General features: G+C 33.5%; 56 protein-coding genes and 1 tRNA gene (2 of these 57 running past the window's edge). 28 read left to right on the forward strand and 29 right to left on the reverse strand.

All coding sequences use genetic code 11. From position 1 onward, the window contains the following. The 18 genes from ABS764_RS12975 to ABS764_RS13060 all read right to left on the reverse strand — a co-directional run. On the reverse strand, positions 1–827 hold the start of the coding sequence (locus tag ABS764_RS12975; protein ID WP_408082230.1) for a GumC family protein. Its footprint begins 1,489 nt before the window's first position; only the first 827 of its 2,316 coding nucleotides appear in the window; its start codon is at positions 825–827; its stop codon lies off the left edge, out of view. Between the two features lie 85 nt (positions 828–912). Further along, a complete protein-coding gene (locus ABS764_RS12980; RefSeq protein WP_408082231.1) occupies positions 913–1,677 on the reverse strand; it encodes a polysaccharide biosynthesis/export family protein in 765 nt (254 codons plus the stop codon). Positions 1,678–1,741: 64 nt separating this feature from the next. Further along, complete coding sequence (locus ABS764_RS12985) at positions 1,742–2,503, reverse strand: glycosyltransferase family 2 protein (protein ID WP_408082232.1); 762 nt, start codon at positions 2,501–2,503, stop codon at positions 1,742–1,744. Between the two features lie 133 nt (positions 2,504–2,636). Next, complete coding sequence (locus tag ABS764_RS12990) at positions 2,637–3,722, reverse strand: acyltransferase family protein (RefSeq protein WP_408082233.1); 1,086 nt, start codon at positions 3,720–3,722, stop codon at positions 2,637–2,639. Positions 3,723–3,795: 73 nt separating this feature from the next. Continuing rightward, positions 3,796–4,347 carry a WcaF family extracellular polysaccharide biosynthesis acetyltransferase gene (locus tag ABS764_RS12995; RefSeq protein WP_408082234.1) on the reverse strand — a complete coding sequence of 184 codons (552 nt, stop codon included), beginning with the start codon at positions 4,345–4,347 and terminating at the stop codon, positions 3,796–3,798. Next, positions 4,347–5,525, reverse strand: coding sequence for a glycosyltransferase (locus ABS764_RS13000; protein WP_408082235.1), 1,179 nt, complete (start codon positions 5,523–5,525; stop codon positions 4,347–4,349). Before ABS764_RS13000 ends, ABS764_RS12995 begins: the two co-directional genes overlap by 1 nt. Before the next feature lie 62 nt (positions 5,526–5,587). Then, positions 5,588–6,757, reverse strand: a complete 1,170-nt coding sequence (locus tag ABS764_RS13005; protein ID WP_408082236.1) for a glycosyltransferase — start codon at positions 6,755–6,757, stop codon at positions 5,588–5,590. After that, positions 6,758–8,056 (reverse strand): hypothetical protein, encoded by a 1,299-nt coding sequence (locus ABS764_RS13010; RefSeq protein WP_408082237.1) that lies wholly within the window; start codon positions 8,054–8,056, stop codon positions 6,758–6,760. Then, positions 8,047–9,309, reverse strand: a complete 1,263-nt coding sequence (locus ABS764_RS13015) for a glycosyltransferase family 4 protein (RefSeq protein WP_408082238.1) — start codon at positions 9,307–9,309, stop codon at positions 8,047–8,049. Before ABS764_RS13015 ends, ABS764_RS13010 begins: the two co-directional genes overlap by 10 nt. After that, positions 9,306–9,896: an acyltransferase gene (locus tag ABS764_RS13020; RefSeq protein ID WP_408082239.1), complete on the reverse strand. Its 591-nt coding sequence runs from the start codon at positions 9,894–9,896 to the stop codon at positions 9,306–9,308. Before ABS764_RS13020 ends, ABS764_RS13015 begins: the two co-directional genes overlap by 4 nt. Before the next feature lie 11 nt (positions 9,897–9,907). Next, positions 9,908–11,026, reverse strand: a complete 1,119-nt coding sequence (locus ABS764_RS13025) for a glycosyltransferase family protein (RefSeq protein WP_408082240.1) — start codon at positions 11,024–11,026, stop codon at positions 9,908–9,910. Between the two features lie 43 nt (positions 11,027–11,069). Beyond that, positions 11,070–11,648, reverse strand: coding sequence for an acyltransferase (locus ABS764_RS13030; protein ID WP_408082241.1), 579 nt, complete (start codon positions 11,646–11,648; stop codon positions 11,070–11,072). A gap of 25 nt (positions 11,649–11,673) precedes the next feature. Continuing rightward, entirely contained in the window at positions 11,674–12,966 is a 1,293-nt protein-coding gene (locus ABS764_RS13035) for an MATE family efflux transporter (RefSeq protein WP_408082242.1), read from the reverse strand. 94 nt (positions 12,967–13,060) lie between these two features. Next, entirely contained in the window at positions 13,061–14,131 is a 1,071-nt protein-coding gene (locus tag ABS764_RS13040; RefSeq protein ID WP_408082243.1) for an acyltransferase family protein, read from the reverse strand. Positions 14,132–14,134: 3 nt separating this feature from the next. Beyond that, a complete protein-coding gene (gene gmd, locus ABS764_RS13045; protein WP_073246672.1) occupies positions 14,135–15,259 on the reverse strand; it encodes a GDP-mannose 4,6-dehydratase in 1,125 nt (374 codons plus the stop codon). 109 nt (positions 15,260–15,368) lie between these two features. After that, complete coding sequence (locus tag ABS764_RS13050) at positions 15,369–16,322, reverse strand: GDP-L-fucose synthase family protein (RefSeq protein ID WP_408082244.1); 954 nt, start codon at positions 16,320–16,322, stop codon at positions 15,369–15,371. Positions 16,323–16,412: 90 nt separating this feature from the next. Continuing rightward, positions 16,413–17,414, reverse strand: a complete 1,002-nt coding sequence (locus tag ABS764_RS13055; protein ID WP_408082245.1) for a mannose-1-phosphate guanylyltransferase — start codon at positions 17,412–17,414, stop codon at positions 16,413–16,415. Beyond that, positions 17,414–17,839, reverse strand: coding sequence for an adenylyltransferase/cytidyltransferase family protein (locus ABS764_RS13060; RefSeq protein ID WP_408082246.1), 426 nt, complete (start codon positions 17,837–17,839; stop codon positions 17,414–17,416). Before ABS764_RS13060 ends, ABS764_RS13055 begins: the two co-directional genes overlap by 1 nt. Before the next feature lie 521 nt (positions 17,840–18,360). Here ABS764_RS13060 and ABS764_RS13065 point away from each other — a divergent pair. The 3 genes from ABS764_RS13065 (at position 18,361) to ABS764_RS13075 (ending at position 19,756) form a co-directional block, all read left to right on the forward strand. Continuing rightward, positions 18,361–18,828, forward strand: coding sequence for a UpxY family transcription antiterminator (locus ABS764_RS13065; RefSeq protein ID WP_408082247.1), 468 nt, complete (start codon positions 18,361–18,363; stop codon positions 18,826–18,828). 394 nt (positions 18,829–19,222) lie between these two features. Next, positions 19,223–19,453 (forward strand): helix-turn-helix transcriptional regulator, encoded by a 231-nt coding sequence (locus ABS764_RS13070; protein ID WP_408082248.1) that lies wholly within the window; start codon positions 19,223–19,225, stop codon positions 19,451–19,453. A 99-nt stretch (positions 19,454–19,552) separates the two neighbouring features. Next, the gene (locus tag ABS764_RS13075; RefSeq protein WP_408082249.1) at positions 19,553–19,756 is read left to right on the forward strand and encodes a helix-turn-helix transcriptional regulator; all 204 of its coding nucleotides are present in this window, start codon (positions 19,553–19,555) and stop codon (positions 19,754–19,756) included. Positions 19,757–19,810: 54 nt separating this feature from the next. Here the strand turns inward: ABS764_RS13075 and ABS764_RS13080 are convergent, their stop codons facing one another. The 3 genes from ABS764_RS13080 to ABS764_RS13090 are packed head-to-tail and all read right to left on the reverse strand — an operon-like array spanning position 19,811 to position 23,170. After that, on the reverse strand, positions 19,811–21,970 hold the full coding sequence (locus ABS764_RS13080; RefSeq protein ID WP_408082250.1) for a hypothetical protein: 2,160 nt from the start codon (positions 21,968–21,970) through the stop codon (positions 19,811–19,813). Then, on the reverse strand, positions 21,967–22,704 hold the full coding sequence (locus tag ABS764_RS13085) for a hypothetical protein (protein ID WP_408082251.1): 738 nt from the start codon (positions 22,702–22,704) through the stop codon (positions 21,967–21,969). Before ABS764_RS13085 ends, ABS764_RS13080 begins: the two co-directional genes overlap by 4 nt. Before the next feature lie 4 nt (positions 22,705–22,708). Further along, entirely contained in the window at positions 22,709–23,170 is a 462-nt protein-coding gene (locus ABS764_RS13090; protein WP_408082252.1) for a T9SS type A sorting domain-containing protein, read from the reverse strand. Positions 23,171–23,498: 328 nt separating this feature from the next. Between ABS764_RS13090 and ABS764_RS13095 the strand changes: the two genes are divergently transcribed. From ABS764_RS13095 to ABS764_RS13120, 6 genes are read left to right on the forward strand one after another with little or no spacing between them, the layout of a single operon-like run. Next, on the forward strand, positions 23,499–24,449 hold the full coding sequence (locus tag ABS764_RS13095; protein WP_408082253.1) for an isopenicillin N synthase family dioxygenase: 951 nt from the start codon (positions 23,499–23,501) through the stop codon (positions 24,447–24,449). Between the two features lie 30 nt (positions 24,450–24,479). After that, positions 24,480–24,812, forward strand: a complete 333-nt coding sequence (locus tag ABS764_RS13100; RefSeq protein WP_408082254.1) for a translation initiation factor — start codon at positions 24,480–24,482, stop codon at positions 24,810–24,812. A gap of 56 nt (positions 24,813–24,868) precedes the next feature. Beyond that, entirely contained in the window at positions 24,869–25,732 is an 864-nt protein-coding gene (locus ABS764_RS13105) for a nucleoside phosphorylase (protein ID WP_408082255.1), read from the forward strand. A gap of 47 nt (positions 25,733–25,779) precedes the next feature. After that, positions 25,780–26,175 carry a VOC family protein gene (locus tag ABS764_RS13110; RefSeq protein ID WP_408082256.1) on the forward strand — a complete coding sequence of 132 codons (396 nt, stop codon included), beginning with the start codon at positions 25,780–25,782 and terminating at the stop codon, positions 26,173–26,175. Between the two features lie 28 nt (positions 26,176–26,203). Further along, positions 26,204–27,055, forward strand: coding sequence for a substrate-binding domain-containing protein (locus ABS764_RS13115; RefSeq protein ID WP_408082257.1), 852 nt, complete (start codon positions 26,204–26,206; stop codon positions 27,053–27,055). Between the two features lie 19 nt (positions 27,056–27,074). Further along, positions 27,075–28,007 carry a transglutaminase gene (locus ABS764_RS13120; RefSeq protein WP_408082258.1) on the forward strand — a complete coding sequence of 311 codons (933 nt, stop codon included), beginning with the start codon at positions 27,075–27,077 and terminating at the stop codon, positions 28,005–28,007. Here ABS764_RS13120 and ABS764_RS13125 read toward each other — a convergent pair. Next, positions 28,004–29,014 carry an LLM class flavin-dependent oxidoreductase gene (locus ABS764_RS13125; RefSeq protein WP_408082259.1) on the reverse strand — a complete coding sequence of 337 codons (1,011 nt, stop codon included), beginning with the start codon at positions 29,012–29,014 and terminating at the stop codon, positions 28,004–28,006. The genes ABS764_RS13120 and ABS764_RS13125 overlap by 4 nt on opposite strands. A 284-nt stretch (positions 29,015–29,298) precedes the next feature. On the opposite strand from ABS764_RS13125, the gene ABS764_RS13130 reads away from it, so the two are divergent. The 12 genes from ABS764_RS13130 to ABS764_RS13185 all read left to right on the forward strand — a co-directional run bounded on the left by ABS764_RS13130 (position 29,299) and on the right by ABS764_RS13185 (position 42,147). Further along, positions 29,299–30,420 (forward strand): NAD(P)/FAD-dependent oxidoreductase, encoded by a 1,122-nt coding sequence (locus tag ABS764_RS13130; protein WP_408082260.1) that lies wholly within the window; start codon positions 29,299–29,301, stop codon positions 30,418–30,420. Between the two features lie 4 nt (positions 30,421–30,424). Beyond that, on the forward strand, positions 30,425–31,138 hold the full coding sequence (locus ABS764_RS13135; RefSeq protein WP_408082261.1) for a methyltransferase domain-containing protein: 714 nt from the start codon (positions 30,425–30,427) through the stop codon (positions 31,136–31,138). Beyond that, a complete protein-coding gene (locus tag ABS764_RS13140; RefSeq protein WP_408082262.1) occupies positions 31,135–32,187 on the forward strand; it encodes a type III polyketide synthase in 1,053 nt (350 codons plus the stop codon). Before ABS764_RS13135 ends, ABS764_RS13140 begins: the two co-directional genes overlap by 4 nt. 14 nt (positions 32,188–32,201) lie before the next feature. Next, complete coding sequence (locus ABS764_RS13145) at positions 32,202–32,639, forward strand: 3-hydroxyacyl-ACP dehydratase FabZ family protein (protein ID WP_408082263.1); 438 nt, start codon at positions 32,202–32,204, stop codon at positions 32,637–32,639. After that, positions 32,636–33,919, forward strand: a complete 1,284-nt coding sequence (locus tag ABS764_RS13150; protein ID WP_408082264.1) for a beta-ketoacyl-[acyl-carrier-protein] synthase family protein — start codon at positions 32,636–32,638, stop codon at positions 33,917–33,919. Before ABS764_RS13145 ends, ABS764_RS13150 begins: the two co-directional genes overlap by 4 nt. Further along, entirely contained in the window at positions 33,916–34,170 is a 255-nt protein-coding gene (locus ABS764_RS13155) for an acyl carrier protein (RefSeq protein WP_408082265.1), read from the forward strand. Before ABS764_RS13150 ends, ABS764_RS13155 begins: the two co-directional genes overlap by 4 nt. Next, positions 34,167–34,667, forward strand: a complete 501-nt coding sequence (locus ABS764_RS13160) for a 4'-phosphopantetheinyl transferase family protein (protein WP_408082266.1) — start codon at positions 34,167–34,169, stop codon at positions 34,665–34,667. The genes ABS764_RS13155 and ABS764_RS13160 overlap by 4 nt, the downstream gene beginning before the upstream one ends. 161 nt (positions 34,668–34,828) lie before the next feature. Beyond that, positions 34,829–35,068, forward strand: coding sequence for a hypothetical protein (locus ABS764_RS13165; RefSeq protein ID WP_408082267.1), 240 nt, complete (start codon positions 34,829–34,831; stop codon positions 35,066–35,068). A gap of 866 nt (positions 35,069–35,934) precedes the next feature. Beyond that, positions 35,935–36,903: an efflux RND transporter periplasmic adaptor subunit gene (locus tag ABS764_RS13170; RefSeq protein ID WP_408082268.1), complete on the forward strand. Its 969-nt coding sequence runs from the start codon at positions 35,935–35,937 to the stop codon at positions 36,901–36,903. 27 nt (positions 36,904–36,930) lie between these two features. Then, on the forward strand, positions 36,931–40,068 hold the full coding sequence (locus ABS764_RS13175; RefSeq protein WP_408082269.1) for an efflux RND transporter permease subunit: 3,138 nt from the start codon (positions 36,931–36,933) through the stop codon (positions 40,066–40,068). 15 nt (positions 40,069–40,083) lie between these two features. Beyond that, positions 40,084–41,508 (forward strand): TolC family protein, encoded by a 1,425-nt coding sequence (locus ABS764_RS13180; RefSeq protein ID WP_408082270.1) that lies wholly within the window; start codon positions 40,084–40,086, stop codon positions 41,506–41,508. A gap of 69 nt (positions 41,509–41,577) precedes the next feature. Then, a complete protein-coding gene (locus ABS764_RS13185; RefSeq protein WP_408082271.1) occupies positions 41,578–42,147 on the forward strand; it encodes a DUF2652 domain-containing protein in 570 nt (189 codons plus the stop codon). 188 nt (positions 42,148–42,335) lie between these two features. On the opposite strand, the gene ABS764_RS13190 is transcribed toward ABS764_RS13185, so the two are convergent. Beyond that, on the reverse strand, positions 42,336–43,028 hold the full coding sequence (locus ABS764_RS13190; RefSeq protein ID WP_408082272.1) for a hypothetical protein: 693 nt from the start codon (positions 43,026–43,028) through the stop codon (positions 42,336–42,338). A gap of 407 nt (positions 43,029–43,435) precedes the next feature. Here ABS764_RS13190 and ABS764_RS13195 point away from each other — a divergent pair, with 407 nt between their 5' ends. The 3 genes from ABS764_RS13195 to ABS764_RS13205 all read left to right on the forward strand — a co-directional run bounded on the left by ABS764_RS13195 (position 43,436) and on the right by ABS764_RS13205 (position 46,304). Further along, on the forward strand, positions 43,436–44,017 hold the full coding sequence (locus ABS764_RS13195) for a TetR/AcrR family transcriptional regulator (protein WP_408082273.1): 582 nt from the start codon (positions 43,436–43,438) through the stop codon (positions 44,015–44,017). A gap of 232 nt (positions 44,018–44,249) precedes the next feature. Then, positions 44,250–45,074, forward strand: a complete 825-nt coding sequence (locus ABS764_RS13200; protein WP_408082274.1) for a universal stress protein — start codon at positions 44,250–44,252, stop codon at positions 45,072–45,074. Positions 45,075–45,410: 336 nt separating this feature from the next. Next, positions 45,411–46,304 carry a helix-turn-helix domain-containing protein gene (locus ABS764_RS13205; RefSeq protein ID WP_408082275.1) on the forward strand — a complete coding sequence of 298 codons (894 nt, stop codon included), beginning with the start codon at positions 45,411–45,413 and terminating at the stop codon, positions 46,302–46,304. 222 nt (positions 46,305–46,526) lie between these two features. On the opposite strand, the gene ABS764_RS13210 is transcribed toward ABS764_RS13205, so the two are convergent. After that, positions 46,527–46,604, reverse strand: a tRNA-Val gene (locus ABS764_RS13210). 197 nt (positions 46,605–46,801) lie between these two features. On the opposite strand from ABS764_RS13210, the gene ABS764_RS13215 reads away from it, so the two are divergent. Continuing rightward, entirely contained in the window at positions 46,802–48,592 is a 1,791-nt protein-coding gene (locus ABS764_RS13215) for an ABC transporter ATP-binding protein (RefSeq protein WP_408082276.1), read from the forward strand. 73 nt (positions 48,593–48,665) lie between these two features. Here the strand turns inward: ABS764_RS13215 and ettA are convergent, their stop codons facing one another. The 5 genes from ettA to holA form a co-directional block, all read right to left on the reverse strand. Next, positions 48,666–50,360 carry an energy-dependent translational throttle protein EttA gene (gene ettA, locus ABS764_RS13220; RefSeq protein WP_408082277.1) on the reverse strand — a complete coding sequence of 565 codons (1,695 nt, stop codon included), beginning with the start codon at positions 50,358–50,360 and terminating at the stop codon, positions 48,666–48,668. Positions 50,361–50,461: 101 nt separating this feature from the next. Next, positions 50,462–52,279 (reverse strand): cytochrome-c peroxidase, encoded by a 1,818-nt coding sequence (locus tag ABS764_RS13225; RefSeq protein WP_408082278.1) that lies wholly within the window; start codon positions 52,277–52,279, stop codon positions 50,462–50,464. A 70-nt stretch (positions 52,280–52,349) separates the two neighbouring features. Then, positions 52,350–53,825 carry a PhoX family protein gene (locus ABS764_RS13230; protein WP_408082279.1) on the reverse strand — a complete coding sequence of 492 codons (1,476 nt, stop codon included), beginning with the start codon at positions 53,823–53,825 and terminating at the stop codon, positions 52,350–52,352. 238 nt (positions 53,826–54,063) lie between these two features. Then, on the reverse strand, positions 54,064–54,246 hold the full coding sequence (locus tag ABS764_RS13235; protein WP_408082280.1) for a CAL67264 family membrane protein: 183 nt from the start codon (positions 54,244–54,246) through the stop codon (positions 54,064–54,066). 55 nt (positions 54,247–54,301) lie between these two features. Continuing rightward, a complete protein-coding gene (gene holA / locus ABS764_RS13240) occupies positions 54,302–55,306 on the reverse strand; it encodes a DNA polymerase III subunit delta (RefSeq protein ID WP_408082281.1) in 1,005 nt (334 codons plus the stop codon). Between the two features lie 78 nt (positions 55,307–55,384). Here holA and ABS764_RS13245 point away from each other — a divergent pair, with 78 nt between their 5' ends. The 3 genes from ABS764_RS13245 to ABS764_RS13255 all read left to right on the forward strand — a co-directional run. Next, on the forward strand, positions 55,385–55,828 hold the full coding sequence (locus ABS764_RS13245; RefSeq protein WP_408082282.1) for a type I restriction enzyme HsdR N-terminal domain-containing protein: 444 nt from the start codon (positions 55,385–55,387) through the stop codon (positions 55,826–55,828). Between the two features lie 15 nt (positions 55,829–55,843). Next, a complete protein-coding gene (locus ABS764_RS13250; RefSeq protein WP_408082283.1) occupies positions 55,844–56,833 on the forward strand; it encodes a glycosyltransferase family 2 protein in 990 nt (329 codons plus the stop codon). A gap of 76 nt (positions 56,834–56,909) precedes the next feature. Further along, on the forward strand, positions 56,910–57,671 hold the 5' portion of the coding sequence (locus ABS764_RS13255) for an OmpA/MotB family protein (RefSeq protein ID WP_408082284.1). It continues 69 nt past the right edge of the window; only the first 762 of its 831 coding nucleotides appear in the window; the start codon lies at positions 56,910–56,912; the stop codon falls past the right edge of the window.

Genomic DNA, 57,671 nt, shown 5'->3' on the forward strand with positions numbered 1-57,671 from the left:
CTTTCTTTAATACTTTCAATAGAATCTTTTTCCTTTGTAAAAGCGGCTATTCGCTGATTCAGATATGCCACAGTTTTTCCCAGCTTTTTTTGTTTTTCAGCAAAAATATCCTCATCAAGAGATTCGATAAGCTTGTTAAGAATTCTTTTGGACTGCATCGGATTAGTTCCGGTATGTTTTAAACTTAAGTTGGTTTTTAAGTTTTCATCTGAAGCTATCTCTAAGTTGAGTTTTAATTTTTTTACAGCCAACTCTGTAGGTTCAACAGTCACTACATATTCTTTATCCAGATAATTGGAGAGATTTTTTTTAGCTTTTGAAGTCAGTTCAAGCGAAAACGGAACACCTGAAATATCATAAATTGTTTTATTCCGAACTAAAGAGAGTCCGTCACTCACTGATTCATTTACAAAAAACCCATCCTCTGTAACCTTGATATTATAGGTTATTTTAGAAAGAGAATCATTCGAAATGTGGGTCTTAAATACAAACGGAATATCAAGTATTACTTTGTTGTCTATGAAGCCTTTTTCATAATAATTGATATTGAGTTTTAAATCAGATACAAGCTTAGATAAAAAATCATTAGAGGTGATGAACACTTTCTCTTTTTCTAAATCTTCCTCTTTATCCGTTTTCACTTTATCAGTACTTATTATTTCACTGTCTTTTTCACTCATTTTATCAATATTGATTAAAGCTGAAGTCTCATAAGTAGGCGAAACGGCTCCTAAATAATAGTAGGCGGCAGCTGTAAACAAAATAAAGCTTGCCAAAAACCAGGGCCAGTACTGAACATATTTTAAAAATTGCTTTTTTACATCCATAATATTTAATTTATTATTTACAGTTTATTTTATAATGTGAAATCCTATTCAGCATTAAAATCTGGGAATCTTATTTTTAAGGTATTTATCTCAGTAATAAGAAAATTGTTAGTAAAGAGGCTGCTACACTAAAAAGCTGTAACGGGTCTTTAATTAAACCACCGCTGTTTGCTTTAACTTTATTGGGTGATACGACTATCACGTCATTTTGTCTGATACGGTAGTTGGGGTCGGACATCCAGGAAGCACTGGTTAAATCAATGTGATAGACAATACGTTTTCCATCTAATTCCCTGATAAGTTTTACATCTTTTCGAACAGCAAAATAAGTAAGATCTCCCGCTAACCCAATGGCATCCAGAAGGCTAACAGACTCTTCACTAAAATTGATGACACCCGGTGATTTTACCTCTCCCAAAATGGTAAATTTATTATTAAGAACCCGTACAGATACAGTAGGGCTTACCAGATAACCTTCGCTTACTAAACGATCTTTTATATTATTTTCTAACTGTGAAGGTGTGATACCTGCTGCTTTTATTTCGTTTAAAACAGGCATGGTAATCGTTCCTTCAGGTGTAACTAAATAGCCTTTAAGTTTCATCATTTCTACAGAACTGTCTGCGTTATTGTTTGCTGAAGTTCTGTTAAAAGGAGCTGCAACCAAGGGATTCACATCGCCTACATCAATTTTTAAAATGTCGTTAGGCTGTATAGGAGTCATTGGATACTTTATTGCTGAATTCGAATATTCATCTAAATTCTGTAAATACAAGGTCTGTTTTCTTGTAGTACAGGACTGTAATAGCAATAAAAACAATAAAATTATTGGTAAGTGGCTTTTTTTCATGTTTATTAATGTTTAGTAGTGATTTTAGTTCGTTCTACAGAATAAAAAAAGAGTTCGTTTTATTCTAAGAAATGTTTATAAATCCGCCCAGATACTGTCTTAAGGCAATGGTTTTTTTTAGGAAAACAGTTTGAAAAGCCATTAATCCATGGTACTTGTATATTTTATAATCTTCATATAAAACCTCAAAAGCACGTTTAGCATTCGTACTCATCCCTCCCATTCTCATTTTAACAATGTAGTTATCAACATACATCATGTTTATTTTGTATTTATACAAATAGCGAAGTAAAAATTCTGTATCCGAAGCTATTTTAAAATCAAGATTATAAAGTCCGTATCGATCTATTACCGTTTTTTTTAAATACACGGTTGGATGCAAAGGCAGCCAGCCTCTTTTTATTTTATTAAGGCTAAAAATGCCACCTATTCTATTTCTTATAAGCCGCTCCTGTGTATCATTAGACACATAAATTCCATTGCCGTAAATCCCGTCAGCAGAATGGTATTGTTCAAAACCTGCCGCTATTTTACTAATCGTTTTCGAGTCATAAAATTCATCGTCAGAGTGCATCAGCCCGATTACTTCTCCGCTTGCTAAATTGATTCCTTTATTTATGGCATCATACATTCCTTTGTCTGGTTCTGATAGATATACGCTTATTTTATCTCTGTAAGATTCAATAATTTCTTTAGTCCCATCTGAAGAATTACCATCGATAATAATGTATTCTATATCATGATAATCTTGTTCCAATACACTTTTGATGGCTTGTTCAATAGTAGCTTTCCTATTGTAACACACGGTTATGACAGTTATTTTCATGATAATTAATTTTAAATTTTAGCAAAAAAAAGTGGATTCCTCCATTGAAAAAGAGAGAAGAGTAGTTGTAATAATAAGTTGTAATGAAAATGTTTGTTGGTTTACTAACCATTATTCACAAACAGAGAACTTGTTAGTTTTTTTGATTTTTTTTAGGCACTGCTAAATATTGAATTTTTCTGCAACAGGAAACAATATAATCCAAATCAGAAGTAACTTTTTCGCTATCAGTTGCTTTTTCACCTAATAAATAAAACCTTAAAATCCTGCTTTTCCTCATAATAAATACGCCTGTCAATGAAAAAAGAAAGATGAAAAATGTTACCAGTAATTTCACGGTTAAATCATAATATAAAATAATGTGGCCCTGACTAATGATAAATTCGAATATCTCCAGAAACAACACATGACTCAGATAGATTCCAAAAGTAGCCGAAGTTAATGCTGAGGGTAAACGAAACTGATCAAATAAACCAATGCATAATATTAATATTCCAAATGCCATAAAAGGAGAAATATAATTATACCCGAAAAAGCTAAATGAGAAAGGAATGATATTAAAAATTGTTGTCACCACTATAATGAGTGACCCCATGTATATATTTACAGCGTTTCTTTCATTGGCATTAAAAAATGTCGCTGAAAATGCAAGTGAGATGAACAACGGAATACCAACAAATATAAATCCCGTAGAAATAGCAAAAGAATTTTTCAAAATTCCAATTGTCAAAAAAACAACTACACATGACAAAATAACAATCGCCCAAAGCTTATTTTTAAGTTTACCTTTTAGCAATAAATAGATTGAAATGATGATGGCCTGCATCGAAAGCAGATTGGGAATAAAATAAAGTTGTACCGCACCATCTCCATAAAATAATACTCTCCAGAACACTACATTAGATGGTTCTCCGAAAAAAGCGGCTTTAATCAAACGCAGACTAACATAAATGATGGTCCAGGCCAGATAAGGGACTACTAATCTGTAAAAAATTTTGTTTACAATATTATTTACATCATCATCTTTTCTCTTTTTTAAACCAATAATTAAATAAAAAAGGGAAACGATATAAAAATAAGGGACTCTGAAACCGGCAAATAAACGTCCCACCATTTCAGCACTATCCGTATTACTTTGAACATGGATAGCAATTACACCAAATATTGCAAACACTCTAAACGCATCAATTGTACTGTTTCTTTTAATTAATTTTTCCATTTGTTTGTTTTAGAATTCCTGCAAAAAGCAAGATGTTTTTAATGAGCTTCCACCGCTTATAATTTTTTAAAACCTACCATCTGTTTTTCAGATATACTGCCGGATTTCCTTTGTAAATCCCATTTTCTGCTAAGCTCTGAGTAATCGTTGATCCGGCACATATGATAGTATCTGTCCCAATACTGACATTAGGTCCTATAAAAACATTTGCTCCCACCCAGCAACCGTTTTTTAAAACAATAGGTCCGTTTCTATAGGGCATGGAATGAATTTTGTAATCATGATTTCCACCACACAGGAAAGTTCTTTGACTTATACAAACATGATCACCGATAGTTAATAATTCGAAGTTTAATAAAAATGCTTCTTCCCCAATCCAAACGTGATTGCCTACCTTAAGTTTCCAGGGAAAATGTATGTTTACACGCGGTTTGATAATAACACCTTTTCCTATTTTTGCTCCAAAAAGTATTAACAAGCTGCGTTTAAAACCGGATGGGTAAGGAACAGGGCTAAGAAAAAAAAGCACTTTAACGGCATACCATAAAATCTCTTTTAATTTTCCTGTTCCGCGATTTAGTCCTTTTGATGCATCAAATTCATCTAATCTTACTCTGCTCAGCATTAGGCTTTGATTATATTATTTAAGGTTGAAACAAATATCTTAGACTGATTCCGGACATTAAATTTATCTTCAAAAGTCTGCTTGGCCTGAACACCTTTTTGTTTCAGTTTTGCAACAGGCAAGGCTGCTATTTCCTGAAGTTGTTGTTCTACAGCTGTAACCGTTAATTCTTCTAAAACCCATCCGCAGTTATCTGCTTTAATTTCTCTCCAGATATTAATATTTTTAGTTATCAGTACCGGTTTTTTACATGCCATTGCTTCAACAATTGCAATCCCGAAATTCTCCTGATGACTGGGTAATAAATAAGCCTGACAACCGTAAAAAGCACCCCATTTGGCCTTACCGGACAACATTCCTATGAAATGAATTTTAGAGTTATCTCTGGCCATTGCAATCATTTCTTCAGCATACGCTGAATTAGCAGGACCGGCTATAACTAAATCGGGAATATTTCTTGTTTTCAGGCATAGATTATTGTAAGCAGCGATTAAAAGATCTATTCCTTTTTTAGGATGTATCCGGCTTAGAAAAAGCCAATAATTATTTGGAACAGACGGGCTAAGCTGTTTAAATGCGGCCCTCATCTCAGCAGTCTCTTCAGGAGGATTAGGAATTCCGATTCCTACGTTAATTGCTAATTTTGGCTTATAACCTCTAAAAGTGGTACGCGCCAGATTTAACTCTTCCTCACAGGTAAAAAAGACAGCATCGGCAGCATTAATTGCTTTTTTTTCTGTCAGTCTCCATACTATTTCATTTCGTAATGCTTTCCATTTCCGGTCTGTAGCTTTTTGAAAATACGGATCCAGCATTCCATGAGGCATAATAATTACTTTAGGCAGTTTAGCTTGTGATTTTTTTATCTTTTTTATAGCCTTATACATTCCGTAATTTGCATATTGCCAGATACCATGAACAACGACAACATCATAATACTGTAATTTCTTTTGAAACCAGTCTACTAATACGGGGCTATACTGGTAACTGGTTTTACCTTTGCCTATTTTATATATATTAAAATTGTCTCTTACTCCATAATCCTGTCCTGCGGCATCAAGGCAAACAACATCATTCTTTACATTCAAAGACTCAAGATTAGGAATGATATTACGAATAGCCTGGGATGTTCCGCCTGAAAGAGGACTCATGGAGTTTATTACATGGAGTAGTTGCATGCTGGATGATTTTGGATGTTACTGACTGATTGGAAAAATCATTTTAATACTGAAACCTGTTTTTAATTCAGCAAAATTTGTTTGTATATTTTTTCTATGGCATTCACAAAACCCTGAGATGAGAATTCCTTTGAACGCAAAATCGATTTCTCAATCGCTAATCTATTTTGCTCCGGAGTTAACTGCATAACCTTTTCTAATTCTCTGGCGGCAATGGCTTTCCATTTTGTAAATTCTTCTGCCTGAAATACTTTTTTAGGTATATAAAAACCTGCATTTCCGGCTACTTCTTTCATCGGATTTTCATCAGTAGTAATTACCGGAGTACCCGCTGCCATTGCTTCTACTATTGGCCATCCAAAACCCTCATACAGAGAGGGAAAAAGCATTACAGAAGCGCCCTGATAAAAATGCTGTAACTGAAAATCATCAATATTGGTAATAAAATAAATAGATTTTGAAAATTTAGATTTTTCTTTAAACACAACTAATTCCGAAGAAGGAGATTCGCCCACTAAAACCAGAGGTACTTGTGTATTGTATTCCTGAGCCCACTGATCATAAATTTCGAGTACTCCTAATTTATTTTTATAGAAAGCATTTCCTCCTACATGCAGAATATATCCTTGCGATAAATCAATCCCAAATTTAGCCGTTAATAACTGGCGTATCACTGCTTTATTTTTTGCAGGTTCAATTTTTTGATTTAAACCATTGTAAACCACTTTTGAAAATTTAGGAGACTTTGTTAAAAAAGAGTGTAAATCAGTTTGTGTTTTAATTGAAATACTAATAAAATTTTCAGCCTTATTGTATCCCCAATGAATAAATTTTTGATAATACCTGCCTGTTATTCCAATCTTATTTTCTGCTAACGATCCATAAGCAGATTGCTGTGCCAAAAAATCATGACAATGTACCACATGCTTTCTTTTATGAACTAACGGTATCCAGGGCCCTAAAGCATTGTCGGCAAAAACAAATAAAGTATCGCTTGTACAACCAATTACTTTTAGTTTGGTTATCAGGGGAAATACAATATACTGATCCAGATAACCCAGCCATTTTTGCAAAAATGGTTTTCTCAAAGCCAGTTTAAAAAAAAATGCTTGAGGACTCCATACAATCACTTCGTGTCCTTTTTGAACCATGCCCTCACTTATCATCCGGGCAAATCGGGGCATACTTTGGTGAGCTAAAAAATCCGGATGAGTAAAAAGTATAATTTTCATCTAATTTATTTCTTTATCGCTGTTTATACTCGCTAGTAAAAGTCCTGAAACTATTATGGCTGCTCCCAGAATACTGGGTTGTGCCCATTGCCCCTGAGTGATGGCTAACAAGACAGTACCACAAAAAATTACAGGGAGGATATCATTGTTTTTTTTTAAAACTTTGATAGAAGATAAAAACAAATCAATAGATAAAAATAACCGTAAACCAATGAGTAAACCTCCAAAAATTAAGCCTTGCTCCCCCGCCAGCCTGCCTATTTCTCCTTCAGAAATTATAAAATGCCTGTTTCCATTCAGCATTTGGGCTCCAGCATTTGTCCCCATTCCCAGATTGCCTAAAAACAACGGTTTATCAAACAAATCCATGATGGGATCCTTGAAACTATCATACATTCTTAAGAAAATTGATTCTTTGATTGTTCCCCCCTGATTGGCATTATCTACACGGGTTAAAAAAACTTCAGTTCCCAAACTAAAAATAGATGTTGTACTGTTAAGGATAATAACGATTCCGACAAAAACTATAATAATCGAAAGAATTTTAAATAGTCTGGTTACACTCGTACTGGAACCCATTATAGAGAAAAAACCTACTACAAGAACTCCCATAACTGCACCACGGCTAATAGTAAGCGGCATCACAAAAATTAAAGCCAGTGTACTGCTAATCAATAAAAATTTGGAGCATTTTTCTTTAGACAACCAAAAATAAAAGATGTAAACAGCGGTTGCAATATAAAAACAGGACAAACCGGTAATGAAGGAAAAAGTTCCCGAAGGCCGACTATACCCCATTGCTCCCGAAAAACCGGAACTTCCCTCGCCTCCCAGACCTACATTTATATAAGCTGTTTGCGGACTGATAAATTGAAAGTAAACAATTACGGCCATTAATATGTTTGTCCACATAAAAAAGTAACCTGTCCGGAGTACGTCTTCTTTACTAAAAACAGCACCAATTATAAAAATTAATGGAAAATGAAGCAGCATAATTCGGGCTCCGTATAAACTAACAAATAAATTAGCGTGCCCAAAAGTTAACGTAATGGCTAAACTCAACAGGGTAAATACTGAACCTAAAACAACATACGGATTAAGAAATTTTACACCTGAATAAAAAGCCTGCACAATAATATAAATGGCAACAGGATCTCTTACCACCAATAATGGTGTAGCTAGTCCGGGTAAAATCCATTTGCGTAAAGCTCCTTCAAATATCCAAAGTATAAAGTAAAGCCAGATAGCTCCTTTGAGATAATTGTGGGATGGCGCAGTGGTTTCTTTTGTTAGATACATGTATTCTGATTTTTTATTGCCTGTAATGACGAAAGTGACTCAGCCATTTCCTGTCCATAAACAGACCAAGGTCTTGTTTTAGCTTTACTTTGAGCTGCAAGTCCAAATTGTTTTAGTATTTCCGGGGTTTCTAGAATCTGAAGAAATACTTCTTTTATAGCCACTGATGAAGCTGCAGGAACAATCCATCCATCGACACCGTTATTAATCAAATCAGGTCCGGCGGTGCGATCTGTTGTAATGACCGGAACTCCCTGAGACATTGCCTCTGTAATCACCAGTCCAAAGCCTTCGAAAAGAGAAGGAAAAACAAAAACATCATGCTCACGCATACAGGCTAATACCTGATCGTGGGATAACGAAGGAATCCAGTTGTGGGATTCTAAAGCATCATTCAAAGCAACACAATCAGGAATTGCTTTGTGTCCCACAACAGTCAACGTTATTTTATCCTGCAATCCGTTGACCGCATCAAACAAATAAGAAATTCCTTTTCGTTGAGACAGCCCTCCTACAAATAAAACTCTGAGTTTTCGTCCTTCAAGAGCGGTATATTCTTTCTTAATACTGACTTCAGGAAAACCATACGGAATTACCTTTATTTCTGCTAAACTACCGGAATAATCTTCTAAAGTTTTTTTTGTAAAACTACTGGCAACATAAATGACATCTGCTAAGGCCAGTTCCTGATCTTTTTGATTCAGCTTTGTTTTTGAATCGGTAAACCCTGTCAGCGTATCTGACCAATCAGGATTAATTTCGAATTCTTTTTCCATCAATAAGCGGGCACTTTTCCAATATCCTATAGGCAAATCATAAATGCAGCTAATGCCTAACTCTTTTGCTTTTGTAAAAGTTTTTAACGCTCCGTCCTCATAAGCATAAACAGCCTTTAATCCTTGTTTTTTTGATTTTGCTAAACTTCTGGCTACCCATTTATCCTGATTTTTATATACCTTATCAATGCAAAAAACTCCTTTTTCGTGTTTGATCAGATAATTTAATTTCAATTTTGAAGCTAGTAAACGTCCAAATTCCAAAAAAGATCTAGATAGTGTATAAGGTTTCCATGAAGCCGCTAATCTTCTTCTTTTTAAATCTTTCAGTTTAGGATTCTCTCCCAATTTAAATAAGAACTGTTCCTCAAAAATGGCGATGCATGTGAATAGTTTATATAAAATCTTATTTTTTAATAAACCGTTAATTAATGCCTTTGCATTTGCATTTAAGGTTGGATGTGAAAATAGTATCATTTTAGCCAGGCGTTATTTGCTGCAAGAAAATCACACGGATTGTAATCCAGCACATTAGTTCTTTTTTTTTCAATTTCTTTCGCAGGATTTCCTGTTACAATTGCATAATCACTGACATTTTTACTTACAACAGCTCCGGCTCCCACGATTGCCCCTTTACCAATAGTAACACCAGGCAGAATAATTGCATTAGTGGCTATCCATGCATAATCTTTAATAAGAACGGGAACTTTTTTATGGCGCCATAAGGGATCTGAAACATCATGTGAGGCGCTCAGAATTACTGTTCCGTCATTTATACAAACATATTTACCGATACTCACTTTTTCATGAAGAGCAATTTCTACTCTGCCTAGTGTCGTAAAGGCATCAATGGACAAATATTCCTTTTTGCCTTCGATTTTTGCAATTCCTATTTCGGCTGTTTCAGCTATTTTTGCACCCTTTTTTATGAGATTTTTTCTTCTGCTGCTGCTTTTAACTAATTCAGGAAAAGTTAGTAGCCGTTTAGCCCAGCAAATAAAAAAAGGTTTACTAAATAGATCAAACTGTACTCTGTTATTCCACAAATATTTTATACTCGCCATAAACTGATTCCTTATTTTCTTAATCCTTTTAAAAATTGTGATACAACTGATTCCAGTTTGTTTTCAGTAGATGCGATAAACTTTTTATCCAGAAATTCTTTTACTGACTCCTGATTCTTATAATTAATCAGATTTGAGAAACTTTGCTGATTAAACCCTTTCACATCCCAGTTTCTGGCTACACATAAAACAGGTATATGGTGATCAAACATAGCCATGAGACTGCCGCTTTTCTGATTTAAGATATAGGGAGTTGTAGAAATACCATAATGAGAATGTGACAAAAAATAACTGATTTCCTGATCAGTAACAAATCCTGTAATTTCAAAATTAATCTGATGTTTTTGGAGGACTTTTTTCCATTCTTCAATAGCGGTGCCGCAGTGACCTATAAAAATAAAATTTAATGATTTCTTATTTTTTGTTGTAGTAAGAACCTGCTTTAAATCCTCAATAAATTTCGTTACCGGTGCGCCGTAATGAATTGTTCCAAAAATACAGAACCTCAGCTCTTCAGCCTCTTCAGCGAATTCTTTAACTGTAACTGACTTTTTAATAATATTGCTGAACAAAGGCAGTATCGTTGCATCATATCCTAAATATGCCAGTTTAGATTGATATAAATGTGTTTGAGTACTAATTGTTATGCCGGAGTTAGTCCTCAACATTTTCAGAATTAAAAGTTTCTGTAAAAAACCAATAATCCTGTTTTTCAATGAAGCATTTACATCCATTCCGATCCATAGTTCATGAAACATAATATGCCATTGATGATTCCCTTTTATTTTTTTTAAAAAAGAAGGCAGCCAGAAAGGCAATCCTTTACGATTAAAACTATAGGGTACATATTGCAAAGAAATACAATCAGGCTGAAAGTCGTTTATAATATACTGTACCCATAACAACCGCTGCATATTTTCTACAGACCTGGGAATTCGGTGTGCCAATACAGCTGTTTTTTCGACAATTTGATTTTCACTGATATAAGCTTCCGCCTGCAGATCACACAAAGATAAAAGCTGAGCTTCATGTCCTAATTGAATTAATCTTGCACAAAAACGGCGGGTATAATCCCCCACTCCATCTTTGCCCGGAGCCGCAGATCCGCATAAAAAAAGTATTTTTATCATTCTTTACACTGTTACTTGTTTGTCTCTTCAGTTTTGCAGAATGTCATTTTCTGTAACCAATTTTTTTTGCGGGAACTCCGGCCCAGATTTCATAAGATGGCACTGATTTTGTAACCACTGATCCGGCAGCAACTATCGCTCCTTTTCCTATAATTACGCCTTTAAGTACCACTGCATTACAACCAATCCAGACATCCTCCTGTATTTCTATGGCTTGTTGTGAAGATTGCTGATTACGCATGATATGTTCTACAGAAGTGCCATGGTTGTGATCAATAAATCTGGAACCTGATGCAATCAAAGTATCTTTGCCTATTACAATTTTGCTTGTACAATTAAATTCACAACCCGATCCTATAAAAACATCATCAGCAATTTCAATTGAAAAACCTTCTTTCCAGATACCATCATATTTAAAATAGATATGGTGTTCCAGTATGCAATTATTCCCTATAGCAACCTGATGAGGCCAGGTAGTGTAAAGTTTAGGGATTACTGTTCCTTTTCCAATTCTCATTCCCTGTAAGCGATAGTAATTTTTTCTAAAAAAACTACTCATTTTCATCAAATAACGGTATCTGATTACAAAAAGAGATTGCTGGAAAAAATAACTGTTTTGCATTTATTTCTTATTTAATGGCTGCATATCAAACCACTTGATTTTTAATCTTAAAAATTCTGAAAAGAGTGTAATAAAGCAGCATTAGAGCTTGTGAGGACGCCACAACAATATTTAAATAAAGGACTCCTGATAAAGTAGAAACATCTATTAACTGTACTGCCACTATAAGCACTACAATCATAATGGAGATGTAAATAAGCGGATTTATAATCCATCCCCGGCTGTTGTTTAAACCAAAAATACATCCCTGAAAAAAAGTGATACATCCACCTATGATACTGAGTACTAATTCAAAATTCAGATTTTTATAATCTTTACCTAATATAGAAAGCAGTTCTTTCGAAAAAAAATCAGTAAAAGAAATAGCGAAAAGAGACAAAATAATGCATCCAATACTAACATAGAAGATTTTTTTTAAAAGTAAGCCGCTATCCTCTTTTAACTTAGCAAAATTGGGAACTATCAGCATACCAAAGATTACCGAAAACAAATTAAAAGCCATACTAAGTTTGCCTATTGCACCAATACTTGCCAGAGAATTTGTTGAACCGAAAATTGACAGAAGCCAGATTGTTATCTGACCTGAAATACAGAAAAATATAGTTTCCGGAAGCATTCTTTTTACAAAAAACAGGATTTCTTTTTTTACTTTTTCATCTGTTTTTTGTGTTGAATCGGCATTATTGTAAGCAATTTTTTTTAAATGAATATTTCCATAAATACGCGGAATTCCATTGGCTAATAACGCTATAAAGGTTACCGGAAATAAAAATACTAACAACACATTGAGCAAAAGCCGTCCCATAGCTACGATAACCTGATTCTTTTGTAACGGATGGATATCCTGATGCAATTTAGGTACAACCTCTAAAAGGGAATCAGACAAAGCGGCCAGAAATGCGGGTATAAGTGCGGCTACAATTAGCAGTGTGGTTACCCAGGAGGCTCCGTTATGTACTAATAAATAAACTAAAATTGGAGTGGCAACTAATAAACTCACTATTGCAAATTTCCGTCTTAATTCCAGTCCTGTTTCTAAAACCACACCTAACTTTTCTTTGTCCTCCCAAACTTTTGCTCCAATAGACATTATTCCTGTCGAGATTCCTCCGTTTGCCAGCATAATCATTGTTCCCAGCATGGTATTAGCTAATGTATACAGCGCATATTCCTGAGTAGACAAAAGTCTGATGATTAAAATTCCGCTTGCAAAACCTACCGCCTGAATAATTATCTGAGCTGATCCGGTGATGCTTATTTTTTTTCCCCATTGAAGTGTTTTATCATAATATTTATGGGATTTAATTTTTTGTAACATTTGGGTATTTTGTTTTCTATAATTATTTATACAAAATCGATAGCCAACAAAGGGTTGCCGGAACTTAATATTTAGATTTTTTATCAAAACTGTTTTAAATTATGGCTCTTTTTTGCATAAATTTTTTCATCCAGACTCTTCGTTTATCTTCCAATTCCATGTCTACATATTTACTTAAAAGATAAGAAAAACCTATACAACCTGTAAAGTAAAGGAATGCATAAATGATTTTAATACCGCCAGAGGCAGCCGTCTGAACCGCCAGAGAATAAATTTGTAATAATGGCCAGTGCAGCAGATAAACTACAAATGACATAGAAGAAAGCAAAGAATCTTTTTTAAAATCTTTAACCGGCTGTCTGATGTTATAAATAATAAAAGGTAAAATAACTACTGTTAGTACGCAGTTAAAAACTTCAGAAACAGAGTACCCTAAGAAGATATAGCGTTCTTCTTTATCTAACAAAATCATACGAAAATCTGTAAAAAAATGACTTACTACAATTAAGCTGATAACCAGCAGCAAAGCTATTTTTGCCCATTTATAATTCACCTTCAAATCCCAGAAATAGACTAAACCACCAAGTAAAAAATAAGGCAAATACAATAAAACAGAATCATATCCCGTAACTTTTGCTTTGAAATAAACTAAAATTACTACGACTAAACTGCTTATTATAAAAAAGGTAAAAAGTGTTTTTTTACTTTTTTGCAGCCAAACTAAAATTGGAGCTATAATGTAAAATTGTAATTCAACTGCCAGAGACCAGGCAGGAAGTATAAACCAGTACTTGTTTTTTATTCCGTTGCCTACAACAAAGAAATTAGAAACAAAATTAGAAATTACGCTATCTTTAGAATTTTCTAAAACCACTTCCCAAACTCCCGGCAGAATGATGTAACAGCTTAATGTGAAAAATAAAATCACCCAATACACAGGATATAATCTTAAAAACCTGCTTCTCAGGTACACCCAATAAGAATCATTAAATTTTAAATATTTTTCTGAATACATCTTAAAAATCCAATAACCGCTTAGTACAAAAAACATATATACCACGGCGTGACCAAAAGATATAAAGGAAACAGCATGAAATACCACAACTGTTAAAGCTAAAATAAGTCTGAAAGTTCCCGGAGAAATATTTACAATTTTTTTTAGCATTTTTTATTCAAAATAATTTAAGATTGTATAACCTCCTTCTTTCAGATATTGGTCTTTTCTCATCAGTTTTAAATCTGATTGCATCATGTCTTTTACCAGTTCTGCTAAATCGTATTTGCATTTCCAGCCCAGTTTAGTTTGTGCTTTTGTGGCATCACCTATTAGTAAATCTACTTCGGTAGGTCTGAAATATTCCGGGTCAACCGCCAGAACTTCTTTGCCTATTTCTACCTGATAATCAGGATCACTACAGGATTTTACATAGCCTTTTTCATCAATACCTTCCCCCTTAAATTCTAATTCAATCCCTACCTGAGCAAAACTCATGCGTACAAATTCGCGAACAGGAGTGGTTGTTCCCGTAGCTATTACCCAGTCTTCCGGTTCTTCAGCCTGTAGAATCATCCACATCATTCGTACATAATCTTTAGCATGCCCCCAGTCCCGTTTTGCATCCAGATTTCCTAAATACAATTTGTCCTGTAATCCTAAAGCAATTCTTGAGGTCGCTCTTGTAATTTTACGGGTTACAAAGGTTTCTCCACGAATAGGGGATTCATGATTAAATAAAATTCCGTTGCAGGCATACATTCCATAAGCTTCTCGGTAATTTACCGTAATCCAGAAAGCATACATTTTAGCTACTGCATAAGGAGAGCGTGGATAAAATGGTGTTGTTTCAGATTGCGGTACTTCCTGTACTTTTCCGTACAATTCAGAAGTTGACGCCTGATAAATGCGTGTTTTCTTTTCTAACCCTAACAAACGAACTGCATCTAAGAGTCTTAAAGTTCCTAAACCGTCAGCATTTCCGGTATATTCCGGAGTTTCAAATGATACGGCTACGTGACTCATAGCTGCCAAATTATAAATTTCATCAGGCTGAATTTCCTGTATCAGTCGCGTTAGATTTGTACTGTCAGTCATATCGCCATAATGCAAAATGAAATTTCGGTTTTCAACATGCGGATCCTGATACAAATGATCAATTCTGTCCGTGTTAAATAATGAAGAACGTCTTTTTAATCCGTGAACGATATAGCCTTTTTTAAGTAAAAATTCACTTAAATAAGCTCCGTCCTGACCTGTTACTCCCGTAATGAAAGCTGTTTTTTTTATCTGATTCATATCTTTAATATAAGGCACAAGGCATTTAGGCGAATAATCGCAAAAGTGTTAAAGTTTAAAGTTGTATTGTAATTTTAAACAGGAAAATTATAACCGGAACTCCGGGAATTTAAAATTCTTTTATTTTGAAATTTTCGATATTTTCCAAAAACCAGTCATAGGTTTTCTGAATACCGCTTTCTAAATTGACCCGATGTTTCCATCCGATACTGTGCATTTTGGAAACATCCATTAATTTGCGGGGAGTTCCGTCCGGCTTAGTGCTGTCCCAGACAATATCGCCAGTGTGACCTACAATCTTTTGAATCATCAGTGCTAATTCACTGATGGTTAAATCCTCTCCTGTACCTACATTGTAGAGATAATCAGGTAATTTATTTTCTAATGCAAAAACTACTGCCGCTGCCATGTCATCTACAAAAAGAAATTCCCGCATGGGTGTTCCGGTTCCCCAAAGCACTACTACGGCATTATTATTTTCTTTAGCTTCATGAAATTTACGAATCATTGCAGGTAAAACATGCGAACTTGTTAAGTCAAAATTATCATGAGTTCCATATAAATTTGTAGGCATCAGACTCACAAAATCTTTTTCGTATTGTTGACGTATAGCTTCACATAATTTCACACCGGTAATTTTTGCTAAAGCGTACCATTCATTAGTAGCTTCCAAAGGAGCAGTTAGTAGATACTCTTCTTTTAAAGGTTGTGGTGCTAATTTTGGATAAATACAGGAACTCCCTAAAAAAATGAATTTTTTTACTCCCAGATAATGGGCTTCGCTGATAAGGTTATTTTGAATTTGCATATTTTCCATTAGAAATTCATAGGGAAAATTATTATTGGCCAAAATACCTCCTACTTTTGCTGCAGCATCAATGATAACATCAGGATTTGTCTTTTGAAGGTATTTACGAACTGCTTTCTGGTCTCTTAAATCCAATTTTCTGCTTGAGATCCCATTAAGATTAACATAGCCCTCACTAGTCAGTTTTCTCCAAATGGCACTACCTACCATCCCTTTATGTCCGGCAATATATATTACAGAATTCTTATCAATCATTTTAAGACTATTTTATTTAAAATTAATTTAGAAATGCAATTACAACATCTTCATTATAAAGGTACTGGATTTTTAACAATTCCGGAATCCTTATAACAATGGTGAGGCAATAGATTCTAATTGTTGGTACACTTGTTTTACTTCCTGAGAATTTTCTTTTTGTAAAACCATTAAAGCATCAGCAGTATAAACCAGAATACAGTTTTTAACACCTATAAATGTGGTATGCATTAAGGTACCTATTACTATATTTTTATTGGTATCCATCGGATAATTTCTCTGAACTAAATAATCGTAGACAGATTCAAAGGAACCCAAATCAGACCAGGCAAAATGAGCCGGCACTACTTTTATATCTTTACTTCTTTCCATGACAGCATAATCTATACTTATTGATGGAATTTCTAACGACAGTTTATAATCTAAGAATCCGTTTTTACTGGATTCCCAGGCTTTTCTTGATGCCTGATAAACTTCAGGTTCCTGTTTTTGAAGCTCTTCTAAAAATTTTCCGGCTTTAAAACAAAAAAGTCCGCTGTTCCAAAAGTAATTTCCTTTTTTTAAGTATTTTGTCGCTATTTTATAATTTGGCTTTTCATGAAATGCAATTACATTTTCATTTTCAAATTCAATATAACCATATCCTGTTTCGGGTTTAGTAGGTTTGATACCAAATGTGACCAGATAATTCTCATTAGCCAGTTCAATTGCTTTTTCAAGAGCCTCATTATAAAATTTACCGTCTTCTATAATATGATCAGATGGTGAAATCAATAAAATATCTTCCGGATTGGAAGCAAAAGCGGCAAAAGCAATTGCAGCAGCAGTATTGCGGGGAACAGCTTCGACAATATGAGTAAAAGTGGTATCGAATTTTGCCATAATTGCATCGGTCATTTTATGATTTTCAATATTCCCCACAACTATAGTCTTAGTTGCAAAGCTTTGATTCCGGGTGACTGTTTTTTCAAAAAGTGATTCTCCGTCAAAGAGATCCAGATACTGCTTGGGCAGGCTTTTTCTCGAAAGAGGCCATAGTCGGCTACCAACTCCCCCGGTCAAAATTACGTTAGTTATAGTATTTGCTTTCATTATATAACTTTTAAGAGTTCATTTTGATATACTTCCTGACGCAAAGAAGTGCTGGAAAAACGATGATCCCGGGTATTAAAATACAATTCGATTCCTTTTTTTTCACAATAACTTCTTCCGGTAAAATCTCTCTCTTTATATTCATCTCCTACAATACGTAAATGAAGAGTAAAAGACTTTAAAATATCTTCTAAATCCTGCTCTGTTGCATAAGGTACAATTTCGTCAACAAACTTGCAGGCTTTAAGTTGTATATAACGCTCGACTACTGACTGAGTTGGTTTATTTTTTGTAGGACGGTCTATAGTCGGATCAGTTTGTAAACCCACTATTAAATAATCACAATGCTGTTTTGCTTCTTCAAGCATCTTAACATGACCCGCATGTAATAAATCAAAGGCACTAAATGTTATTCCGGTTTTCATCTTTTCGTTTTTTAAAAATTAAAAAATCATTTTTGGTACTTAGACTGTGAGAATAAAACCTGTTCCGGTTTTATATGATGTTATTTTGGAAATTGAATAAGGGTACCCCGTGAATAGTTACATTTTAACTATCCAAAAAAGAATTAAAAGTTGTAAAAAATTAAAAATTTACTTTTTAATTATTATTAAAGATTTAAATCTTACTGATATAAAAACAGAAATTTAAATCGTTGTTATCCTCTAAAAATTATAGTATGATAACAAGGGTAAAATTAGACTGATAAGAAATATTTAAAGTAAATATTTAGTGGTTATAAATCCTTAATCAGGAAAAAAAAATAGAAAAGCAATAAGCTAATTTCGGACGGTAAATTTATTTTAGCAATGTCTAACCCTAGTGTTTTCGGTTAAAAATACATTGACAGTCAACATATTAAACCATCTGTTACCAACAGACATCATTGTATAAATATCCTTCACCAGGCTAAATAAAATGAAACAGAACTTATAAATATAACAGTATGAAATGGTATGTAGTTTACACAAAACCCAAATGGGAAAAGAGAGCTTCTGAGCAATTAACTAAATTCGGAGTAAATTGTTATTGTCCCACTATTAAAAAAGTAAAACAAAGATCAGACAGAAAAATTAAGGTTGAAGTTCCTCTTTTTGATCATTATATATTTGTACAGCTGGCAGAAAAAGACAGAAATCTGGTATTTAATTCTCCCGGTATAGTCCGGTATTTATTTTGGCTCGGTAAGCATGCAGTAGTTAAAGATAAAGAAATTGAAACTATTAAAGAATGGCTTAAGCATGGAGATACCGCCAAAGAAATATCGGTTATGCAATATCAGATAGGTGACAAAATACATCTGAACTCAGGTCCTTTTTGCAAACAGAATGCTGTTGTGAAAGATATAACAAAAACACATTATGTTTTGATTTTAGAATCTTTAGGATATGTTTTAAAAGTAAAACACCTTTAAAGAATTAGTATTTTATAGATTGCTTTTTGATGTATTAAAATAAGAGTTTATTCAAAAGCAGAGAAATGCATTTAATCGGTTTTATATGCTTTTTGTCGATAAATTAATTACTTTTCATACAAATAAAATAATTTTATTAAAAATTAATATTGATGATAATAATGTAGTGTTATTGTATTTTTTTACAATATTTCCCAAAACAAAACGTTATATAGATGTTTTTTATGCAAAATTATTATTAATAATGTTTTAACGTAAAATTTACAAACGTCAATAAAATATTTTTATAGTAAAGAGTATAAAGAGCTGAATTTATAAAATAAAAGCAGCAGTTTTTTTGTTTTAAAATTAATTTATATATCAAGCAGTAATTGCAGCTAATAAATTGTTTTTTATGAATAGGAAAGTATACGAAAATATTAGAAAAATAAGAGAATTAAAAAACTTAACCCGAGAGTATGTAGCAGCAGAACTGAAAATGAGTCCCAGTGGGTATGGTAAAATTGAAAGAGGTGATGTCGATTTAACCGTTTCTAAACTAATGGAAATTTCAAAAGTTCTGGATGTTTCAACAGAATTTATATTCAAATTTGATGTATCGCTATTTTTTGATGATACAAAATAGATTCTGAAAATGCCCAGAACGGTTAGTTTTTAAATTATTCAATACATAAAATTGTTCAGTTAATAACTAAATAAAATTTAGTATTAAAAAATTAAGGCCATGAAAAATTACTATTCAAAGATTAAAGAGTATCGGTTAATGAATAATCATACTCAGGAATATATAGCCATTCAAATGGAAATAAGTGTAAAAAAATATAATAATATCGAAAGAGGAATTGATGATCTGAAATTATCAAAACTGGATAAACTAGTTAAGATTCTAGGAATCAAAAAAAGTGAAATTTTTAAATTAGATAATTAAAACAATAATTCATAAGTCACCAAAACTGGTGTTTTTTTTAAAGAATTTATTGTTTTAATGAGTCACTAAGAGCTGAGGATAAGGATTTGGTTTAGAGTCAATAATTACAGTTGGTTTTCCAGAATTAACATTTACCAGAGTCTTATTAAAACCTGAGTTGGAAAGCATATTGCTATTAACAATCATACCTGAATTAAAAGTTCCTACCTCTCCTGTTATTGTGGAATTACTGATAAAGGCAGTGGATGAAAAAGTCTTAAATAAACTAGAATGATCCAGTAGTTTACAGCCTTCTAAATAGGCTCCATATAATTTAAAAGTAGCATTGGTAGTATTCTTATCAAACAAGCAGGAATAAAATTCAACTTTTGATTCTCCGCCTATTACATAATCTCCACTGCTGTTTGTAAAATTACAATTGGCAAATAGTGGTGAAACATAATTTCTCATTTCGGCAACAATTTTATTATTATCAAAACTGCAATCTATCCACGCATTTAAATTGGATCCTCTGAATGATAGTAAACTCAGTGCTTTGGTATTATTAATCCATTGGCATTTGTAAAAAACAACCTTATCCATAAACATCATTGTTGCTGCTTCTCCTACTCCTTTATAAAGCGGATCAACCTCCTGAAAGAAACCAATAGCTGTGTTTACAAAACTCACGTGTTCTATAAAATTGTTATCAAATCCATAAAACTTATCTAAATGAATACCATAATTCTGGTTTCTAAAAACCAAATGTCTAAAGATACAGGCACTCACTGAAATCTGAGAGCCGTTTAATGGATGTATTCTAAGACCTGTACTACCACCCTGAAGAGTCAAATTTGACAGATAGAACTTAACCTCACCTTTGGTATTTTCTCCTGTAATAAGCGGAAAATCATCTTTTAAACCTACAATGGCGGTTTTACCGGTTCCTTTACCTATAATTCCCTGATTACTCCTGATGGTTAATGTAGAGCCTATATAATAAATACCTTCTTCTAATTCAGCAATGTTATTAGTGTTGATCAGATTCTGGATATATGCCGCCTGATCTGTTTTTCCGGCTCTGTTTGCCATCCAGTTGTCGCCTGCAGGGTTGGGAACGGCTTCAAAAACAGGTCTTTCCCAAGGTTTTTTCTGAGTTCCTGAAATAGTACTGCTGAGTTTATTTATTGTAGAAATATCGGTTATAGTACCGCTGATATCCACACCGTTTAAAGAAATATTTTTAGAATTAAAATAAGCTTTAAAATCAAATCTTGCATTTGTTTCGTCGGTATCATAATCTTCCGAATTACTGTCTATCAGAAACATATTCGTATTTCCCCGTAAAATACTTTTTTTAGCTGCTTTAGAACTGATATATTTTCTTGAAATGGAGACATTCTCAGCTGCAATATCAAAAACAGGTGTTGGCGTAGCAGTTAAATTTCCTCCTGAAATAGAAGCAATTTTAACGTCTCCCATATTTTTCATTTCTATTAACGGTTTATTACTGTAATTATACCAGTTCCAACTCTCTGAATCCACTCCAACCCAGGTTAAAGTTTTGAGATTATCAATTTCAGCTCCATTACCGCCGGGAGTGAGCATGTTAATCCACAATTGTACATTTCCATAACTGGGAGTACTGCTATTGCCCTTCATTATTATTTGCGGATAATACGCATGAATACGGTGCTTAATTATTTTATTGTTTCTAAAATATCCGGAATTACTCATATCCCAGTTTAAAACACATCTTGAAAGGTTAATAAAAATATTATTTTCAATAATACCTCCCACTGAACGTATTACAGAAGATTCTATGTTTTTAAATTCAGAATTGCTTATTGCTGATCCTGCTTGAAAGTTAATTCCGCCTGATGAAATAATATTATGGATTTTTACATTAGTAGTCCCCGATGCAATAGTTATATTAGAAACTTTCGTCAATGAAAGATGTCCGTAAAGCCTTTGATTGCTGTGCAAAACTATATTTACTCCCGAATAATCTCCTTTTTCTAATCGTACAGAACCATATCTGTCTAAAGCTGCCTGAATACTCATTTTTTGTGTGACAGGTAATAAAAAGGCATTAAAATATTCAATTTCTTCACGTTGATTAGTACTCATTTCTGATGAAGCCGGAGCTTTATCCGGAACCTCATCTATGGCATACTGATAATTTTGTGAAAAAACTGCCGTTGAAAAGAATAAAAAGAAAATTAATTTTTTCATTGTCCTGATATTATATAGGAATTCGAATCTGTTTTTCTCAGAAAACCAAATCGTACATTTCCTGTACTACTACTAAATACTGCTTTTCCATTTTCATTATAGTTTATCTGAACTCCCGGAGATGCCTGTATGGTTAAAACAGCACCATTGTGAGCTTCTAAATTAATGGTATCGCCATTCAGCATATTTTCAAATCCGTTGGTCAAAGTTAATGTAGCAGATGAAGTACATTCAATGGTATTGTTTATATCTGAATCAGCAACGTTTCTGGAAGAGTTAAATATAACAATTTTAGCTTTATAAGGATTAATGTTATCCGTAGATATTAACCTTTCCGCCGTTTTAGCATGTAATGCATAAGGAACACTCAACAGTTGTGTAACTCCTATGAGGTTATAATTAGTTCCACCGCTTGCATCTACCTGTGTTTCTATAAAAAAGGGTCCTTTTTCCCAGGGTATATTTGCAAAACTCCCGCTAATATTGTTCCCGGTTCCTATTTCAACAGAAATAAGTCCATTATTATTGGTATACACAGCATGTGTTTCCTGAAACACAGTAGTACCTTTTGCTGAATTTTGATGAATAATAATTGAAAGACTTATTTTAGAATTAACAATCAGACTATTATCCTGCCCCCTTATAATCGCCTGATAGCTTATTTTTTCCGGTGACTGAGCCCATATACTAACTGCAAAAATTAAAAAAAACAATAGGTTAATTATAAATTTCATTACTTTATTTTTTAATTATTTTGAACGTTTTTAAAAGTTTATTATTCTGATAAACCTGAAGCAGATAAAGTGAAGGCATTAAATCATTTAAATATATTTTACTTACTTCCTGACTGATGTTACCTTGCTTTAAAAGCATCCCGTGGAGATTAAAAATTTTATAACTTATTAATTCTTTTTCTAAAGCAAGTTCTACTGTAGTTAAATAAATAAAATCCTTTGCTGGATTGGGAAAAACAAACATTAGTGTCTTAGGCAGAATACTCTCATTTTTAGTACTTAGAGTTTCTTTAACTTCTGCTTGCTGAACTCCCTGAGCTACATTAAAATCAGCTGTTTCAAAACCGGCATAAAATAACTGCCCCACAGAATAAGAAACGCTGCCACTACTTGTTGTTATATTACTTCCTGTGGTACTAAATGATTCCATCCTGCGATTAGAATCCGTGACAGTATTTTGGGTCATACCCTTGTAAGAAAAAAGCAGGATTAAAACGATAAGATTAAAATCTTTAAAACTAAGATGCTTCACCGGATTCTTTATTTGCAACAAAAATATTTAAAAACCAAACATAATCGACATAATAAAACAAAAATACGATGAAAAACATATATTTTTAACACATAGACATATTAACTTACATAAATAAAAGTGTGATTTTAAAAAATTCCGGGAGTGAATATCTTTAAATTTACAAGCTTATTTTTCTTAGGATGATTTTAGTTTATATATTTATTAAATACATTTGTAAGGAGAAGTCAAAACTCTTAAAATGCTATCAAAATAAAATAATATGCAAAATATCCCCAGCGTTGATTTAAATGATTTTCTTTCAGAAAATCCTGTACGCAAACAAAAATTCGTTGACGAAATAGGAAATGCTTTTGAAAATATTGGTTTTGTTGCTTTAAAAGGTCACTTTCTGGATCAGCAATTAGTAGAAGAATTATACCAGCAGATTAAAACTTTTTTCAGCCTGCCATTGGAGACTAAAAAAAAATATGAATTTCCGGAAAATGGTGGCCAACGAGGCTATGTTTCTTTTGGAAAAGAACATGCCAAAGGCAGAAAAGAAGGGGATTTAAAAGAATTTTGGCACTTTGGTCAATATGTATCCAAAGATTCAAAATATGCTTCTGAATATCCTGAAAATATAAATGTAACAGAATTACCCCTATTTAACTCAATAGGAAAAGAAGCATACCAGATGCTTGAAAAAACAGGAATTTATGTCCTTCGTGCATTGGCTTTACGATTGGGGCTTAACGAATTTTATTTTGATAATTATGTCAAAGAAGGAAATTCCATCTTAAGACCTATTCACTATCCGCCCATTACTTCAGAGCCTGAGAATGCAATTCGAGCAGCTGCTCATGGTGATATTAACCTGATTACTCTTTTAATGGGGGCTCAGGGCAAAGGACTTCAGGTTCAAAACCACGATGGAGAATGGATTGATGCTATAGCCAAACCCGATGAATTAGTCATAAATGTGGGAGATATGTTGTCAAGACATACTAATAATCAATTAAAATCGACCATACATCAGGTTGTTAATCCCCCAAGAGAATTATGGGGTACTTCCCGCTATTCAGTGCCCTTTTTTATGCATCCTGTAAGTGATATGCCGCTGGATTGTCTTGAGAATTGTATTGACGCACAAAATCCAAAACAATTTGAAAATATAACAGCAGGAGATTTTCTGTACGAACGATTAGTCGACTTAGGATTGATTAAAAAATAACTCCGATAAATTGATTTAACATAAAAAATTATGGACTTACAAGACCAGTTAAAAAACTTATTTCCAGACCATGTTCCAACCAATGAGCCTGAAAAAAATGAGGATTCTCCACACAAATTATTCGTTCAAAAAGAACCTTTGATTTGTAAATTTGAAAAAAGAAAAGGAAAAGTTACAACTATAATAGAAGGTTACGAAGGCGATGATGAGGATTTTAAAATTCTTGCTAAAGAAATCAAAACCAAATTAAGTGTGGGCGGAACTTTCAAAGAAGGAGCTATCATTATTCAGGGAGATTATCGTGATAAAATCATGAAAATTTTACAGGAAAAAGGGTTTAAAACTAAACGTGTTGGAGGCTAAACAATATTCAGTTAAACAGAACTTAGCATCTTAGTAACTCAGCAACTCAAAAAAGAATGATAGCAGCATCAGAATTAATTCTAAATCCCGATGGAAGTATTTACCACCTCAATCTCAAACCTGAGAATATCGCACAGGATATTATTTTTGTAGGTGATCAGGATCGGGTGGAGAAAGTCACAGCGTATTTTGAATCCATTGAATTTTCCACTCAAAAAAGAGAATTTAAAACACAGACGGGAATTTATAAAGGCAAAAGAATAACGGTAATTTCAACCGGAATTGGTCCTGATAATATTGATATTGTTATGAACGAACTGGATGCCTTAGTCAATATCGATTTTGCCACCCGAAAAACAAAAGAAAAACTGTATCCCTTAAATATTATCCGAATAGGAACATCGGGTTCTTTGCAGTCATCTGTTCCTGTTGACAGTTTTGTGATGAGTCAATATGCTGTAGGTCTGGACAATATGCTTCACTCCTATTGTATTGACAGTATTTCAAATACTGAAATCGAATCTGCTTTTATCGAACAGACAAACTGGGATTTACAAAAAGGAAAACCTTATGTAATTCGCTGCTGCAAAGCGCTGGAAGACCAATTTTGTTCCATTGAATTCCAAAAAGGTTTTACCGCTACTTCCGGGGGATTTTACGGTCCGCAGGGACGTGTTTTACGTTTAAAAATTCAGGATCCTGATTTGAACAGAAAAATGGATCAATTTAGTTTCAACGGAATGCAAATTACCAATCTCGAAATGGAAACTGCTGCTATTTACGGATTAGCAGCGCTTTTAGGGCATCATGCTATTTCGCTCAACGCCATTGTAGCTAATCGTGCCGATGGGACATTTAGTGAAAATCCACATGAAACTATTGATAAATTAATTCGTTATGCTTTATATAAATTGATTTAGCAACTTTAATAAATGTAACTATTCCATTGTTCAAAACTTAAAAAAAGATGAAACTTCGAATTGCCAGACATACTAATAATTTAGAACAAATTAATTTTTTTTATACAAAAATACTCGAATTTGAATTATTAGGGAGTTTTGAAAACCACTCTAATTACAATGGAATATTTATAGGAAAACCAAATTTAGACTGGCATCTCGAATTCACGCAATCTGATGATCAAGTAACTCACCTCTTTGATGAAGATGATATTTTAGTACTTTATCCGGAAACTGTTTTAGAATATGATACACTAATAGCGAAAGTTTCGGAAAACAATATTAATTTTATTAATGCCAAAAATCCTTATTGGAATAAAAACGGTAAAATGTTTCTTGACCCTGACGGAGCAAGAATTGTTATCTCTAATTTAAAGTCGAAACAAACCATTAACATTCACTAACTTACTTATCTGTAATAAAAATAATTTAATGAAAACAATAAAAATAGCCGGAGTACCGGAACACTTTAATCTCCCTTGGCATTTAACCATAGAAAACAAAGAATTTGAAGCGCAAGGAATCGATTTACAATGGACCGATGTTCCTGAAGGCACAGGAAAAATGTGTCAGATGTTACGTCAAGGTGAAACCGATATTGCGGTGATCCTGACTGAAGGAATTGTAAAAGATATTGTAGCCGGGAATCCGTCTAAGATTGTTCAGATTTATGTAGATTCGCCTTTAATATGGGGAATTCATGTAGCTTCAAAATCAAAATATGAAACACTATCTGATCTTGAAAATACTAAAGCAGCTATTTCAAGACTGGGTTCAGGTTCCCAATTAATGGCTTATGTAAACGCAAACAATCAAAATTGGAAAACAGAACACCTTCAGTTTGAAATTGTCAATACAATTGACGGTGCTGTAGAAGCTTTAACCAATGAAACTGCCGATTATTTTATGTGGGAACGCTTTATGACAAAACCGTTAGTCGATAAAGGGGTCTTTAGAAAAGTAGCCGACTGTCCTACTCCATGGCCGTGTTTTGTGATAGCTGTTCGTGATGAGATACTGGAAAAGAATCCGGAAACAATCCGTCAGATACTACAAATAATTAACAAAATGACCACTTCATTCAAATCCATTAGCGGAATTGACAGTATTCTGGCTTTTGAATACCATCAAAAAATAAACGATATTCAGGAATGGCTTTCACTTACGGAATGGTCCCAACGACAATTATCCAAAGAAATGTTAAACAATATTCAAAATCAGCTATTAGAACTGAAAATTATTGATAAAATAGGTACTTTTGATGAAATAGTTAAAACAGTGTAGTTTTACTTTTTTCCTTTGCATGATAAACTTTAAAAATATTACTTTTCAAAATATAAAGCAAAAACTTCAGGTCAGAAAGCCCTGGGATGAAGTAATTATTTTTGTGCTGAATATTTTGATTAGTATTCCCACATTTCTCATTGCACATCAAAATTTAGTTGAATTAAACTGGCCTCTGAACATAGACCGGATTCTGTTATTTATTTTGATTATAGTAGCAATCCAGTTACTTTTAAGGTTACTGCGAACCATTATTATTATTTGCATTCTGGTCTATTTATTGGTTTTATTGTACGGAACATTATCCGGAAATTACGGATTTGAAAGTGTTTATGAAGATTATGATTCGATGATTTACACCATGTCTGACAATCCCTATCCTCAGGATATTATTATTTCCAAATTACTTCCTTTTCCCAATAAATCAGAAATTCTTAAAGCCATACAATATAAAAATCCCAAGGTGCGTAATTTTGCTGTAATGGCTGTAAATAAAAATTTCAAAAACATCAAAGGATATTCAGACTATCGCACCATTATTCAGTGTTTTGCTGTTTTTAAAGAAATTAATAGCCGCTGGAATTATGTGAGTGACCCTAAAGATGGAGACTACATTGCCGCAGCAACAGAATCACTAAATTATTTATCAGGAGATTGTGATGATCATTCTATTTTAATGGCAGCCTGTGTCAGAGCAATTGGCGGAACTCCGCGATTAATTCATACTAAAGGACATATTTATCCTGAAATTTTGATAGGAAATATGAATGATTTGGAAGCAGTCAATTTTTTGATAAAAAACAAACTTTTTGAAAAAGAAAGCTACGGAAAACAGCTTCATTATCATATTGATGAGAGAGACCAAATCTGGCTCAATCTGGATTATACTGCTAAATATCCCGGAGGTCCGTTTATGTCTGAAGAAATTTTAGGAGCTTTGACTTTAAATTAATTTTCCTTTTTATACAAAGCTCCCAAAATTTCGTAAGAATGTAATCTTGCTTCATGCTCATAAATTGCCGAAGCAGCCATTATTTCATCAACTTGAGTTATATCAATAAATTTTTCTAATTCTTTTTTGATTTTTTCAGGACCGCCAATAAAACTATACTGTATCATTTGTTGTAAGGCAGCTTCTTCCATTGGATCCATAAAATCTTCATTAGGCTCAACAGCCGGTTGTAGTTGTTTTCTATTTCCTGTGATAATTCCAAGAAACATTTTTTTAAATGAGGTTGCCAATCGATTCGCTTCATAATCTGTATCAGCAGCAAAAACATTCACACAGGCAATTGTATATGGTTCCTTTAACTGAGCCGAAGGTTTAAAATTTTGCCTGTAGATTGCTAATGCCTTATGCAGCTGAGCAGGAGCAAAATGGCTGGCAAAAGCATAAGGCAAACCTAAAGAAGCTGCAAGATAAGCACTATCTGTACTCGAACCTAAAATCCAGATTGGGATGTCCAGCCCTTCACCCGGAATAGCCCGTACTCTTCCGTTTTTATTTCCTTCTGATAAATACATTTGTAATTCCTGTACATTTCCCGGAAATTCCATTGCTGCATGCTCATCTCTTTTTAAAGCTGCGGCTGTAAACTGATCCGTTCCCGGAGCACGACCCAATCCTAAATCAATCCGGTCAGGATATAGTGTTGCTAAGGTTCCAAACTGTTCTGCCACAATTAATGGAGCATGATTAGGAAGCATTATTCCTCCTGATCCTACTCTCAATGTTGATGTTCCACCTGCAATATGACCTATTAAAACCACCGTTGCAGTACTCGCAACCCCTTGCATATTATGATGCTCAGCCAGCCAAAAACGGGTAAATCCCCATTTCTCTACATGCTGAGCTAACTCTAAACTGTTTTTAAAAGTATCCGCAGCATTTCCTCCTTCTCTGACTATTGCCAAGTCGAGAACGGAAATTTTTATTCTAGAAAGTGTATCGGTATTCATAATTCATCTTATTTGTATATACAAAGGTATGAATTGTAAAATATTTCAGGGAATATCAAATACTAATAGAACGTTAAATAGAAAGAAATTAAGATTGCGGAAAGCAAAACGTAATGAAGAGACTAAACTTTTCTGTTATTTCTCTCCATAAACGGAACAACAAATTTTATAATAATTGTCAAAAATAATATAAGCATTCACTATTCTATTAAATTTAAGTTTATATTTAATAAATCACCTGAGGAATATACCTCATTAATAAATATGATATTCCAATTGATGATATGAAAACAAAGACGGACGTAATTATTATTGGCGGTGGACTTGCAGGTTTATCAGCTGCGATTCATTTATCCAAACAAGGATTACAAGTTACGCTGATTGAAAAATCCGCCTATCCGCGTCATAAAGTTTGTGGAGAATATATTTCTAATGAAATTGTCCCCTATTTATCCTGGCTTGGCATAAATATTAATCAATTACATCCTACTACTATTTCGAAATTTGAATTTTCAACACAAAACAGCAAAATAGTAAATACCAGACTGCCGCTTGGCGGATTTGGAATCAGCCGTTATAAGCTGGAGCATTTTCTTTACCAAAAAGCCATCAGAAATGGCTGTACTGTTATTATCGAAAATGTTGTGAATGTTACCTTCAGCAAAAACTTTTTTACAGTAACAACACCGACTCAAACTTTATATTCAGAAACAGTATTGGGTGCTTTTGGGAAACGTTCAAACATTGATCAGCAATTGTCCCGTAATTTTATTAAAAAAAAGACTCCCTGGCTGGCCGTCAAGGGACATTATTCCGGGGATTTTGATGCTGATATTGTGGCTTTACATAATTTTAACGGAGGATATTGCGGAATTTCCAAAATTGAAAATGGCATTTTAAACATTTGTTATCTGGCAGATTATCATACTTTTAAACAATTTAAAAATATTGATCATTATCAACAAAGTGTACTTTTTCAAAACAAGCACCTCAAATCTGTTTTTGAAAAAAGCACTCTGTTGTTTGACAAACCAATTACTATAAGCCAAATATCATTTGACAGAAAACAAACTGTTGAAAATCATATAATAATGATTGGTGATACAGCCGGTCTGATTCATCCGCTTTGCGGAAACGGAATGGCAATGGCAATACACAGTGCAAAAATAGCTTCAGAACTAGTACTGGATTTTCATTCGGGCTTAATCTCACGTAAACAGCTGGAAAAAAATTATAAAAAAAAATGGAAACAAAATTTTGGAAAACGACTCTTTATTGGCAGACTTCTCGGAAAAATATTTATCCATAAAAAAATTTCAAATGCGTTATTAAAATTAATAATTGCATTTCCTAAACTGCTGCCTTTAATTATCAGACAAACGCATGGCAAACCAATAGCTATTTAATTAAATGACAATACACACGCAATACAGAACTCAGGAAACTGAAATAATGGATGATTTTTCACTTCAGGGCGAAGAGTTACAATCTGCGCTGGATCAAATTGCCCGGATAAATCAATTCTTGGGAGGAAATAAGCTAACATTGGAGGGAGTACAAAAATTGCTGCAAAATACTGATTATTCAGGAACTATAGTTATTGCAGATATTGGTTGTGGAAATGGTGATATGTTAAGAATGCTTGACAGATACGGACAAAAAAACAACATCAATTTTAAACTCATAGGTATTGATGCCAATGCTTTTACCATAAATCATGCAAGGGCTTTATCTAATAACTTTAAGAATATAGAGTATCGGTGTATCGATATTTTTAGTGAAGAATTTACAGCCATTCACTATGATATTGTTTTGTGTACGCTAACACTGCACCATTTTAATGATGAAGCAATCATAGATATAATTACTATCTTTAATAAGAATGCAACAATAGGTATTGTGATAAATGATTTACACAGAAGTAAACTGGCATACGGCCTTTTTAAAGTTATTTGTTTTGTTTTCAATTTGAATCACATGGGTCGTAAAGATGGTCTGGTTTCTATATTAAGAGGATTCAAAAAAAGAGAATTAGAAGCTTTTTCAAAAAAAATAAATTTATCGAACTATACCATAAATTGGAAATGGGCTTTCAGATACCAATGGATAATTGCTAAAAAATGAGTGTAAAAATAACAACAGTGGCTAAGCAGCTGCCAAAATACTGGCGTACAACAGAGGAAATACTTCCTTTTCTAGATAGCTGGCTGTCCGGACAGGAAGAGCGTTTTATAAAAAAAGTAAAAAAAATATTTGAAGGAGCAGCTGTAGACAAACGGTATTCCATCATGGATCCCGAAGAGGTATTTACAGCAACTTCATTTGAAGAAAAAAATGATATTTATACCCGGGAAGCTGTTATATTAGGTCAGCAGGTATTAGAAAAAGCGCTTATTAAGGCTGGCTGGGATTCACAATCGCTGGATTACATCATTACAGTAAGCTGTACAGGAATTATGATTCCGTCTCTGGATGCTTATCTCATTAACAAAATGAATCTCAGGCAGAATATCGTACGATTACCTGTAACCGAAATGGGGTGTGCTGCCGGAATATCAGGTATTATATATGCTAAAAATTTTCTGAAGGCCAATCCCGGAAAACGTGCCGCAGTTATAGCCGTTGAATCACCTACTGCAACTTTCCAGCTAAATGATTTTTCGATGCCTAATATTGTAAGTGCCGCTATTTTTGGCGATGGCGCTGCCTGCTGTTTATTATCTTCCTGCGAGCAAGACAAAGGTCCTGAAATTATTGATGCAGAAATGTATCATTTTTATGATGCGGAGCATATGATGGGCTTCAGGTTAACCAATAGTGGTTTACAAATGGTACTGGATATTGAAGTTCCTGATACTATTGCCTCACATTTTGGAGATATAATCCATCCGTTTCTCAAAAAAAACAATTTACAAATTGAAGATCTGGATCACATGATATTTCATCCCGGTGGTAAAAAAATTGTAACCACTGTAGAAGAACTGTTCTCCGGATTAGGCAAAAATATTGATGATACAAAAGAAGTACTTAAACAATACGGAAATATGTCAAGTGCAACTGTTTTGTATGTATTGGAGCGTATTATGGATAAAAAACCTAAATTAGGAGAAAAAGGACTGATGCTCAGTTTTGGTCCGGGATTTTCAGCACAACGTGTTTTATTACAATGGTAAATTAATATAAAAAAATGAATTTAAACGATATTATTAAGCAACTGCCTTACAGCAAACCTTTTTTATTTGTGGATAAACTGCTTCATGCAGATGAAAACGGCATTACCGGAACTTATACTTTTAATGAAAATCTTGATTTCTACAAAGGTCATTTTAAAGATAATCCGGTGACTCCGGGTGTTATTTTAACGGAAACCATGGCTCAGATTGGCATGGTTTGCCTTGGTATTTATTTACTGGGAAATGATTTAAAGAAAGATACAGTGGTCGCTTTTACTTCGGCTGATATGCAGTTTTTAAAACCCGTGTATCCAAATGAAAAAGTAACGGTAACGTCTCAAAAAACATTTTTCCGCTTTGGTAAACTTAAATGTGATGTCGTTATGAAAAACGAAGCCGGAATTGAAGTTTGTAAAGGTATTGTTGCCGGAATGATTACTACCAAATTATGAAAAAAAGAGTGGTCATAACAGGTCTTGGCGTAGTGGCTCCAAACGGAGTTGGAATCCCGGCATTTACACAGGCTGTAAAAAACGGGATTTCAGGGATACGACATGATCCGCAATTAGAAGAGCTGCAATTTTCCTGTCAGATAGCTGGTAAGCCGCAAATTTCAGAGGAACTAAAAGCAGCGTATTTTACAGAACTCGAATTACGGGGTTTTAATAGTACCGGTATTTTATACGGTGTTATTGCAGGTACAGAAGCATGGAAAAATGCAGGCTTATCAACAGAAATAAATGACCAGCCTGACTGGGATAGCGGAACTATATTTGGATCAGGTACATCCGGAATTGATAAGTTTCGCGAAAGTATTTATAAAATAGATGAACTACAGACCCGAAGATTGGGAAGTACTGTGGTTGCCCAAACCATGAATAGTGGTATAAGTGCTTACCTGGGAGGAAAATTAGGCTTGGGAAATCAGGTAACTACTAATTCTTCGGCCTGTTCTACCGGTACTGAAGCGATTATAATGGCATATGACCGTATACAATCCGGACAGGCAAAACGTATATTAGCCGGTAGTACAGGAGATAGCGGGCCTTATATATGGGCTGGATTTGATGCTTTACGGGTATGCAGTTCCAAATTTAATGATAATCCTCATCAGGGTTCCCGGCCTATGAGTGCTTCTGCAGCCGGATTTGTTCCCGGCAGTGGTGCCGGAGCAATAGTTGTAGAAGAACTGGAAAGTGCCTTAGAGCGTGGAGCCACTATTTATGCAGAAATACTGGGAGGGAACGTTAACTCAGGAGGACAGAGAGGAAACGGAAGTATGACTGCACCAAACAGTCAGGCGGTGCAACGCTGTATTACTGATGCTATTTATAATTCAGGAATTTCACCAACTGATATTGATGCCATAAACGGACACCTTACCGCAACTACAAAAGACAGTCTCGAAATTGAAAACTGGACTAAAGCCCTGGGATTAAAAGGGGAAAATTTCCCTTATATAAACTCTTTAAAAAGTATCACAGGGCATTGTTTAAGTGCAGCAGGAAGCATTGAGAGTGTAGCTGCAATTCTCCAGCTTCAGGAAGGATTTATATTTGGAAATACAAATTGTGAGGAGCTTCATGCTGAAATTTCTTCACTGATACATCCGTCCAGAGTTCCTTTAAAAACAATCAATACCAAACCAGATATTATAGCTAAAGCAAGTTTTGGTTTTGGTGATGTAAATGCCTGTGTAATCTTTAAAAAATTTCAAAAAATAACACTATGAATAAAGAAGAACTTACAGCTAAATTAAAAGTAATTATTAAACCGTATACCACAAATACGGATGCTTATGAAAACCTTACTGAAAACACTGATTTTATTCATGATCTCAATATCAATTCAGCTAATCTGGTCGATATTATTCTGGATATAGAAGAAGAATTTAACATCATAATTGAAAATACTGATATGGAACGCATGCTGGATGTGAAAACATCAATAGCTATTATTGAAACCAAATTAGCTGCAAAATGATAGGTAATGATATTATTGATATCGTCCAATCCCGGCATGAAAGTAACTGGCAGCGAAAAGGTTTTCTGGAAAAAATTTTTACTGCAGATGAACAGTTGCTCATAAATAAAGCTTTGCATCCTGAAATTATTGTCTGGTCACTTTGGAGTATGAAAGAAGCAGCTTATAAAATATATAACAGGCAAACGAAAATAAGATCCTATATTCCACAAAAACTGAAGTGCAGTTTCATTTTCCAAAACGACCATTATATTTCAGGAACAGTAATTTGTTGCGGAAATAATAAGTATTATACAGAAAGCAATATCAGTAATGATTGCATTCATACTATTGCAGTTACTCATCCTGACCACTTAAAAAAAGTGATTGAAATTGAAAAAAAGAATATCAGTAAGGATCAATATGGTATTCCTTTTTTAACTTCTACACACTCCCATACCGCACAAGCTGTCTCTGTGAGCCATCATGGACGATTTGAAAAAGTGGTGATTATTTAGGAATCTTTTTTGAAATAAAAAAATACAGGCATTTGGAATACCTTTTTAAAGATTTTACCGTCATAACTTTTATGTAAATTTTATAATGATTCTTTGATTTCATATAAAATACAATGTATTTATAAGCTTACTTTTAATACAATAAATTAAAACAAATAGTTATGGAAAATCTACAATATTACAGCAGTCCCGAGTTACAGAAATGTCCTTTTCACAGTCAGTACAGCAGTCCAAAAAATAATGAAGACAAAGATGATGATACTGGCAAAAGCGAAAAACCGGATGAAACCGGAACTAATCCAAAACGTTATACACCTGATAAATTTGAAAAAAGTCCAAATGAAAGATCCGGAGGTGACGGAAGTACCGAGAGTGCAGCAGAAGAGCTCAATAATTTATAAAACGAAGTTTAATTGCTGATTAGCATCTGCAAATACTCTTGTTTCCAACATACTTATTGTAATCTAAATTATTCTATCAATTTCTTCGGAATAAAAAACTCTTTAATTGCTTAAGGAGTTTTTTGGTGTCTGATAAGAACCTGTTTTATTTAAAGTGACTTATTAAAACAAGAAACCGGCAAACCAGTATTGGAATATTCATATTGCTTTGGATTATTGAAGCAAAAATATTTTGATGAATACTGACAAAACCATAGCCGAAACAGCCTATGATTAGGTTTTGAACACCACCCTATTTCTCAAGATTTATTAAAAAAGAAATAGGCATTACACCTACCCAATATAGAGAACAGTTTTAAATTAGTTTCTTCTGTATCTATTTTCACCGAACACAAAAAGTCTCCTGATTCAAATCTTGGAGACTAGTTAATTCATTAGAAGTCCTTAAGAACATTTCTAAGACGTATTTTTTTTTAATATTTGATAAAAGTGCCAATATGCTAACGGTACAAAATAGTAGATAAAACATTAAAAAAAAATCTTGCATTTAGCATTGTTCTTATATCCTAAAGGTTTCGTATTCGCATTTTTACTCTCTAAAAAAATTGTGATTTAACCGTAATAATAACCTCTACGCTGATAAAAAATATAGGCGACTTTTAAACAAATATAGGCGACTTCTGCTTTGTTTATTTGCTCTTTTTTAATCGAATTTTGCTCCCGATTATTAAACATATAACAAAAGATCAATGAATCGATATTCCATTTTCAAGTTTTCAGTATTTTTTTCTCTACTCCTTTTTTTGCAAGGATGCGGTAAAAAGGATCAAAATCAAAGCACACAGCAAGGAGCAATAGAACTTCCAATGGCAACAATTGTAAGTGAACAGTCGACAATTTCAAAAGAATACAGCACTAGCATCGAAGGTGTTGCTGATGTTGAAATTCGTCCACAAATCTCCGGATACCTTCAAAAAATCCTTGTTGACGACGGTGCTTACGTTAAAGCAGGTCAAACGCTTTTCATTATTGAAAGTAGCATCTACAGAGAGCAATATAATACAGCCCAAGCAAATCTAAGTTCTGCAAAAATTGAGTTAGACAGAAAAAAAGAACTTGCTAAAAGTAAAATAGTTTCCAGCCTTCAGGTGGATCAGGCAGAAGCTGCGTATAAAGGAGCACAAGCACAAGTAGGATCAGCAAGAATTAATCTTAATTTTTGCACAATAAAAGCACCTGTTAGCGGTTACATCGGCCGAGTGGGCTACCGTCTGGGAAGTCTCATTGCTCCCTCAAACCCTACACCCATAACTATTCTTTCAGATATTCACAAAGTGAATGCTTATTTCAGTATGAGCGAAAATGATTTTCAAACTTTTCAGAGTCAATATCCAGGAAAAAACATCCTCAAAAATAGTCCAAAAGTTAATCTTCAGCTATCTAATGGAGAGGAATATGAAATTGCTGGTCAAATTGATGCCGTAAATGGACAATTTGATTCAAATACCGGAGCGATAACTTTACGAGCAAAATTTGATAACCCAAAAACAATCTTAAGAAGTGGAAGTACTGGTAAGATTATTATGAAACAAGTAAATAATAATGCTGTTTTACTGCCAATTGCTTCCACTATGGGCGTACAAGATAAAATCTTCGCATTTATTGTAGACAAACAAGGTAAGGCCAAGCAAATTGAAGTAAAAATATCAGGCAAAACAGGAACCAAATACATTATATCGGAAGGTTTAAAACCAGGAGACACCTACATCGTTTCCGGATTTGACAGACTTCAATCAGGAACTCCGGTTACTGCACAAAAAACTGCTAAAATATAAGAATTAACTATTCTCAAAAACAAAAACATGTTAAAAACAATTATAAAACGACCTGTTCTAGCAACGGTAATCTCACTGTTACTAGTGATACTGGGTGTGGTAGGAATGCTTGGACTTCCTATAACCAAATTTCCAGATATTGCACCGCCTACAGTAACTGTTGTGGCTGTTTATCCGGGTGCAAATGCTGAAACCATCGGACGTTCGGTTGCGCCTCCTCTCGAGAATGCTATTAATGGGGTGGAAAATATGGATTATATCAATTCCGTATCCAGTAATGATGGTACATTAACAATCACCGTTATTTTTAAATTAGGAACAGATCCTGATCAAGCTGCGATAAATGTGCAAAACAGAGTGTCGCAAGTAACCAATCAGCTCCCTGCTGAAGTGGTACAAGCTGGAGTTACAACTCTAAAAAAACAAAACAGTATGATGGGTATGATCACTTTAAGTAGTGATGATCCTAAAATTGATGATTTATTTTTAGAAAATTATGCTAAAATAAATATCATTCCTGAAATTAAAAGGATTAAAGGTGTTGGAGATGCCATGGCTTATGGTAACAAAGATTATTCAATTCGTGTATGGCTGGATCCTGCTAAATTAAATGCTTATAAACTTACTCCTACTGAAATATCACGTGCCATTCAGTCCCAAAATTTAGAAGCTGCCCCAGGTAGATTCGGAGAAAGGACTGGAGAATCTATGGAGTATGTAATGCGATACAAAGGTAAGTTTACAGAACCTTCTCAATATGAAAACATAGTTATAAGAGCTAAAAATGATGGCTCCATCCTACGATTGAAAGATGTTGCTAAAGTAGAATTTGGTGCGTACAATTATGCTGTTTCTGCTAAATACAATAAGGATGCAGGAGTTGTAATGGCAATTTTCCAAATGTCTGGTTCTAATGCCAACGAGGTTCAAATTGCTATAGAGAAACGCATGAGAGAACTCGAAAAATCATTTCCTTCTGGTATGAAGTATGATATTCCTTATGCAACAAAAGAATCATTGGATACCTCTGTCGATCAGGTAATTCATACCCTAATCGAGGCCTTTATATTGGTATTTATTGTGGTATTTATCTTTTTACAGGATTTCAGATCTACACTTATTCCTGCAATTGCGGTTCCTGTATCTATTGTGGGTACGTTTTTCTTTATGCAACTTTTTGGCTTTTCAATAAATACATTAACCTTATTTGCATTGGTGCTTGCCATTGGTATTGTGGTAGATGATGCCATAGTAGTTGTGGAAGCCGTCCATGCCAAAATGGAAAAAAGAGGGCTTAATGCAAAAGCCGCTACTATGTCGGCGATGAGTGAGATTTCGGGAGCAATTATTTCGATAACACTTATTATGTCTGCTGTGTTTGTACCGGTTGCTTTTATGGAAGGTTCAACAGGTTTATTCTACAAGCAATTTGCTATAACATTAGCCATCGCGATTGTAATTTCTGCCGTAAATGCATTGACGCTAAGTCCTGCACTTTGTGCCATATTATTAAAACCCCATGATCCCAGTCATGAAAAAACAGGATTTAAAGAACGCTTTTTTGCAGGATTTAATGCTTCGTTTGATAAAATGACCTCTAAATATGCTAAATCAATTTTATTTTTATTAAAAAGAAAATGGATAGCCTTTTTACTTATTGCAATCTTTGGAGGGCTATTTGCCTGGATGTCTATGACAACTCCAAAAGCTTTTATTCCTGATGAGGATCAAAATTTTATCATTGTAACTGCAAATCTTTCTGCAGGGGCATCACAAAATAGAACGGGACAAGTTTTAGGTAGTGTACAAGACAAACTTATTGCAAATCCTGCTGTAGACAAAGTGATTACCGTTGACGGATTAAATCTTTTTAGTGGTTCGCTTTCTTCTTCTTCAGGTACTTTGTTTGTTAAATTAAAGAAAAGTCAAGAAAGAGGTGATGTTCAGAAATTAGGTGACGTTATGGGACAGATTCAAGCTGAATTATCTAACGACAAAAGAGCTAATTTCCTGGTACTTAATGTGCCTACTGTAGAAGGATTTGGAAATACTAGTGGTATCGAATTGGTATTACAGGATCGTACTAATGGAGATTTAAAAAAATTAGGAGGCATTTCCTATGGTATGATGGGTGCGTTAATGCAGCGTCCTGAAATTGAAGTTGCTTTTACCACATTTAATGTTGAATATCCACAATTTGAAGTTTTAGTGGATGAGACAAAAGCAGCTCAATTAGGAGTTACCGTTGCAGACGTATTAAGTGCAATGCAAGGGTATTATGGTAGCATTCAATCTTCTGATTTCACAAGATTTGGAAAATATTACCGTGTTTTGGTTCAAGCAAATCCTGAAAACAGAAAAGATAAAGAATCACTCAACAGTATTTTTGTAAAAAACTTTGCTGGTGAAATGGTTCCTATAAATACGCTTGTTCATTTAAAAAATACCTCCGGAGCTGAAGTCGTTGATCGATTTAACTTATTTAATTCTTCTAACCTAACCGTTATGCCTAAACCAGGCTACAGTTCGGGTCAGGCAATGACTGCAATTAAAGAGGTAAGTGAGCAAATTCTGCCTGCTGGATATACCTATGATTATAAAGGCATGAGCCGTGAGGAAAATGCTTCCAGTTCACAATCTACTGTCATTTTTGCATTGTGTTTTATTTTTGTGTTTTTCTTATTAGCAGCACAATACGAAAGTTATATCCTGCCTTTAGCTGTTCTTACTGCTATCCCAGTTGGACTTAGCGGAGTGTTCATAGGTATTTCAATGGCAGACATTTCCAACAATATTTATGTTCAGATTGCAATGGTAATGCTTATAGGCTTACTTGCCAAAAATGGAATCTTGATTGTTGAATTTGCTATTCAAAGAAGACAAGCCGGTAAGAGTTTGATTGCAGCTGCTGTCGAAGGAGCTAAAGCAAGGCTTCGTCCAATTTTAATGACTTCATTAGCATTTATTACAGGATTATTACCACTGGTATTCGTAGTAGGGCCTTCTGCAATGGGTAATCATTCCATAGGATATGCCGCAATTTTTGGTATGCTAGTAGGTACAATATTGGGTGTTTTCATAACTCCGGTACTCTTTGTGGTATTTCAATACCTACAGGAAAAAATGAGTGGAAAAGAAATATCCGAATCCGATTGGGAATATTAATTCAAAAATTAAGAAATGAATTTATTTAAAAAAATAATATACATCACCACAATTTCAGGATTTATTTTATCGTGCTCTGTTCAAAAGTACGAGCAACCTGAAGTTGACCTTCCTGATACCTTTAGAAATGATGATACATCAGTTCAAAAGGACAGCGCAAGCAACATTGCACTAATTAATTATAAAGAGTTTTTTAAAGATCCTGTCTTGGTCAATCTTATTGACCAAGCAGTACAAAACAATTATGATATGCAAATTGCTTTAAAGCAAATAGAATTTGCTTCTTTGGGATACAAGCAATCAAAATGGGCAAATGTGCCCACTGTTAATGCTACTGTCGCTGCTGCCAACATATCACGTCCATCAGACAATAGTTTAAACGGACTTTCATTAGGACAGTTTTTGGGACAAAAATACATCGAAGATTATAGTACTTCCGTCAATATTTCTTGGGAAGCTGATATCTGGGGTAAAATTAAAGGTGCAAAAGAAGAAGTTTTAGCAGACTATCTTAAAACACAAGAGGCTGCAAAAGCTGTTAAAACACGCTTGGTTTCCGAAGTAGTTACCGGTTACTATAACCTTCTGATGTTGGATAAACAATTGGAAATTACCCAAAACAATTTAACTTTTGCAGACAGCACGCTTACTATTTTAAATAAACAACAAGAACTGGGTATGATTACCTCTTTGGCTGTTCAACAGCAAGAGATTACTAAAGATCAAATTTTAAAAAATATCCCTGTTATAGAAGGTGCCATTAATGTACAGGAGAACGCCCTGAGTATATTAACAGGCAGTTTACCTGATCAGATAGAAAGAAATCTTAGACTGGATAAAGTTATTGTACCCGAAGCACTATCTACCGGTTATCCTTCTCAAATACTGTCCTTCAGACCTGATGTAAAAAGTAGAGAGCTCGATTTTAGAAGAAGCATTGCGAGTATACATGTTGCTAAAACAAGTATGTATCCTTCACTAAACATAACGGCACAAGGAGGAATTAATTCTTTTAAAGCAAGTAACTGGTTTGAGTTACCTGGCTCTTTATTTGGTGTTGCTGCAGGTTCATTACTACAGCCTATTTTAAATGGGAAACAGCTAAAAACAAGATATGAACAGTCAAAAATTAGTTCAGAACAAGCTGAACTTAATTTCAAACAATCTGTTTTAACAGCTGTTGCAGAAGTATCTGATGCTATGGTTCAAATCCAAAAATTAGAGCAACAACAAAAAATTGCTGAAGGTTTAGTGGAACGCTCAAAAACCATAGTAACAAACTCTGTCACTTTATATAAATACAATGAGGCCAATTATCTTGATGTAATTATTGCTCAGACCAATAAATTAAAATCTGAGTTGGATTTAGCTGCGATAAAAACGCAAAAACTTAATGCAATTACCATGCTGTACCGTTCCCTTGGTGGAGGATGGCAATAAGTATAATTTAATCTGTTGCCTGTTGGTATCAGGCAACAGATTTTTACTAATCAATACAAAGCCTATGTTATGAAAAATACTACGATTAAAGAAGGAATAATACTAATACCGGATTTTAGTGGCTTTACTGAGTTTGTCTACAACACTAAAATTTACACTGGTGAGTATATTGTGAAAGAACTTTTGACTGAACTCATAATATCCAACAACCAAAATTTCAATATTTCAGAAATTGAGGGAGATGCAATTCTTTTTTATAAGTATTCCAAGAAACCATCTTATGAAAAAACAATGGAAAATTTACGTAATATGCTTCGAGCATTTGAAAATAAAGTAATACTACTTAGTAAATCGCTAAACATTAAAATTGACTTATCACTTAAATTAATCGTTCATTATGGAGAGTTTAGTAAATACCAGATTAAAAAATTCAGCAAACTGTATGGAGCCACAATTGTGGAGGCACATCAACTTCTAAAAAATGGTTTTGCCGAACGTCCCTCCTACATCCTATTGAGTAATTCTTTCCTGAAATCTGTAAAAAAACCTATTGAGAGTTTTGCCAAAAACACTCAGATACATCCCGAAATAGGGGCTATTCTTTACCGAGAGGAAGTTTCTTTAGCAGTGAACAACTAACTATACTTTTCTACTAATATATTTACAAATATCTAAGGACAAAAGGATACGCTATTATAAATAGAGTATCCTTTTTAATGTATTAATACGAAATGACAACAACTTTTTACATCTTAGTTAAATTGATGAAAATGAGAATTTTAATCTATTTTAAAGTAAATCGATAAACCTAAAATTAGTGCACATTTTTAAATATATAAATCTCTTTCGGCATCCCAGTTTCTTTCAAGGGATTTAAAATATTCATTCTTAATCACATCAATTTTATGATAGATGGACCAGCTTATTTTTTCATTAAAAGTATTGAGTTCAGAAAATCCGCGACCTAGTAATACCTTACTAAATCCAAAACAAATTAATGTGATGTAAAGTAATAAATCTGTTTCTTCAAAATCTTTAATTTCAAAAATTAACGTAAAGAGTGATATTACAACGACTATTTTATTTAAAGTTATAAAACTATTCCAGTTAACCATACCGTACTGCTTTAAAGCCCCAGTAAAAATTAAGTTGAAAATAGCTGCCAAAAACAGATATAAAAGTATAACCACCTGTACATTTATGGATTCAAAAGGAATAAGTAAAAATAAGATCCCTACTAATACAGCATATATTCCTGATTGAAGGAGCAGTCCCCAACTTTCAAAATTATTTTTATTTATAATTGAAAAAAAAGTTTCACTACTTCCATTGATAATAAGTACAATTGCAAACAACGGAATACTATTAAGTGAAAAAAATGAATCTGTATTAAGCCAGAAAAAGCCACACATTGAAACAGTTAGCAAACCCGTTAAAAAAAATACAGAGTTAAAGCGTAATTTTTGCCGGACTATTTTAAAATACTGTTCGGTATGAGCGGAGTTTTTTTCAGAATGCATTAGAAATTTTACTTTTTTAAATTATGATAATTTTTTATAAAATTCGCGCTTTCTGTCTGATCACTGTTAAAATAAAAGTCGCTAAAATATGTCTATAAGTCGCATTATACAACACCGGACTCCTATACACAAATATTTGAAAACTACTTAAACTTGAACTTCGTTTTTAGAACGCAGCTATACCCTGACTCTTTTACATCTTTAAAAGGCGACAAATAAACCAATCTTGGCGATTAATCAACCTTTTTTTTACCCAGTTTGTGAAATATCTTTGTAAGTATAGCTTTTTTTTATTGAACTGATTCTACCAATGGTTTGAATCAAAAATTTGAGATTATCTATCTTTAAAATACATGAGACCGGGAAAATATATAATGAAGTACAAAAAATGATTATCACTTAAAATAATGAAAGATACACAGCAAGAAATCATGAAAACTGCTTTATTGCTATTTCCAAACAATGGAATTAAAAAAACTTCTATAGACTTAATTAGTAAAAAATGTGGAATTTCTAAAAAAACATTTTATCAGTATTTCATTGATAAAGAAGATATTGTAAAAAAAATAACAACAATTGAATTAACTAAAGTCGAAAAATATATCGAAAACCTTGCTAGTGAATACAACAATCCTCCCGATGAACTTTTAATTTTTTTTAATTTTATACAAAATAATATTTCTGTTTTTACATCAGTGTTTATTAATGATATTATAGAATATTATCCTAAAGTATATCAGATCGTTATAAAATCGAAAAAAGATAAATTTACGCCTTTTTTGTTACTAAATATAGTTCGTGGTATACAAGATGGTTTTTATTGGGAAACCTTAAAGCCTAAATTGTTAGTTGATCTTTATATGCTTCAAATTGATACTATCATAGAAAATACTAGAAAAGAATTTTCGGACAAACGTGAAATTTTGAACTGTACCAATATGTTATTCCTTCATGGAATCATAGACACATCGAGAAAAGAAAAATTATAAATCTTCTTTAAAGAAATAAAAAACGGAAGTGAAAGCTGTCGCATATACTAGTCTCTTATGGATTTTGCAATGTTCACTTCAAACTTAAACTTTAGTAAAATCACCTTAACAGCCGGATTGAAAATCAAATAAACCAGTATTCATTTGACTTTCTGCAGGCCTGTAGACATAATAAATAATATACTTTAAAAAATTAATTTAATCTAAACTTTATAACGTAAATAGTTAAGTCATGAGCTCAAAATCAACAATAATTGCCGCCACAAATTTTTCTGATATTGCAAAAAATGCCGTTTTCTATGCGGCAGCATTAGCAGAAGTAACCGGATCAAAACTTCTACTCTTTCATTCCTTTTCACTTTCTATTCATAGTTCGAATTCAAGAGTTTCCAGCGCCGGACTAGATCAGGAACTAAATAGATCCTTGTGGAAACTTAAAATCTTAGCGACAGAGCTTTCTACTACATTTTCTATTGAAATAGAAATTTATTGTATTTACTCGCCTTTGGAAGAGGAACTCAACAAGTTAATTGAAAACAGAAAAATAGAACTTGTTGTAATGGGTATGGCAGATAAGTCTTTAGAGCAAGATTTAATGGGTAATTCAACAACATCTGTAATTAAAAACATTAATATTCCGGTACTGGCTGTTCCGGAAGCAGCACATTTTTCTCAAGTTAAAAAAATACTTTTTGCATTAGACGATACGAGTTTGTCAACAGTTAAAAGATTTAGATGGTTTACAAAAATAGTTTTGAAACTAAAGTCAGAAATAGAATTTTTTAGTGTTGAACATAAAGTCGAAAAATTACTTCTTCAGCAAAACAATGCCGACTCTACAATTGATCCAAATCTTACAGATATTAAACATCTTTACAAAAAGATTAAATCAAGTGACGTTGTCAATGAAATTAAGTTAGAAATCAAAAATTATAAAGCTGATCTTTTAGTAATGGTTCCTCAGAAATATGGTTTTTGGGATTCACTTTTACACATCAGTAAAACAAGAACTATGGCTACGGGACTAGAAATACCACTTTTATCTCTTCCTAATTAATCCTTACCTGCATAGAAAAACAAATTTTAAATAATAGAACTTAAAATTAAAAGTGGATTATCCAAATTAGATTTAATCCACTTTTTTCAGTTTTTATACATACTTCACAATTATGAATGCATCAGTAGTTTAACCCAATGTTGATTATAAGCCAAGCTTTAATAATTTCCAATCTAAAATATATTAGCTGGCTTAAAAATTATATTAATAAAAAAGGTTTGATTAGTTACCAAGATTAGTTTATTTGTCGCTTTATTTTAATTTTGTATTTTGATGAATAGCATTTTTATTGAACCCTTATTTAATATTAAAATTACTTAATTTTTTCTGCTCAACATGGTAAAACAAATTTATAATCTGACACTGGAAGAACTAATAAGTCAGGTTAAAACCGATTTAATTACGAAAGAATATGTGGTAAACGATATTAATAAAAGTAATTACAATATAAAATTGAGCATACCGCACAGAGCAGATTTTTTCTCCTTAATTATACTGGAAAAGGGAATTTGTGAATATACTATAAATGATTATCAATCAAAAATTACGGCCAATGATATCCTCTTTTGTCCGAACTCAGGAACCTTCACAACTGATCGTATTTCAGATGATTATAAGGCAAAATATATTGTGTTCACCACCGACTTTATATCTAAAGCAGGATTTAATTACAGATCAAATGACATTCTAAAAAGTTTTTCAAACAATCCTATTTCGATTATCAGTGGGAACGCAGATCTTTTCAAAAGAATAAAATTTTATCTTACTGAATTGCAGTCTCTTAATGATACCACAAAAGATAACTACTACTCCAATGAATTGATATGGCATTTCTTTTCCCTCCTTATTTATGAATTAGACAATTATTTTAAGAGCATTGAAACAGTACAGCCTACTTCGCCAAGAGGTGAAGACCTTGCAACAAAATTTTTCCTGCTACTTCGTGAAAACTATAAGGAACATCATGATGTACAGTTTTATGCGGACAGTCTTTTTGTAACAAGAAAGTATTTAAGCAAAATGATAAAAAAAACTATGTTTAAAACAAGTAGGGAAATTATCAATCAGGTATTGATTACAGAAGCCAAAATTTTATTGCGTAACTACCATACCTCAGTTAGTGATGCCGCATCGGAATTAAACTTTTCTGATCAGTCTGTATTCAGTAAATTTTTCAAAAAACATACAGGACAAACTCCTTCAGAATATAAGAAAAATGATTTCTTTTGATATATTTAGTGAATATTTTTAAAGAAAAGCGCTATTGACGTGTTTAATAAAAGCTTTTAGAAGTCAGTTTAGAGGAGTCATAAAAATTGATTTTTTCTATTCAGATTATCTTTTTTTTGGTTAACCCCCAACTTTTGAACCCCGTCCTAAATTAGTTTAGTTGAATTACATCGAACCAAAAAAAACCTCTAAAATCAATGACTTTAGAGGTTTGTAAAATTATGGTGGGCGATGAGGGGTTCGAACCCCCGACCCCCTCGGTGTAAACGAGGTGCTCTGAACCAGCTGAGCTAATCGCCCTATTTCATTGTGCTATCATTGCTGATTGCGAGTGCAAATATACAGCTAGATTTTATATTTGCAAGTGTTTTTTTAAAATAAATTAATAAAAAATCAACATTAATTTCTTAGCGACTCACTTACAACATTTTAATGATTTACTATTTTTTTGTAATACCCTTTGATAGTATTACATTTGTGGAAACAAATTCAATACTATGGCTCGTTTCAAAGAAAATGATTTACCCAAAGCAAAATTAACAACCAGCTCTCTCCAAAAAGCCTTAAGAATATTCAAATATTCCAAAAATCATAAATTTAAATTTTTTATAGGATTAGTTTTTTTATTACTAACCAGCGCAACAGCCCTCGCCTTTCCTAAATTGATGGGAATGTTAGTAGATTGTGTTACCAATAAAGATTTAGGCAAAGCCAATGAAATAGCCATGGCGTTAATGGGAATCTTAATGCTACAGGCTATCTTTTCTTTTTTCAGAATTTCGCTTTTTGTGAATTTTACCGAAAACACCTTATCTAATATCCGTTTTGCGTTATACGAAAATTTGATTAAGCTGCCCATGTCTTTTTTCTCTCAAAAACGTGTAGGGGAATTAAACAGCCGCATTAGTGCCGATATTTCGCAATTGCAAGATACACTTACCACAACTATAGCCGAATTCCTTAGACAATTTATCTTAATCATTGGCGGATTTGTAATTTTAGGAAGTATCAGTCCAAAATTGACTCTTATGATGTTATGCATTGTTCCTGTTGTTGCCGTAGCAGCAGTTATTTTTGGCAGATTCATTCGAAAATACGGAAAAATGACACAGGACAAGGTTGCTGAAAGTCAGGTAATCGTTGAGGAAACACTACAGGGAATTAGTAATGTAAAAGCTTTTGCAAATGAATGGTACGAATTACAACGCTATAAAAATAAAATTAAAGAAATTGTAGCTATTGCGATTAAAGGCGGTCAGTACAGAGGGTATTTTGCTTCATTTATTATTCTGTGCCTTTTTGGTTGTGTGGTAGTCGTTGTTTGGTACGGAATAACATTAACCATTAAAGGTGAAGTCGAAGGAGTAGGTGATTTAATTTCATTTGTATTATATACTACTTTTATTGGTGCTTCCTTTGGTGGAATTGCCGAAATGTATGCTCAAATCCAAAAAGCGGTAGGTGCTACAGAACGTGTATTTGAATTACTGGACGAAACTCCTGAAAAAATTAATACGGAAGTACACGAAACGACGTCTCCTAAGCTTAAAGGAACAGTAGATTTTAAAAATGTCGCTTTTAGTTATCCTTCAAGAAAAGAAATTCCGGTATTAAAAGACGTAAATTTCTCCGCTGGTTTTGGACAAAAAATCGCTGTAGTAGGTCCAAGTGGTGCGGGAAAATCGACAATTGCATCATTATTATTACGCTTTTATGATATAGACAGCGGATCAATTTTAATTGATGGTAAAAATATCTACGATTATGATTTAGAAGATTTACGCGGTAATATGAGTATCGTTCCTCAGGATGTAATTTTATTTGGAGGAACCATCAAAGAGAATATTGCTTATGGTAAACCAAATGCAACCGATGAAGAAATTCTGGCTGCTGCCAAACAAGCGAATGCCTACAATTTTATTGAAAGTTTTCCGGAAAAAATGGAGACTATTGTAGGCGAAAGAGGGATTAAACTTTCCGGTGGTCAGAGACAGCGCATCGCCATTGCCCGTGCTTTACTTAAAAATCCAAGTATTTTGATTCTGGATGAAGCTACTTCATCATTAGACAGTGAAAGTGAAAAATTAGTTCAGGAAGCACTTGAAATTTTAATGGAAGGAAGAACCAGTATCATTATTGCGCACCGCTTATCAACTATTCGATCCGCTGATCAGATATTAGTAATTGATAACGGGATAATTAGCGAACAAGGAACTCATTTAGAATTAATTGGTCTTGAAAACGGAATTTATAAAAACCTGAGCAATCTGCAGTTTAGTAATTCATAAAAACATAATGAGTATAAAAGAAGGGATGATTTAAATAAAATTATCCCTTCTTTTTTATCTTTATCAGAAGAAATTAACCTCTGATTAATTTTCTGTATTTGATTCGTTTTGGCGTTAAATCTCCACCAAGACGTTTCTTTTTATTTTCTTCATATTCAGAAAAACTTCCTTCGAAAAAATAAACTTCAGAGTTTCCTTCAAAAGCTAAAATGTGCGTACAAATACGATCCAAAAACCATCTGTCGTGAGAAATAACCACTGCACAACCTGCAAAATTTTCTAAACCTTCTTCTAATGCACGAAGCGTATTTACGTCCAAATCATTTGTAGGCTCATCCAGAAGCAATACGTTTCCTTCTTCTTTCAAAGTCATTGCCAGGTGTAAACGGTTACGTTCTCCTCCGGAAAGTGTGGATACTTTTTTATTCTGATCGCTTCCGCCAAAATTAAAACGGCTTAAATAAGCACGGGAATTTACCTGACGACCACCCATCATAATTAATTCCTGTCCGTCACAGAAATTTTCCCAAATGGATTTATTCGGATCAATATTAGAATGAGATTGATCTACATATGCAATTTTTACCGTTTCACCCACAGAAAACTCTCCACTGTCAGTTTCCTGTTCTCCCATAATCATTCTGAAAATAGTAGATTTACCGGCACCGTTTGGTCCAATAATACCAACAATTCCAGCCTGAGGTAATGTGAAGTTCAAGTTATCATATAATAATTTATCGCCAAATCCTTTGGCAACATTCTTAGCCTCGATAACATTAGTCCCTAAACGAGGTCCGTTTGGAATGTAAATTTCTAATTTTTCATCCAGTTGCTTTTGGTCTTCGTTCAATAACTTATCATAGTTTTGCAAACGTGCTTTTTGTTTGGTTTGTCGGCCTTTAGCCCCCTGGCGTACCCAATCCAACTCTCTTTCTAAGTTCTTTCTGCGTTTAGAAGCCACTTTTTCTTCTAACGCCATTCTATTCGATTTTTGGTCTAACCAAGAAGAATAATTCCCTTTCCACGGAATACCTTCTCCTCTGTCTAACTCTAAAATCCATCCCGCTACATTATCTAAGAAATACCTATCGTGTGTTACTGCAATTACAGTTCCTGAATATTGTGCTAAATGCTGCTCTAACCAAAGTACCGACTCTGCGTCAAGGTGGTTGGTAGGCTCATCTAATAACAATACATCCGGTTGTTGTAACAATAAACGGCACAAAGCAACACGACGACGCTCACCTCCTGAAAGGTTTTTAATTGGTGTATCACCATCCGGAGTACGCAAAGCATCCATTGCAATCTCTAATTTAGTATCAATTTCCCAAGCTCCAAGCGCATCAATTTTGTCTTGCAAAGCAGCCTGACGATCCATCAACTTGTCCATTTTATCCGGATCAGAATAGTTTTCTTCAAGACCGAACAAATCGTTAATTTGATTGTATTCTGCTAAAACAGCCATCGTTTCAGCAGCACCTTCCTGAACAATTTCCAAAACCGTTTTAGAATCATCTAATTCAGGTTCCTGCTCTAAATACCCAACAGTGTATCCCGGTTGAAAAACCACATCTCCCTGATAGTTTTTATCAACACCTGCTATAATTTTTAAAAGAGAAGATTTTCCTGAACCATTTAAACCCAGAATACCAATTTTAGCTCCGTAAAAGAAACTTAAATAGATATTTTTAAGAACAGGTTTATCTGCTCCCTGATAGGTTTTGCTCAATTTTTGCATTGAGAAAATTACCTTTTTATCGTCTGACATAATATTATAAATTTAATTTTTTTAAAGAATACAAATATAACATTATTAAAGAAACAATAAATAAGTTCGCTGACATTCCAATTTATTTTTTACAGTAGCAATTATTGATAAGCCTCATCAGTCAGGGTTTTCATAAAAGCAATTAAAGCTTTAATTTCTTTTTCGTTTAATTCCAATGGATCAGCGGGTAAAGTTTGATTTTCAACAGCAATTCCAAGACCAACACCTCCTCCTTTATTATAAAAATCAACTACTTCTTCTAAAGTTGTAAAAACTCCATTGTGCATATAGGGTGCCGTTACAGCAACATTTCTTAATGATGGTGTCTTGAAAGCATTTTTCAACTGAGGCATTTGGTATTGTATGTATCTTCCTAAATCAGGACTGATTTTTTTCCCGCTTTTATCAGCTGGTGTTCCAATTACTTCCTGCTCTGTTTTTTGATAATTTGGTGGAACAGTTCCGTTAAACAAAGGAATAAAATGACAAGTAGCACATTTTGCTTTTCCGGCAAAAAGATTAAATCCTAATTTTTCTTCGGCGGTAAAATCATCTGAATCACCACGCATATAATTATCAAATCTACTGTCAAAAGCATTTAGAGAACGGATATAACTCGCTAAAGCATTCTGAACCTGCCATTCCTTAATTTTTTCAGATTTTGGAAACGCTTTTTTAAACCGTTTTTGGTATGCTGCATCTTTAGTCAATATCTCAATGGCATTAGCCACATTTCCGTGCATTTCATCTTTATTCTGGATTACATCTAAACTTTGTTTTTCCAAATCCAGTTGGCGCATATCCCAAAACTGGGCATTTTGCAATGAAGCGTAAGTTAATGTTGGCGTATTTCTGCTCAAATTACTTCCGGTTAATGACTGGTTCGTTTTTAAACCATCCGTAAATGCTTTTTCGGGATTATGACAAGATGAACAGCTTCTGGTTTTATCATCTGATAAAGCATTTTCATAAAATAATTGTTTCCCTAATTCAGCTTTTTCTTTTGTGTACACATATTCTTCTGAAGGAATAAAAGCGTTTACATCAAAAGCTTCTTTGTCAAAAATAGTTGTGGCTTTTGGGTTCACAACATTATTCCTATTGACACCTTTTATCTTATTAATTTTTTGAAAAGCTACTAACTTTTTGCTAATTGGATTCAGATAGTTTTTAATAAAATAAGCTCTGTCAAATGTTTTAAAATCAGCATTTTCTTTACAATAATTTATTGCCTGATGAATTAGATTTTTTATTTCTTTTTCACACTGAACAGATTCGGTACTTTCAAAATTCATTTTCGAAATTAAATTCCCTACCGAACTCAGACTGCTTCCCGCTTCCGGAATAGACTGAAAAGCTATAGGAGAATCAAATCCTGTAATTCCTAATGCCAGAATGCGGTTGATTTCCATTTTTGAAGCATCTAAAATATGGGAATCAGAAATTGTAATTGCGCTTAAATGCTGCTGGATTTGCTTAAAATTTCCATTTAATATTTTAATGGTACGAATTAAATCGGCTTTATTTTCAAGAGGATAATCCGGAAAAATCATTTCTTCAATTACCTGAAAACCATTGGGTGGAATAAAGGTATTTTCGGCAACTTCCAGTTCATCCAGAGCGGGTCCGTTTACAAAACGGGCTGGATTTGGTGTAAAATATTCAACTGCCCATTCTATTTTTTTATAAGATAACCGCGTTTTGTTAAAAGCTTGTTGTATCTTTTTGGGATCGTTGCTTTTTTCTACTGTTTTTTCAAAATCGGCAACTTCCTGATTTAATTTTTCAATATCTGAAATTAATTCCTGTTGCGCAGTGATCTCAACGTATTTCTTTTCGCAGCCGGAGAACAGCATTACAAGTGCTAAATTAAGAGCAAGGATTATTTTTCCGGTACAATTATTTTTAAACAATTTCATTTTTAAGGTAAATAAAAAGCAAAAAACAACCCTGTAAAAGGGCTGTTTTTTTATATGTTAATATCAAAAATTATTTTTGAACGTTTCTTATTATCACGGTTTGACCACCTTCCATATTAGAATTCACTTTACTTCCATCAGCATATTTGAAAGCTTCTTTCTGCCAGGTATGAGGATGAACATTTACAATAAAAGTATTTGGCACCCCTATCACATCTGAAATATCTTCCATTGCCCCATATTCCCAGCTACCAAATTTCATTACACCTGTCTGGTTGTAAGTTGTATTCCAGGTAGCATCCTCACGCTTGTGATTCATTGTCAGCCATGGTTTATTAGCTTTTGTAGCAATGTTGTATTGCCAGATATATGAATCGTGTTTAGCAGCAGTATAATAAGAATCTCCATCTTCCTGAATGTACACATAGTTTTCAGTAACACAAAGGTTATCAGGATTGATAATTCCTGTACCGGCGGCAGAATCACCTTCAACTACTAATTCCAGTTTACCAATTAATGGATTTTTATCATCTAAATTTAATTTATAAACTCTTCCCCACATCGTATATCCATCAACCGGATTATTATTGCTCGCCTGACCTGTAGCAGTAAAATAGATTTCACGGTTATTTTTAGCAGAACCTTTTCTGTAATCAACATCTTCTACTCTTGAAAAACGAATAGCACCTAAACTATTTACTGTAGTATTAATTTGCGCACCTGTAAGATTCTTAGCATTTGGAATTTCTACAAATGAAACATCAAATGAACTTCCGATATTCATTGAAGTCTCTACCTGATTGCCATCATTTCTCTTTAAAGCATATAATTTTCCATTATTTAAATCACCAACTGTGTTACTTACATACATAATAACCTGACCAGCACTGGCATGAGAAGTTCCGTAAGATTGATCTTCTCCAATTAAAATAACTGTTTTACCCGGAAAAGCATCCTTAGTTAAAGGAACTGCATTTTCCATACTTGCTTTTCCAAGAGCAGGCAAAACTCTGTCTTTTCTGCTTTTTTCACTACTTAAACCAAATGGATTTATTCCGTGAACCATACTTTCTTCACCACTTTCTCCTGCTGTCAAAAACATAGGACCAAATCCGTGAATAGCCGGAGTAGCTAATGTAGCTGAACACAATCTGGTCATTCCTCCAATTCCGTCAACTATATATTCCCCTTTTACAGGTTTAAGTGTTTTATCAAAATAAACTCTGGAAACGGATTGTAAAATTTCATGATTAGTAATCATCATATATCCATCACCATTAGGATCCTTCATAAATCCGGCACCATCAGGCTGCGCTCCGTAAACAAAATTAGGTGACTGCGATAATACATCCGTACTACTTATCATTGCAGTAATTTTCAAATTTTCAAAACCTTCCTTAGCAACAACTAATGCAGGTTCTTTTGAAGTATTGTTAAAATCAATTGTAGCATTAGGACTTTTAGAATCATCATCATTTTGACAGCTGATTGCTGCTAAGCTTAGTATCGATAATACTCCGGCTTTTTTTAGGTAGTTAAATTTCATAGTTTTTCTATTTTTATTTTTGTCAAAACTATGCCCTAAAAAACTTTTAACGGTTAACTTATTTTGTTTAAATAATAACCAATATGTTAACGTTTTATAACAGATGCATCAAAATGTTAACTTCGGGTTAATGATTGGAATCAATATAAATAATAACCTTGTTCTAAATGAATCGCATAAAAAAACGACAGTTACTTTCAAAAATAACCGCCGTTTAAATTTAATAACTAAGGATAAGCTATACTCTCCCTTTAAGAGCGCTAAACACCCAGGCAATAGAAAAAAAACCGATTCCTACGGCTGCAAATCCGATTCCGGATATATCACGGTATTTAAATATTCCCAGACCTATTAATATGAGTCCCATTACAATCATTATAAAAGTAGCCCATCCTAAGATGGTGTTTTTATTCATTCCCATTATTGTGGTATTTATTAAACATTTTCAGAAACACAAATATCGTTAAATTTAGCAGCTAATTAAAAATATGGTAAAGCATTTCTTTTAATAAATCACCATTAGATAAAGCATTAGCTCCTACTCCTTTACTTTTAACATCGATTTCTCTTAAAGAAGCTACAATCTGACTTACTTTTCGCATCGGATAATTTCGTATTGCCAAATCATATTCTTTCAGAAAAAAAGGATTTACTCCTAAAACAGAAGCTACGTTCTTAGGATTTTTATCTTTTAGTCCGTGGTATTTTAATAACTGAACAAAGAAACCGAAAACTAAACTTGTAGTAACAACCATCGGATTATCCTTTGGATTATTAGCAAAATTTTCAGCAATCGTATAAGCTTTCAGCTGATTTCGTTCCCCAATAGCTTTTCGTAATTCAAAAACATTAAAATCCTTACTGAAGCCTATATTTTCTTCAATATCTTTAGCCGTAATAGTACTTCCTTTGGGTAAAATAATCTGTAATTTTTCCAGTTCATTATTTATTTTACTTAAATCAGTACCTAAAAACTCAACTAACATGGCGGCTGCTTTAGGCTCAATGGCATACTTTTTTCCGGATAAAACACGTTTGATCCAATCGCCAACCTGATTTTCATATAGCTTTTTACTTTCATAAACGACTCCGGATTTAGCAAGCATCTTCGTTACTTTCTTTCTCTTATCCAGAGTCTTGTATTTATAACAAAACACTAAAACTGTAGAAAGCATTGGATTTTCGGCATAACTTTCCAGTCTGTCAATAGTCTTTGTCAAATCCTGAGCTTCTTTTACAATTACAACCTGACGCTCAGCCATCATAGGATATCGTTTAGCAGTGGAAACAATGTCATCTACGGAGACATCTCTTCCGTACATCACCGTCTGATTAAAACCTTTTTCATCCTCCGACAAAACATTTTCTTCAATGTAGTCCGAAAGTTTATCAATATAATAAGGTTCTTCCCCCATTAAAAAATAAATAGGTTTAATATTTCCTGCTTTAATATCGTTAACAATTTTTATGACTTCGTCCATTTTTAGATTTCAGATTTTAGAAAACAGATTTCAGATTTGAAATCTACTATCTTTAAACATATTTTCTATTTTTGCCAGATGCAAAAACTCAATTTTCCTTCTTATTCATTTCGTTTCAAAAATAGCGAAAATAAAATGGCTATTTTTGATGAAATCAGAAAAAAGTTCATCATTCTCACACCTGAAGAATGGGTTCGTCAGCATGTTGTACGCTTTTTATCAGAAGAAAAAAAATATCCAAAATCTTTAATTAATGTAGAAAAAGTGCTGCTGGTAAACGGGTTGAGAAAAAGATATGATGTTGTAGTTTTTAACTCAGATGGTTCAATTGAAGTTTTAGTGGAATGCAAAGCGCCTGAAGTAAAAATTACACAGGGAACTTTTGACCAGATTGCCCGTTATAATATGACCATGAAATCTAATTTTTTAATGGTTAGCAATGGATTGAATCATTATTTCTGTCAAATGGATTATCAGAATGAAAAATATCAGTTTTTAACCGCAATTCCCGATTATAAATAACTAAATAACAAGATTTTGAAAAAAACAGCAGTTGTAATCCTGAATTGGAATGGGGTTCAGTTATTAGAACATTTTTTACCTTTTGTAATCAAATATTCTCCTGAAGCTACTATATATGTTGCGGATAATGCTTCTACGGATACTTCTGTATCCTATGTAAAAACTAATTTCCCCATTGTAAATATTATTCAGAATGCTGGAAATTTTGGATTTGCACAGGGCTATAATGAAGCTTTACAACACATTGATGCTGAAATTTATGCTTTAGTCAATTCGGATATAGAAGTGACTGAAAATTGGTTAAAACCTATTTTAGAAACTTTTGAAAACGAACCCAACACCGCTATAATCCAACCAAAAATTTTGGATTATAAAAATAAGGATCATTTTGAATACGCCGGGGCTGCCGGAGGTTTTATTGATAAATACGGGTACCCTTATTGCCGCGGTCGCATTTTTGAAACTATTGAAAAAGACAATGGACAATACAATGATGCCCGAGAAATTACCTGGGCTTCCGGCGCGTGCTTTTTTATCAGAAGCAATGTTTATCATGAATTAAAGGGATTTGATGCTGATTTTTTTGCACATCAGGAAGAAATTGATTTATGCTGGCGCGCCAGAAACAAAGGATATACTATCAGATTCAATCCGGAATCAGTGGTTTATCATGTAGGTGGTGCGACTTTGAAACAGGGAAATCCACAAAAAACATTTTTGAATTTCAGGAATTCATTATTAATGCTGGTTAAAAACCTACCAAAGGAAAATTTATATTCTGTTTTATTTGTCCGTATGATTCTGGATGGGGTTGCCGGACTTCATTTTATTTTACAGGGAAAATTCAGTCATTGTTTTGCTATTTTGAAAGCTCATTTTGTTTTTTATGGTTTATTTTCAAAAACTTACAAAAAAAGAGATTTTTTTCAATCAAAAAAATACTATAATGTTAAAAGTATCGTTATTATTTATTATATTAAAAATGGCAAGGTCTTTGCGAAATAAAATTAACATTAATTTATATTTAATTTCTAGATATTAAAAACTAAATTTGTAAAAACTCAAAAACTAATTTAAATTTATGAAAAAAGTTGTTATCGCCCTTTCGGTACTCGCTCTTTTAACATCTTGTGTATCTAAAAAGAAATACGCAGATTTAGAAGCAAGAAATAAAGAAACTCAGGATTTATTAAATACTGCAACTGTAAAATTAAATTCCTGTCTGGAAGAAAAAGCCGGACTAACAGCCAGAGTTGAAGGTTTAAAAGAACACAATCAAACCTTAATGGCTACTTCTAAAGATATGACTATTTTAACAGCTAAAGGTGCAGAAAACATCGAAAAAGCTTTAGAATCTATCAAAGAAAAAGACTTGAAAATCTCCAGAATGCAGGATGCTTTAAACAAGAAAGACAGTGTTACTCTTGCTGTGGTTACCAGTTTAAAAAGCGTAGTGGGATTGAACGATCCGGACATCGAAATCAATGTTGAAAAAGGAGTGGTATACATCTCTATTTCTGATAAAATGTTGTTTAAAACAGGTAGTTATAATGTAAGTGACAGAGCTAAAAGTGTTTTAGCTAAAGTTGCTAAAGTAGTAAATGACAAACCTGATTTTGAATGTATGGTTGAAGGTCATACCGATAATGTTCCTTACATTGGAAACGGAATCTTGTTAGACAACTGGGATTTAAGTGTGAAACGTTCTACTTCTATCATCCGTGTGTTAACAAACGAATTAGGAGTTAAACCAGAGCAATTAATCGCTGCAGGTAGAAGTTCTTATGTTCCTTTAGTGGATAATAATTCTGCTGAAAACAGAGCTAAAAACAGAAGAACACGT

The sequence above is a fragment of the Flavobacterium plantiphilum genome, assembly GCF_046000495.1.
Lineage (GTDB): Bacteria > Bacteroidota > Bacteroidia > Flavobacteriales > Flavobacteriaceae > Flavobacterium > Flavobacterium plantiphilum.

Coding starts and splice junctions, on each gene's coding strand:
- ABS764_RS12980 (WP_408082231.1), bottom strand. CDS start 1,677: ATGAAAAAAAGCCACTTACCAATAATTTTATTGTTTTTATTGCTATTA.
- ABS764_RS12985 (WP_408082232.1), bottom strand. CDS start 2,503: ATGAAAATAACTGTCATAACCGTGTGTTACAATAGGAAAGCTACTATT.
- ABS764_RS12990 (WP_408082233.1), bottom strand. CDS start 3,722: ATGGAAAAATTAATTAAAAGAAACAGTACAATTGATGCGTTTAGAGTG.
- ABS764_RS12995 (WP_408082234.1), bottom strand. CDS start 4,347: ATGCTGAGCAGAGTAAGATTAGATGAATTTGATGCATCAAAAGGACTA.
- ABS764_RS13000 (WP_408082235.1), bottom strand. CDS start 5,525: ATGCAACTACTCCATGTAATAAACTCCATGAGTCCTCTTTCAGGCGGA.
- ABS764_RS13005 (WP_408082236.1), bottom strand. CDS start 6,757: ATGAAAATTATACTTTTTACTCATCCGGATTTTTTAGCTCACCAAAGT.
- ABS764_RS13010 (WP_408082237.1), bottom strand. CDS start 8,056: ATGTATCTAACAAAAGAAACCACTGCGCCATCCCACAATTATCTCAAA.
- ABS764_RS13015 (WP_408082238.1), bottom strand. CDS start 9,309: ATGATACTATTTTCACATCCAACCTTAAATGCAAATGCAAAGGCATTA.
- ABS764_RS13020 (WP_408082239.1), bottom strand. CDS start 9,896: ATGGCGAGTATAAAATATTTGTGGAATAACAGAGTACAGTTTGATCTA.
- ABS764_RS13025 (WP_408082240.1), bottom strand. CDS start 11,026: ATGATAAAAATACTTTTTTTATGCGGATCTGCGGCTCCGGGCAAAGAT.
- ABS764_RS13030 (WP_408082241.1), bottom strand. CDS start 11,648: ATGCAAAACAGTTATTTTTTCCAGCAATCTCTTTTTGTAATCAGATAC.
- ABS764_RS13035 (WP_408082242.1), bottom strand. CDS start 12,966: ATGTTACAAAAAATTAAATCCCATAAATATTATGATAAAACACTTCAA.
- ABS764_RS13040 (WP_408082243.1), bottom strand. CDS start 14,131: ATGCTAAAAAAAATTGTAAATATTTCTCCGGGAACTTTCAGACTTATT.
- gmd (WP_073246672.1), bottom strand. CDS start 15,259: ATGAATCAGATAAAAAAAACAGCTTTCATTACGGGAGTAACAGGTCAG.
- ABS764_RS13050 (WP_408082244.1), bottom strand. CDS start 16,322: ATGATTGATAAGAATTCTGTAATATATATTGCCGGACATAAAGGGATG.
- ABS764_RS13055 (WP_408082245.1), bottom strand. CDS start 17,414: ATGAAAGCAAATACTATAACTAACGTAATTTTGACCGGGGGAGTTGGT.
- ABS764_RS13060 (WP_408082246.1), bottom strand. CDS start 17,839: ATGAAAACCGGAATAACATTTAGTGCCTTTGATTTATTACATGCGGGT.
- ABS764_RS13065 (WP_408082247.1), top strand. CDS start 18,361: ATGAAATGGTATGTAGTTTACACAAAACCCAAATGGGAAAAGAGAGCT.
- ABS764_RS13070 (WP_408082248.1), top strand. CDS start 19,223: ATGAATAGGAAAGTATACGAAAATATTAGAAAAATAAGAGAATTAAAA.
- ABS764_RS13075 (WP_408082249.1), top strand. CDS start 19,553: ATGAAAAATTACTATTCAAAGATTAAAGAGTATCGGTTAATGAATAAT.
- ABS764_RS13080 (WP_408082250.1), bottom strand. CDS start 21,970: ATGAAAAAATTAATTTTCTTTTTATTCTTTTCAACGGCAGTTTTTTCA.
- ABS764_RS13085 (WP_408082251.1), bottom strand. CDS start 22,704: ATGAAATTTATAATTAACCTATTGTTTTTTTTAATTTTTGCAGTTAGT.
- ABS764_RS13090 (WP_408082252.1), bottom strand. CDS start 23,170: ATGACCCAAAATACTGTCACGGATTCTAATCGCAGGATGGAATCATTT.
- ABS764_RS13095 (WP_408082253.1), top strand. CDS start 23,499: ATGCAAAATATCCCCAGCGTTGATTTAAATGATTTTCTTTCAGAAAAT.
- ABS764_RS13100 (WP_408082254.1), top strand. CDS start 24,480: ATGGACTTACAAGACCAGTTAAAAAACTTATTTCCAGACCATGTTCCA.
- ABS764_RS13105 (WP_408082255.1), top strand. CDS start 24,869: ATGATAGCAGCATCAGAATTAATTCTAAATCCCGATGGAAGTATTTAC.
- ABS764_RS13110 (WP_408082256.1), top strand. CDS start 25,780: ATGAAACTTCGAATTGCCAGACATACTAATAATTTAGAACAAATTAAT.
- ABS764_RS13115 (WP_408082257.1), top strand. CDS start 26,204: ATGAAAACAATAAAAATAGCCGGAGTACCGGAACACTTTAATCTCCCT.
- ABS764_RS13120 (WP_408082258.1), top strand. CDS start 27,075: ATGATAAACTTTAAAAATATTACTTTTCAAAATATAAAGCAAAAACTT.
- ABS764_RS13125 (WP_408082259.1), bottom strand. CDS start 29,014: ATGAATACCGATACACTTTCTAGAATAAAAATTTCCGTTCTCGACTTG.
- ABS764_RS13130 (WP_408082260.1), top strand. CDS start 29,299: ATGAAAACAAAGACGGACGTAATTATTATTGGCGGTGGACTTGCAGGT.
- ABS764_RS13135 (WP_408082261.1), top strand. CDS start 30,425: ATGACAATACACACGCAATACAGAACTCAGGAAACTGAAATAATGGAT.
- ABS764_RS13140 (WP_408082262.1), top strand. CDS start 31,135: ATGAGTGTAAAAATAACAACAGTGGCTAAGCAGCTGCCAAAATACTGG.
- ABS764_RS13145 (WP_408082263.1), top strand. CDS start 32,202: ATGAATTTAAACGATATTATTAAGCAACTGCCTTACAGCAAACCTTTT.
- ABS764_RS13150 (WP_408082264.1), top strand. CDS start 32,636: ATGAAAAAAAGAGTGGTCATAACAGGTCTTGGCGTAGTGGCTCCAAAC.
- ABS764_RS13155 (WP_408082265.1), top strand. CDS start 33,916: ATGAATAAAGAAGAACTTACAGCTAAATTAAAAGTAATTATTAAACCG.
- ABS764_RS13160 (WP_408082266.1), top strand. CDS start 34,167: ATGATAGGTAATGATATTATTGATATCGTCCAATCCCGGCATGAAAGT.
- ABS764_RS13165 (WP_408082267.1), top strand. CDS start 34,829: ATGGAAAATCTACAATATTACAGCAGTCCCGAGTTACAGAAATGTCCT.
- ABS764_RS13170 (WP_408082268.1), top strand. CDS start 35,935: ATGGCAACAATTGTAAGTGAACAGTCGACAATTTCAAAAGAATACAGC.
- ABS764_RS13175 (WP_408082269.1), top strand. CDS start 36,931: ATGTTAAAAACAATTATAAAACGACCTGTTCTAGCAACGGTAATCTCA.
- ABS764_RS13180 (WP_408082270.1), top strand. CDS start 40,084: ATGAATTTATTTAAAAAAATAATATACATCACCACAATTTCAGGATTT.
- ABS764_RS13185 (WP_408082271.1), top strand. CDS start 41,578: ATGAAAAATACTACGATTAAAGAAGGAATAATACTAATACCGGATTTT.
- ABS764_RS13190 (WP_408082272.1), bottom strand. CDS start 43,028: ATGCATTCTGAAAAAAACTCCGCTCATACCGAACAGTATTTTAAAATA.
- ABS764_RS13195 (WP_408082273.1), top strand. CDS start 43,436: ATGAAAGATACACAGCAAGAAATCATGAAAACTGCTTTATTGCTATTT.
- ABS764_RS13200 (WP_408082274.1), top strand. CDS start 44,250: ATGAGCTCAAAATCAACAATAATTGCCGCCACAAATTTTTCTGATATT.
- ABS764_RS13205 (WP_408082275.1), top strand. CDS start 45,411: ATGGTAAAACAAATTTATAATCTGACACTGGAAGAACTAATAAGTCAG.
- ABS764_RS13215 (WP_408082276.1), top strand. CDS start 46,802: ATGGCTCGTTTCAAAGAAAATGATTTACCCAAAGCAAAATTAACAACC.
- ettA (WP_408082277.1), bottom strand. CDS start 50,360: ATGTCAGACGATAAAAAGGTAATTTTCTCAATGCAAAAATTGAGCAAA.
- ABS764_RS13225 (WP_408082278.1), bottom strand. CDS start 52,279: ATGAAATTGTTTAAAAATAATTGTACCGGAAAAATAATCCTTGCTCTT.
- ABS764_RS13230 (WP_408082279.1), bottom strand. CDS start 53,825: ATGAAATTTAACTACCTAAAAAAAGCCGGAGTATTATCGATACTAAGC.
- ABS764_RS13235 (WP_408082280.1), bottom strand. CDS start 54,246: ATGGGAATGAATAAAAACACCATCTTAGGATGGGCTACTTTTATAATG.
- holA (WP_408082281.1), bottom strand. CDS start 55,306: ATGGACGAAGTCATAAAAATTGTTAACGATATTAAAGCAGGAAATATT.
- ABS764_RS13245 (WP_408082282.1), top strand. CDS start 55,385: ATGCAAAAACTCAATTTTCCTTCTTATTCATTTCGTTTCAAAAATAGC.